At 69.7% G+C, this 57,671-nt stretch carries 46 protein-coding genes, 2 pseudogenes and 1 riboswitch (2 of these 49 running past the window's edge); of the genes and pseudogenes, 29 read left to right on the top strand and 19 right to left on the bottom strand.

Annotation, left to right across the window (positions count from 1 at the left end; genetic code table 11):
- Window positions 1-251: the start of a PfkB family carbohydrate kinase gene (locus ACWCRD_RS32785; protein ID WP_450969368.1), read on the bottom strand. Its footprint begins 688 nt before the window's first position; 251 of the gene's 939 nt are visible here — the first part of the coding sequence; it begins with the start codon at window positions 249-251; its stop codon lies off the left edge, out of view.
- 73 nt (window positions 252-324) lie between these two features.
- Here ACWCRD_RS32785 and ACWCRD_RS32780 point away from each other — a divergent pair, with 73 nt between their 5' ends.
- Window positions 325-1,200, top strand: a complete 876-nt coding sequence (locus tag ACWCRD_RS32780) for a lysozyme (protein WP_450969367.1) — start codon at window positions 325-327, stop codon at window positions 1,198-1,200.
- Between the two features lie 114 nt (window positions 1,201-1,314).
- On the opposite strand, the gene pepN is transcribed toward ACWCRD_RS32780, so the two are convergent.
- Both pepN and ACWCRD_RS32770 read right to left on the bottom strand, forming a co-directional pair.
- Entirely contained in the window at window positions 1,315-3,750 is a 2,436-nt protein-coding gene (gene pepN, locus ACWCRD_RS32775) for an aminopeptidase N (RefSeq protein WP_450969366.1), read from the bottom strand.
- A gap of 163 nt (window positions 3,751-3,913) precedes the next feature.
- On the bottom strand, window positions 3,914-5,785 hold the full coding sequence (locus ACWCRD_RS32770) for a phosphatidylglycerol lysyltransferase domain-containing protein (protein ID WP_450969365.1): 1,872 nt from the start codon (window positions 5,783-5,785) through the stop codon (window positions 3,914-3,916).
- A 684-nt stretch (window positions 5,786-6,469) separates the two neighbouring features.
- Here ACWCRD_RS32770 and ACWCRD_RS32765 point away from each other — a divergent pair.
- From ACWCRD_RS32765 to ACWCRD_RS32755, 3 genes are all read left to right on the top strand, one after another.
- On the top strand, window positions 6,470-7,843 hold the full coding sequence (locus ACWCRD_RS32765; RefSeq protein ID WP_450969364.1) for an outer membrane protein assembly factor BamB family protein: 1,374 nt from the start codon (window positions 6,470-6,472) through the stop codon (window positions 7,841-7,843).
- A 262-nt stretch (window positions 7,844-8,105) separates the two neighbouring features.
- On the top strand, window positions 8,106-8,312 hold the full coding sequence (locus ACWCRD_RS32760; RefSeq protein WP_450969363.1) for a hypothetical protein: 207 nt from the start codon (window positions 8,106-8,108) through the stop codon (window positions 8,310-8,312).
- A gap of 34 nt (window positions 8,313-8,346) precedes the next feature.
- On the top strand, window positions 8,347-8,670 hold the full coding sequence (locus tag ACWCRD_RS32755; protein WP_450969362.1) for a hypothetical protein: 324 nt from the start codon (window positions 8,347-8,349) through the stop codon (window positions 8,668-8,670).
- Window positions 8,671-8,748: 78 nt separating this feature from the next.
- On the opposite strand, the gene ACWCRD_RS32750 is transcribed toward ACWCRD_RS32755, so the two are convergent.
- A complete protein-coding gene (locus ACWCRD_RS32750; RefSeq protein ID WP_450969361.1) occupies window positions 8,749-9,384 on the bottom strand; it encodes a hypothetical protein in 636 nt (211 codons plus the stop codon).
- 235 nt (window positions 9,385-9,619) lie between these two features.
- Window positions 9,620-9,800, top strand: a riboswitch (M-box (ykoK) riboswitch).
- 320 nt (window positions 9,801-10,120) lie between these two features.
- On the opposite strand from ACWCRD_RS32750, the gene ACWCRD_RS32745 reads away from it, so the two are divergent.
- Both ACWCRD_RS32745 and ACWCRD_RS32740 read left to right on the top strand, forming a co-directional pair.
- Window positions 10,121-11,467 (top strand): magnesium transporter MgtE N-terminal domain-containing protein, encoded by a 1,347-nt coding sequence (locus tag ACWCRD_RS32745; RefSeq protein WP_450969360.1) that lies wholly within the window; start codon window positions 10,121-10,123, stop codon window positions 11,465-11,467.
- On the top strand, window positions 11,464-12,750 hold the full coding sequence (locus ACWCRD_RS32740; protein WP_450969359.1) for an NRAMP family divalent metal transporter: 1,287 nt from the start codon (window positions 11,464-11,466) through the stop codon (window positions 12,748-12,750). The genes ACWCRD_RS32745 and ACWCRD_RS32740 overlap by 4 nt, the downstream gene beginning before the upstream one ends.
- A gap of 36 nt (window positions 12,751-12,786) precedes the next feature.
- Here the strand turns inward: ACWCRD_RS32740 and ACWCRD_RS32735 are convergent, their stop codons facing one another.
- Window positions 12,787-14,253 (bottom strand): amidase, encoded by a 1,467-nt coding sequence (locus ACWCRD_RS32735; RefSeq protein WP_450969358.1) that lies wholly within the window; start codon window positions 14,251-14,253, stop codon window positions 12,787-12,789.
- A gap of 404 nt (window positions 14,254-14,657) precedes the next feature.
- Between ACWCRD_RS32735 and ACWCRD_RS32730 the strand changes: the two genes are divergently transcribed.
- Entirely contained in the window at window positions 14,658-17,984 is a 3,327-nt protein-coding gene (locus tag ACWCRD_RS32730; RefSeq protein ID WP_450969357.1) for a lectin, read from the top strand.
- A 65-nt stretch (window positions 17,985-18,049) separates the two neighbouring features.
- On the opposite strand, the gene ACWCRD_RS32725 is transcribed toward ACWCRD_RS32730, so the two are convergent.
- Together ACWCRD_RS32725 and ACWCRD_RS32720 are read right to left on the bottom strand one after the other, a co-directional pair.
- Entirely contained in the window at window positions 18,050-22,123 is a 4,074-nt protein-coding gene (locus ACWCRD_RS32725; protein ID WP_450969356.1) for a beta-galactosidase, read from the bottom strand.
- A 393-nt stretch (window positions 22,124-22,516) separates the two neighbouring features.
- A complete protein-coding gene (locus ACWCRD_RS32720) occupies window positions 22,517-22,648 on the bottom strand; it encodes a hypothetical protein (protein WP_450969355.1) in 132 nt (43 codons plus the stop codon).
- 195 nt (window positions 22,649-22,843) lie between these two features.
- Between ACWCRD_RS32720 and ACWCRD_RS32715 the strand changes: the two genes are divergently transcribed.
- Window positions 22,844-23,902, top strand: a complete 1,059-nt coding sequence (locus ACWCRD_RS32715; protein WP_450969354.1) for a VWA domain-containing protein — start codon at window positions 22,844-22,846, stop codon at window positions 23,900-23,902.
- Window positions 23,903-23,970: 68 nt separating this feature from the next.
- Here the strand turns inward: ACWCRD_RS32715 and ACWCRD_RS32710 are convergent, their stop codons facing one another.
- Both ACWCRD_RS32710 and ACWCRD_RS32705 read right to left on the bottom strand, forming a co-directional pair.
- Window positions 23,971-24,756 (bottom strand): class I SAM-dependent methyltransferase, encoded by a 786-nt coding sequence (locus ACWCRD_RS32710; RefSeq protein ID WP_450969353.1) that lies wholly within the window; start codon window positions 24,754-24,756, stop codon window positions 23,971-23,973.
- A gap of 336 nt (window positions 24,757-25,092) precedes the next feature.
- Window positions 25,093-26,067, bottom strand: a complete 975-nt coding sequence (locus ACWCRD_RS32705) for an LLM class flavin-dependent oxidoreductase (protein WP_450969352.1) — start codon at window positions 26,065-26,067, stop codon at window positions 25,093-25,095.
- A gap of 87 nt (window positions 26,068-26,154) precedes the next feature.
- On the opposite strand from ACWCRD_RS32705, the gene ACWCRD_RS32700 reads away from it, so the two are divergent.
- The 5 genes from ACWCRD_RS32700 (at window position 26,155) to ACWCRD_RS32680 (ending at window position 30,112) form a co-directional block, all read left to right on the top strand.
- Window positions 26,155-27,000 (top strand): helix-turn-helix domain-containing protein, encoded by an 846-nt coding sequence (locus ACWCRD_RS32700; protein ID WP_450969351.1) that lies wholly within the window; start codon window positions 26,155-26,157, stop codon window positions 26,998-27,000.
- A gap of 67 nt (window positions 27,001-27,067) precedes the next feature.
- On the top strand, window positions 27,068-27,391 hold the full coding sequence (locus ACWCRD_RS32695; RefSeq protein WP_450969350.1) for a hypothetical protein: 324 nt from the start codon (window positions 27,068-27,070) through the stop codon (window positions 27,389-27,391).
- Between the two features lie 374 nt (window positions 27,392-27,765).
- On the top strand, window positions 27,766-27,984 hold the full coding sequence (locus tag ACWCRD_RS32690; protein WP_450969349.1) for a hypothetical protein: 219 nt from the start codon (window positions 27,766-27,768) through the stop codon (window positions 27,982-27,984).
- A gap of 315 nt (window positions 27,985-28,299) precedes the next feature.
- On the top strand, window positions 28,300-28,968 hold the full coding sequence (locus ACWCRD_RS32685; protein ID WP_450969348.1) for a recombinase family protein: 669 nt from the start codon (window positions 28,300-28,302) through the stop codon (window positions 28,966-28,968).
- Between the two features lie 73 nt (window positions 28,969-29,041).
- Window positions 29,042-30,112 (top strand): alpha/beta fold hydrolase, encoded by a 1,071-nt coding sequence (locus ACWCRD_RS32680; protein WP_450969347.1) that lies wholly within the window; start codon window positions 29,042-29,044, stop codon window positions 30,110-30,112.
- Between the two features lie 8 nt (window positions 30,113-30,120).
- On the opposite strand, the gene ACWCRD_RS32675 is transcribed toward ACWCRD_RS32680, so the two are convergent.
- Together ACWCRD_RS32675 and ACWCRD_RS32670 are read right to left on the bottom strand one after the other, a co-directional pair.
- On the bottom strand, window positions 30,121-31,098 hold the full coding sequence (locus ACWCRD_RS32675; protein ID WP_450969346.1) for a hypothetical protein: 978 nt from the start codon (window positions 31,096-31,098) through the stop codon (window positions 30,121-30,123).
- Between the two features lie 137 nt (window positions 31,099-31,235).
- Window positions 31,236-32,753, bottom strand: a complete 1,518-nt coding sequence (locus ACWCRD_RS32670; protein WP_450969345.1) for a lysyl oxidase family protein — start codon at window positions 32,751-32,753, stop codon at window positions 31,236-31,238.
- Between the two features lie 305 nt (window positions 32,754-33,058).
- Here ACWCRD_RS32670 and ACWCRD_RS32665 point away from each other — a divergent pair, with 305 nt between their 5' ends.
- The gene (locus ACWCRD_RS32665; RefSeq protein WP_450969344.1) at window positions 33,059-33,703 is read left to right on the top strand and encodes a carbonic anhydrase; all 645 of its coding nucleotides are present in this window, start codon (window positions 33,059-33,061) and stop codon (window positions 33,701-33,703) included.
- Between the two features lie 98 nt (window positions 33,704-33,801).
- Here the strand turns inward: ACWCRD_RS32665 and ACWCRD_RS32660 are convergent, their stop codons facing one another.
- On the bottom strand, window positions 33,802-34,779 hold the full coding sequence (locus ACWCRD_RS32660) for an L-threonylcarbamoyladenylate synthase (protein ID WP_450969343.1): 978 nt from the start codon (window positions 34,777-34,779) through the stop codon (window positions 33,802-33,804).
- Between the two features lie 398 nt (window positions 34,780-35,177).
- Here ACWCRD_RS32660 and ACWCRD_RS32655 point away from each other — a divergent pair, with 398 nt between their 5' ends.
- From ACWCRD_RS32655 to ACWCRD_RS32635, 5 genes are all read left to right on the top strand, one after another.
- Window positions 35,178-36,005: a methyltransferase domain-containing protein gene (locus tag ACWCRD_RS32655; RefSeq protein ID WP_450969342.1), complete on the top strand. Its 828-nt coding sequence runs from the start codon at window positions 35,178-35,180 to the stop codon at window positions 36,003-36,005.
- Between the two features lie 199 nt (window positions 36,006-36,204).
- Window positions 36,205-37,437, top strand: coding sequence for an AI-2E family transporter (locus ACWCRD_RS32650; protein WP_450969341.1), 1,233 nt, complete (start codon window positions 36,205-36,207; stop codon window positions 37,435-37,437).
- 90 nt (window positions 37,438-37,527) lie between these two features.
- Window positions 37,528-37,968, top strand: coding sequence for a VOC family protein (locus ACWCRD_RS32645; RefSeq protein WP_450969340.1), 441 nt, complete (start codon window positions 37,528-37,530; stop codon window positions 37,966-37,968).
- A 442-nt stretch (window positions 37,969-38,410) separates the two neighbouring features.
- Window positions 38,411-39,469: an alpha/beta hydrolase gene (locus tag ACWCRD_RS32640; protein WP_450969339.1), complete on the top strand. Its 1,059-nt coding sequence runs from the start codon at window positions 38,411-38,413 to the stop codon at window positions 39,467-39,469.
- 190 nt (window positions 39,470-39,659) lie between these two features.
- Window positions 39,660-40,409 (top strand): hypothetical protein, encoded by a 750-nt coding sequence (locus tag ACWCRD_RS32635; protein WP_450969338.1) that lies wholly within the window; start codon window positions 39,660-39,662, stop codon window positions 40,407-40,409.
- A 64-nt stretch (window positions 40,410-40,473) separates the two neighbouring features.
- Here ACWCRD_RS32635 and ACWCRD_RS32630 read toward each other — a convergent pair whose 3' ends face one another.
- The 3 genes and pseudogenes from ACWCRD_RS32630 to ACWCRD_RS32620 form a co-directional block, all read right to left on the bottom strand.
- On the bottom strand, window positions 40,474-41,151 hold the full coding sequence (locus ACWCRD_RS32630) for a response regulator (protein WP_450969337.1): 678 nt from the start codon (window positions 41,149-41,151) through the stop codon (window positions 40,474-40,476).
- A gap of 24 nt (window positions 41,152-41,175) precedes the next feature.
- Window positions 41,176-42,357, bottom strand: a complete 1,182-nt coding sequence (locus ACWCRD_RS32625; protein ID WP_450969336.1) for a sensor histidine kinase — start codon at window positions 42,355-42,357, stop codon at window positions 41,176-41,178.
- Window positions 42,358-42,449: 92 nt separating this feature from the next.
- A pseudogene (locus ACWCRD_RS32620) lies at window positions 42,450-42,845 on the bottom strand (MMPL family transporter); the annotation flags it as partial.
- A 137-nt stretch (window positions 42,846-42,982) separates the two neighbouring features.
- On the opposite strand from ACWCRD_RS32620, the gene ACWCRD_RS32615 reads away from it, so the two are divergent.
- Together ACWCRD_RS32615 and ACWCRD_RS32610 are read left to right on the top strand one after the other, a co-directional pair.
- Window positions 42,983-43,471, top strand: coding sequence for a hypothetical protein (locus ACWCRD_RS32615; protein WP_450969335.1), 489 nt, complete (start codon window positions 42,983-42,985; stop codon window positions 43,469-43,471).
- A 790-nt stretch (window positions 43,472-44,261) separates the two neighbouring features.
- Window positions 44,262-44,513 (top strand): annotated as a pseudogene (locus tag ACWCRD_RS32610) (50S ribosomal protein L11 methyltransferase); the annotation flags it as partial.
- Window positions 44,514-44,607: 94 nt separating this feature from the next.
- Here the strand turns inward: ACWCRD_RS32610 and ACWCRD_RS32605 are convergent.
- Together ACWCRD_RS32605 and ACWCRD_RS32600 are read right to left on the bottom strand one after the other, a co-directional pair.
- On the bottom strand, window positions 44,608-45,714 hold the full coding sequence (locus tag ACWCRD_RS32605) for a ricin-type beta-trefoil lectin domain protein (protein ID WP_450969334.1): 1,107 nt from the start codon (window positions 45,712-45,714) through the stop codon (window positions 44,608-44,610).
- A gap of 144 nt (window positions 45,715-45,858) precedes the next feature.
- The gene (locus tag ACWCRD_RS32600; protein WP_450969333.1) at window positions 45,859-46,851 is read right to left on the bottom strand and encodes a LacI family DNA-binding transcriptional regulator; all 993 of its coding nucleotides are present in this window, start codon (window positions 46,849-46,851) and stop codon (window positions 45,859-45,861) included.
- A 289-nt stretch (window positions 46,852-47,140) separates the two neighbouring features.
- Between ACWCRD_RS32600 and ACWCRD_RS32595 the strand changes: the two genes are divergently transcribed.
- Both ACWCRD_RS32595 and trpC read left to right on the top strand, forming a co-directional pair.
- A complete protein-coding gene (locus ACWCRD_RS32595; protein WP_450969499.1) occupies window positions 47,141-48,385 on the top strand; it encodes a ferredoxin reductase family protein in 1,245 nt (414 codons plus the stop codon).
- A 170-nt stretch (window positions 48,386-48,555) separates the two neighbouring features.
- Window positions 48,556-49,341, top strand: coding sequence for an indole-3-glycerol phosphate synthase TrpC (trpC, locus tag ACWCRD_RS32590; RefSeq protein ID WP_450969332.1), 786 nt, complete (start codon window positions 48,556-48,558; stop codon window positions 49,339-49,341).
- Window positions 49,342-49,647: 306 nt separating this feature from the next.
- Here trpC and ACWCRD_RS32585 read toward each other — a convergent pair whose 3' ends face one another.
- Entirely contained in the window at window positions 49,648-50,805 is a 1,158-nt protein-coding gene (locus tag ACWCRD_RS32585; RefSeq protein WP_450969331.1) for an FAD-dependent monooxygenase, read from the bottom strand.
- A 72-nt stretch (window positions 50,806-50,877) separates the two neighbouring features.
- Between ACWCRD_RS32585 and ACWCRD_RS32580 the strand changes: the two genes are divergently transcribed.
- The 6 genes from ACWCRD_RS32580 to ACWCRD_RS32555 all read left to right on the top strand — a co-directional run bounded on the left by ACWCRD_RS32580 (window position 50,878) and on the right by ACWCRD_RS32555 (window position 56,927).
- Entirely contained in the window at window positions 50,878-51,462 is a 585-nt protein-coding gene (locus ACWCRD_RS32580) for a TetR/AcrR family transcriptional regulator (protein ID WP_450969330.1), read from the top strand.
- 138 nt (window positions 51,463-51,600) lie between these two features.
- Window positions 51,601-52,194 carry a histidine phosphatase family protein gene (locus ACWCRD_RS32575; protein WP_450969329.1) on the top strand — a complete coding sequence of 198 codons (594 nt, stop codon included), beginning with the start codon at window positions 51,601-51,603 and terminating at the stop codon, window positions 52,192-52,194.
- An 84-nt stretch (window positions 52,195-52,278) separates the two neighbouring features.
- Window positions 52,279-52,932, top strand: a complete 654-nt coding sequence (locus ACWCRD_RS32570; RefSeq protein WP_450969328.1) for a response regulator transcription factor — start codon at window positions 52,279-52,281, stop codon at window positions 52,930-52,932.
- Window positions 52,923-54,191, top strand: a complete 1,269-nt coding sequence (locus ACWCRD_RS32565) for a sensor histidine kinase (protein WP_450969327.1) — start codon at window positions 52,923-52,925, stop codon at window positions 54,189-54,191. The genes ACWCRD_RS32570 and ACWCRD_RS32565 overlap by 10 nt, the downstream gene beginning before the upstream one ends.
- 38 nt (window positions 54,192-54,229) lie before the next feature.
- Window positions 54,230-55,504: a COG4705 family protein gene (locus tag ACWCRD_RS32560; protein ID WP_450969326.1), complete on the top strand. Its 1,275-nt coding sequence runs from the start codon at window positions 54,230-54,232 to the stop codon at window positions 55,502-55,504.
- Between the two features lie 520 nt (window positions 55,505-56,024).
- On the top strand, window positions 56,025-56,927 hold the full coding sequence (locus tag ACWCRD_RS32555; RefSeq protein ID WP_450969325.1) for a COG4705 family protein: 903 nt from the start codon (window positions 56,025-56,027) through the stop codon (window positions 56,925-56,927).
- 182 nt (window positions 56,928-57,109) lie between these two features.
- Here the strand turns inward: ACWCRD_RS32555 and ACWCRD_RS32550 are convergent, their stop codons facing one another.
- Window positions 57,110-57,671 carry the 3' portion of an Rv1733c family protein gene (locus tag ACWCRD_RS32550; protein ID WP_450969324.1) on the bottom strand. It continues 59 nt past the right edge of the window, so 562 of the gene's 621 nt are visible here — the last part of the coding sequence; its start codon lies beyond the right edge, outside the window — the gene reads right to left on this strand; the stop codon is at window positions 57,110-57,112.

Genomic DNA, 57,671 nt, shown 5'->3' with positions numbered 1-57,671 from the left:
GAGCCGATCGCGGTGAGCAGCCTGGCCGTGCCACCCAGGTGGCTGAAGGCCGCGGCCGCGTTCGCAGCAGGACCGCCTGCCGCGACGACCTGCTCACGAGCCGTCAGTTTCTCGTTCGAAGCCGGCGCATGTTCCACGAGCTGGATGACATCCAGCGTGCACAAACCGACGAACAGCCCTTCAGGGCGTCCTTTCGTCGCCTGCACCACCCGCCAGCACCTCCTCCTGCACGGGCATGCGGTCACGCCCATTCGAGTACTCCGACCCCGGGAATGCCTTCATTGGGCGGTACATGGCGTGCGGTGCGGCGCGCCCCGGGGTCAGATGGGTTGCGTGCCAAGCTGCTTCCGTCCTCAGCACGGCCGCTCGCGCTGGCGTCTTATCGCTGCCCTGACCGGCCTCCTCCTCACCCTGCCCGCAATGCCGCCCGCGTACTCGGCGGCCGGACCCTGGCCCGATCCGCCCGTGCGCGGCGGCGCCTACATGGGAATGGGCGTCGGAAAGTACGAAGGAATGGGCGCCCACGACCCCGATCCCGACCCCCCGCCCCTACAGGTCGGCCAGACCGAGGGCGTCGACGTCTCCAGCTACCAGGGCGAAGTCGGCTGGTCCGCCTTGTGGAGCAGCGGCACCCGCTGGTCCTACACGAAGGCCACCGAGGGGACGTCCTACCAGAACCCCTACTTCGCCCAGCAGTACGACGGCGCCTATCGCGTCGGCATGGTCCGCGGGGCGTACCACTTCGCCACGCCGGACTCCAGCAGTGGCGCCGCGCAGGCCGACTACTTCGTCGACCACGGCGGGCGCTGGTCCGCCGACGGCCGAACGCTGCCCGGTGCCCTCGACATCGAGTGGAACCCCTACGGTGACGCCTGTTACGGCAAGACCAAGAGCGGCATGGTGGCCTGGATCCATGCCTTCCTGAACCGCTACAAGGCCCGCACCGGTCGCACCGCCGTGATCTACACGGCCACGAACTGGTGGAACAACTGCACGGGCGGCTACAAGGGCTTCGGCTCCACCAACCCCCTGTGGGTCGCCCGGTACGCCTCTACGGTGGGCGAGCTTCCGGCGGGCTGGTCGACGTACATGATGTGGCAGTACACGTCGTCCGGTGCGACCGTCGGCGACCACGACAAGTTCAACGCCCCCGCGGACAAGCTGCGGGAGTTCGCGGCCGCTCACCGGGCCGACGACTGACCGTTCCCCGTGCCGGCAGGGGCCGACCGCCCGCGCAGGCGCGGCCGCAGGGAGATGCGGCCGGGCCTGCACGGTGGGGGCGTCCCGCAGGAACGGTCAGGGCCTGCGGAACGGTCAGGGCCTGCGGGAACGCGAACGCAGCATGCGGCGGACCGTGTCCGAGCGTTCGAGGAGTGTGTTGCGGACCACCGGGGCCGCCTCGGCCGCGATCTGCTGGGCGGTTTCGATGTAGCCGGAGTCGATGGCGTGGGCCGGGAACAGGTGACTCGTGAACCCCATCGCCGGGATCATTCCGCCCTGGTGCAGATGGGGGATCACCTCCAGATAGCGCTGCGTATAGGGGCTGAGCAGGTCGTCCTGGGCGGGACGCCAGAAGGCCGCCGCCACCTGGCCGACCGCGGAGACGGGGACGGTGCGGTCGACGACGAGCTTCTGCCAGACCTCTGCCTTGGCGGCGGCATCGGGCACCGCTGCCCGCACGGTCAGGGCACGGATCCAGGCGTCGGGGTCCGGGTCGCGTTCCAGCAGGAGGGCGGCCTCGGAGGAGACGTCCCCGCCCAGTTCGGCCGCGCGGACGAGCGCGCGCCAGTGCAGGTCGACGTCGTCGCCCGCCTGCTCGCGCAGCCAGGCAAGGTCTTCGTCGGTCGTGGCGGTACGGGCCAGGCCGCGCAGGGCGACCTGGCGGCGGCCGGGGGCCGCGGCGAGGTCCCGACAGGTCCTGGCCACCGCCGCCGTCAGCTCAGCGCGTTCGCCGGGCGGCGCCCACAGTTCGGCGATGTTCGCGGCGAGCGTCAGATACGGCTCGATCACGGCGTCCGACGTCTCGGCCGCAAGGACCGCGGTGATGCACTGCCCGGCTTCCACGGCCGAGGTCTCGCCCGTGGTCAGCATGTCCCACACGGTGGCGGCGGCCACGCCCCGGGAGATGGCCGTGGGCAGGTCCGGGGCCGAGCGGAAGAGGGCGTGGCGGGTCGTGGAGTCCGGGCGGGCCGTGGCGAAGGTCAGGTCGTCGTCGTTGATCAGCAGGACGTCCGGCGCGGGAGGCAGGCCGGCGACCGGGGTACGGGGCTGTGTCACCTCGATGCGTACCAGCGCCGTGCGCTCCAGCGCCTGTCCGTTCCGGGTGTACGCGCCCACCGCCAGAACCTGGGGGCGCGGGGTGCCGGCGGACACCAGGGTGACGCTCTCGCCCTCGCGCTCCAGCCGGAAGCGGTCGGTGCCGGCCGTCGCCAGCCAAGCGGTGCGCCAGCCGTCCAGGTCTCGCCCACTCGCCTTGCTCAGGGAGTCGATCAGGTCCTGGAGCGTGGTGTTGCCCCACGCATGGCGGGCGAAGTAGGCGGCCATACCGGCCCGGAAGCTCTCTTCGCCGACATACGTCATGAGCTGCTGCAGGACCGAGGCACCCTTGGGATAGGTGATGTTGTCGAAGATCGACGCGGCCTGTGCGACATCGTGGATGGGCTGGTGGATCGGGTGGGAGACCGGGCCCTGGTCGGCCAGATACGCCTTCAGTTTGTCGCTCACCAGGTGACCCGCCCAGGCGTCCGTGTACCGGGTGGCGCCCTCGGCGGCCCAGTGGCAGGCGAACTCCGCGAATGCCTCATTCAGCCAGAGGTCGTCCCACCAGCGCATGGTGACGATGTTGCCGAACCACATGTGCGCCATCTCGTGCAGCAGCACCTTGGCGAGCAGCTCCCGCTCGGCCGGCGTCGGCGCGGCCCTCCGCAGGAACACGTCCGACCAGGTCACGCAGCCGTAGTTCTCCATCGCCCCGCCGAACTCGGGCACGAACACCTGGTCGTACCTGCGCTGCGGGAACGGCATCGCGAAAGCCTCGCCGTAGAAGGCGAGACCCTGTCGGGTGAGGGTGAAGATCTCGTCGGCATCACGGTCGAGGACCTCGGCGAGCGAGCGGCGCGCGTACAGACCGAGGTCGTGCCCGTCGGCCTCGCGGCGGATCTCATGGAAGGGGCCCGCGTTGACGACGGTGTTGTACGTGGACAGCGGCGGCGTGTCCGGGAAGATCCAGCGGCGGGCCGAACCCAGCTCCTCGATGCGCGCCTCGCCGGAGTTGCTGGTGACGGTCCAGGCGGCGGGTGCCGTGACCGTGAAGGCGTGCGGGGCCTTGAGATCGGGCTGGTCGAAGCAGGCCCAGACGAACCGGGCCTCGTCCGGTTCGAAGCTCATCCACACATAGACCTCGCCGTCGGCGGGGTCGGTCGCCTTGTGCACCCCCTCGCCCGCGGCCGTGTCGGCCTGGATGCTCTCCACGCGCAGCACGTTGTGCCCGGCCAGCGCGGGCAGGGGGATCCGGCCGTCACCGCCGGGAGTGAGAGCGGTGCCGTTCAAGGTGGCGCCGACGACATGTGCCGCGCAGTCCACGAAACTCTCGGCGCCCGGCTGGTGGCAGGTGAAGGTCACGGTGGACACGCACCGCACCTCGGGTCCGTCGGGCAGCGCCGTGAGGTCGACGTCCACGTCGTACCTCTCGACGGTCAACAGCGCGGCCCGGTGCTCGGCTTCGCCACGGGTCAGGCTTCGGATCCCCATGCATCCTCCTCGGCAGACAGCGGGCGTCAGCGTATGCCGGACGGCGGCGGAGCGCGCAGGGTTTTCCGGCGCGCCGAACGGGCGCCGCGTGCCCGGTAATTGACGGAGGGCGTGGGCGGCCGGTGCCGGCCGCCCACGCCCTCACTGCTGCTTGCCGAAGAGGTCAGGCAGCGCCTGCACCTCGTGCGGACTCAGCCTGCTGACGAACTCCTGCAGCGGGCTGGCTCCTCCGGAACTGGGGCAGGCGAGGCGGAGTGAGGAAGCCCTCCGCGCACGCGCTGGCGATGCCGATGCGCGGCAGGTCTGCCGTCTTCTCGAACAGCAGGAAGCGCGGCTCCCAGACCGGCCGGTACTTGGCGTTGGCGCGGTAGAGGGACTCGATCTGCCACCAGCGGGAGAAGAAGGTGAGGATGGAACGCCACAGCCGCAGCACCGGCCCGGCGCCGAGGCGCGCGCCGCGCTCGAAGACGGCGCGGAACATGGCGAAGTTCAGCGACACCCGCCGTACATCCAACTCCTTTGCGCGCAGCAGCAGTTCGACGACCATGAACTCCATCAGGCCGTTCTCGCCCTCCCGGTCGCGGCGCATGAGGTCGAGAGACAGCCCCTGCTCGCCCCAGGGCACGAAGCTCAGCAGCGCTCGCAACTCGCCCTCGCCGTCGTGGCACTCCAGCATCACGCAGCTTCCGTCGCCGGGGTCGCCGAGCCGGCCGAGCGCCATGGAGAAGCCGCGCTCGGTGGCGCCGTCGCGCCACTGGTCGGCGCGTTCGACCAGCATGGCCATCTCGGCGTCCGGGATGTCGGCGTGGCGGCGCATGCGCACGGTGTACCCGGCCCGCCGCACCCGGTTGTGCGCCTGACGTACGACGCGCATCGCGCGGCCCTCGAGGGTGAAGTCGGCGACGTCCACGATGGCCTCGTCGCCGAGTTCCAGGGCGTCCAGGCCGTGCCGGGCGTAGATCGTGCCGGCCTCCTCGCTCGCACCCATCACGGCGGGCGTCCAGGCGTGCCGGCGGGCCTCGGCGAGCCAGGCGTCGATGGCGCCGGGCCACGCCTCCGGGTCGCCGATCGGGTCGCCGGAGGCCAGAGTGACGCCCCCGACCACGCGGTAGGCGACAGCCGCCTTGCCGGTCGGCGACCAGATGACCGACTTGTCCCGGCGGAGCACGAAGTAGCCGAGGGAGTCGCGATCGCCGTGCCGGTCGAGCAGCGCGCGCAGCCGCTCCTCGTCCTCCGCACCGAGCAGGTCCCGGCCGCGGGGCGAGCGGAAGCAGACGTACAGGACGAGGCAGAAGGTCGCCGCCACCATGATGTTGACGATGACGTCCACCCAGCGGGGCGCCTGCACGGCATGCACGCGGTCGGCGAGCGGGCCGACGCTGATGCCGCGCAGCAGCGTGTAAGCGACCTTGTCGAACAGCGTGGCACCGTGGAGCTTGTTGGTCGCGCCGACCAGCAGCGTGCCGATCGTGCCGCTGACCAGGATGCCGCCCGCTCCGAAGGCGAGCGCCAGCTTCGGGTTGGACCGGTCACCGACCGCCTCGAACTCCCGGCGCCCGATCAGCAGCGCGGCCACGAACAGGCCGGTGAGCAGGGCCGACCCCCAGTTGAACACATGCCCCCGGAACGGGCTCTGGGTGAGTGCGACGACGTACAGCACGAAGAGCGGCCCGGCAAGGACCATGTTGACCGTCCACGCGGCCCGCTTCCTGCGCCGCATCACCAGCGACAGGAAGATCGCGAGCGCGGCCGAGACCAGGCCGGCGGTGGCCAGGTACGGCGTGAAGTACTCACCCGCGTGGTGCGCGTGGAACCGATGAGCCGTGTGGGAGGCGTAGATCCGGCCGGTGTTGTGCTCGTCCACCTCGCGCCGGAACGGCACGGACACGACCGCCGCGATGTTGAGCAGGGCGATCAGCCGCAGGTACCAGACGGTGAATGCGGCTGCCCGCGCCCGCAGCCGGGAGGGGGCGGGCGGTTCTTCGGGGGTGGAGCGCCGGCGGGGGATCAGGGCCGACTGCTGCTGGGCGGTCATGACTGGGGTCACCTTGGGGAGTGGGCGGTGGGATCGGTACGGGTGGGGACGGGGCACGGGGGCGGGCCGTCGCGTGCCCGACCCCTTCTACCGCGTAGTCCGAACGAACGCCAGCCGGAGGCGGCCTCGGCGAGGTCCCTCACCGGTGTACCGGTCTCGGCGGATGGAGAGACGGACCGGACGAGACCCCGCGCCCGGAGACGGTCGAGCGCGCCGTGCACGGTCTCGCCGGGCGGGTCGCCGATCTCGGCCCGGATCTCGGCCGTCTCGCGGTCGGAGCGCAGCTCCTGAGCGTGCCGTACGGATCTCCCTGGCCGACAACCATGACCGGTGCGCGGTACTTTGTTCATCTCTCTTCCCGCGTGCTTGCCGTCCACTTCACCCCTACGCCTTGTAGGGCGAGAGCACCCTACATCTTGTAGGACTGCCGAGGTGTGGTCGGGACGGCGAAAGACGGCCGCCCCCGGTGGCCGACCTGTTCGCCTTCGCGCAGTGGAGGACGGCAGGCGGCGGGTGGGGGTTGTCTGTGCGGACAGATGTGCCCGTCACCTTGACCGTCCCTTGGTGGTCTCTTGGCGAAAGGCGCTGCTGCGCGGGAATTTGGTGACCACCTCGCGTGTGTGCCGGGCACAGTGGAGGAGAGGGGACACGTCTCGGTCTCCTCGGCGGCGGAAGGGGCGGACGGTGACGGTGCGGCGGCTCGCGGCGGTGGTGCTGTGCGGCGGTCTGCTGGCCGCCGGGTGTTCGACGGGGGACGACGGCCCCGGACCGGTCCCGCGTTCGCTGCCCCCGCAGAGCCGGTCCGCGGCACCCGCCGGGCAGTCGGACTGGACGACGTACCACCGCGACGGACTGCGCAGCGGGTACGCCCCGGGCACACCGGCGCTCGGCATGCTCCGGACGGCCTGGACGACCCGGCTCGACGGCGCGGTGTACGGCCAGCCGCTCGTGGTGCGCGGCAAGGTGGTCGCCGCCACCGAGAACAACACCGTCTACGCCCTCGCCCCGGACACCGGCCGCGTCCTGTGGCATCGCCACCTGGGCACACCGCAGCCGCGATCGGGCCTGGGGTGCGGGAACATCGACCCGCTGGGCATCACCGGCACGCCCGTGTACGACGCCTCCACCGGGCTCGTCTTCGCCGTCGCCGAGACCGCAGGAGGACGCCACCGCCTGGTCGGGCTGGATCTGGCGACGGGCCAGGCGAAGGTGGACCGCGAGGTGGAGCCCCCGGCAGGCGACCGGTCGGCGCATCAGCAGCGTGCCGCGCTCGCCCTGCTGGCGGACCGGGTGTACGTCGCGTACGGCGGGCTGTACGGCGACTGCGGGTCCTACCGAGGCTCGGTGGTCTCGGTCTCGGTCACCGGCGCGGGTCCCGTCGCCTCGTACACCGTGCCCACCCACCGCATGGGCGGCATCTGGGCGCCAGGCGGACCGGTCGTCGACGGCGGACGGCTCCTGGTGCCCGTCGGCAACGGCGAGGCCACCGGCGGGAGCTATGACGGAACGGACTCCGTCCTGGCGCTTTCCGCCGGTCTGCACCGCACCGACTACTTCGCCCCCTCCGACTGGGGGCGGGACAACGCGGCCGACGCCGACCTGGGAGCCCTCACCCCGGTGCGGATCGGCCGCTTCGTCCTGGTGGTCGGCAAGAGCGGCACTGCCTACCTGCTGGCCGCCGACCACCTCGGCGGCATCGGCGGGCAGCTCGCGCAGACCCACGCCTGCCCGGCGTACGGAGCGGCGGCTTTCACCGGCAGCACCGTCTACGTCCCGTGCTCCGACGGGCTGCTGCAGCTGACGGTCCGAGCGGACGGCACGATGACCACCGGGTGGCGGACGGCCCTGCGGCGGGCGGGCTCGCCCGTGATCGGCGGCGGCGCGGTCTGGGTCACCGACTTCGAGACGGGCACGCTGTACGCCCTCGACCCGGACACCGGCCGGGTCCGGCAGCACCTGGCGGTGGGCGACCTGCCGAACTTCGCCTCGCCCGTGCTCTCCGGCGACCATGTCTACCTCGGCACCCGGACCGGCGTCAGCGCGCTCTCCGGAGCGTAGATCGACACAGGCGCACCGGGACGCGGGGGCGGCGACTCAGTCGTCGTCGGTGTGGGGGGCCGTGATCGTCGTCCAACTCGGCAGACGTCAGCTCGACAACGCCCAGCGCCACGCCGCCTCGACGGTCGGGTCGGGCCATTGCCCGTGACGTCGTAGAACGCCATGGCTGAATGCTGACGGTGCATCAGACGCCGAGTGGTGGCGCGGTGTTCGAGGCAAGGCTGCCCCGCGCGACCTGACCGCCGGGAGGCACACCTGATGCGTGTCCTGCCCCGTCGTGTCCTGCTCGCCGCTTGCGCCGGCGGCCGACACCCGGCAGACGGCTCAGGCCGACGGCACCGGGACCGCGGGCGACACCGTCGAGATCAATGAACGGGACGGTACACCGGTGGAGGTGTACCTCGACAAGTCGTACAACGTCACGGCCACCAGGCAGGAGGGCACGGAGGAGGCGGAGAACGCAGGCTGACGGCCGAGCCCGGCCCGCAGTGAGGGACAAGGACATGCCGATCGAGCTCACCACGTTCCCGCCGGGCACCGCACTCCATGTCGTCGCCCAGGGGCCCGGGATGAGCGAGTCCGACTGCGCGCGTGCCTTCGACCGCTCCCGGCGCTCCTTTGATCCCACCACGACGGCACCGGCCTCGGTCTGCCCATCGTCCGCCACCTCGTCCACGCTTCCGGCGGTGAGATCACCCTCGGCGCCGCTCCCGGCGGCGGCCTGGACGCCCGCGTACGGCTGCGGCCCGTGGCCGGCGGACCGGCGGACGGCCCGGCCGGGGCGCGGACCGAAGCGCGCGATGCGGGCACCGGCGAGGGCCCGCTGATCGGTGGAGATCTGCTCCAGGGACCCACGCCACCGCCGCGCACATCGTGTCGCGCGGCCGGGCCGCCGCCGGCATGAATCACCCCTGCTGGTCAGGACTCCCGGCTTCGGGTGCGTCCGCCGCGTCCAGTCGGCCGAGCAGGAAGGGGAGCAACCCCCGTTCCAGGAGGGCCGATTGCCAGGCCTCACGTGCCTGAGACACTGCGGGATCCCGATCCGGCGGCTCCACGCCGTCGGCGGGAGCGCGGTTGCGGGCCGGCGCTGTCAGCAGCCACGCCAGATCGCCCAGCGTCGCCCCTGCCGCCACGGCGGCGGCGACCACGCCCACCGCGATGAGCCCGTCGCCCAAGTGCGGGCGGGCGTCCAGGGCATGCAGGCTGAACCCGGTCAGCAGGAACACGCCCGCGACAACGGCTCCGAGGCTCGGCACCAGAACTGCCAGCGTCGCGAGCAGCCCGCCATCTTCCTCGCCTGCAGCACGGGGCGAGTCATCGTCGCGCCGTCGGCCGTGGTCGGCCTCGACGGCAAAGGCCCACAGCCGCAGATAGCGGTCGTACTCGACGGCGGCGGCACCGGATATGGGCGCACGCGCCTGCAGGGCCTCGGCGCGAAGTCGCCCGCGGGTCGGCCCCGTGACGGCACAGCCGATCGCCTCCGAGAGCTCGGGCGAGTCCAGGGCCTGGTCCAGGATCTCCTCGAAGGCAGCGTCACCCACAGGCGACAGAGTGTCGGGTTCTTTCATGGATCCCCCCGTCCTCGACTCACTGCCGCCGGGCCGAATCGACGGGCAGCCTGCACCCTACAGTGTGTAGGGTTTCGCCAGGCGGGTGGGTGTGACGTACGTGATCCGTCTCATTCGATCTGGTCGCGACAGGCCACAGGCATGGTCAAGGGCCGGTCATAGGCGGGCAAGTCGCGTCGCGACAGGCGTATCCTGTGAGCGGTTTGACCAGACACCTCGTTCGGTGAGGCGTCTTCACGGACACAGGCCACTGATCCCACCCGTCGAGAGACGCTCCGGATCAGGACAGGTCTCCCCGGCCCAAGGGGTGACCCCAAGTGGCTTCCCCCGCCCGGTTCGCGGGGGATCACGCCGTGGAGTGCCAAAGCTCTGACGAGTTGGGGTGCGGCGGAGCCGAGTGCTCCCGGTTGCCCCTTGCCGTATGGCTGCGACGCCCGTTGCGCGGCCAGGACCGGGAGGAGGCGAGATGGACAGTAGTCCGGGCCATAGTCGGCCCTTCTCCGTGTTGTCCGCGCTGTCCTTCCGTGGCCTCGGACAGCCCGTCCTTCCCTGACTGCTGCCGCACATCGGCCCTGCCGGGCCGAGCGTCGGCGTGCCGTCGTCGTGCTGTGCGCCGACGGTTCGGGAGGGAGCGTGCTGCCCAGGGCTGCCCGGTGCCCCGCCATGGTGGGGCGAGGGGGTGTTCGTCTTGGCTGCCCACACTCTGCTCATGTCCACCTCGGCCCGCCTGCGCGACCGACGGGTCACTCTGGAACGCCGTGCCACGGCGTCCAAGGCGGTCCGTACGTCACTGGTGTCGCTCGCCGGGCTCGTCGGAGGCCCGGTCACCAACCAGTCCGGCGAGGAGGTCGGCCGCGTCGTCGACGTCGTCGCCCGGCTGTACGGGCCCGAGCCCTACCCGCCCGTCACCGGGCTGATCCTGCGCATCGGCCGACGGCGGACCTTCCTGCCCGCCGACGCCGTCGGCAAGTTCCAGGCGGGACACGTACGGTTGCGCACCGCGCGGGTCGATCTGCGTGACTTCGCCCGCCGCCCGGGCGAGGTGCTGCTCGCCAAGGACGTCCTCGACCACCAGCTGGTCGACGTGGACGGGGTCCAGGTCACCCGCGCCGCCGACCTGTATCTCGCACCCCTGGTCGACCAGGTCGTACTGGTCGGGGTGGACGTGTCCCTGCCCACCCTGCTGCGCCGGCTCGGCCCTCGCCGCTGGCAGGCGAGGCCGACCCCGGAGCGGGTGCTGGACTGGCAGTCGGTGGCCCCCTTCGCCGAACAGGCCACCGAAGGGCCGCCCGAGGTGCGGCTGCGCGCCTCCAGGACCGCGCTGCACCGGCTGCGCCCGGCCGATCTGGCCGACATCCTCGAAGACCTCGGCCGCGCCGAACGCCAGCAGCTGCTCGGCTGGCTGGACCCGGAGCAGGCCGCCGACGCACTGGAGGAGATGGAGCCGGCCGAACTGGAGAACCTGCTGCGCGAGGCCAAGCCGGAGCACGCCGCCCGGCTGGTGGACGAGATGGAGCCGGACGAGGCCACCGACGCCCTGCGCGACCTCACCGGCGAGGAGCGCGAGGCGCTGCTGACCCGTATGCCGAAGGGGGAGGCGGCCGAGCTGCGGAGGCTGCTGACCCACCGCGAGGGCACGGCGGGCGGCGCCATGACCACCCTGCTGGTCACCGCCCACCGCGACGCGACCGTCGCCGACATGCGGGCCCTGCTGGCCGAACAGGTCGAGCACCGCACCGAGGTCGACGCCGTCGCCGTCGTCGACGACGAGGGCCGGGTCCTGTGCGACATCCCCCTCTTCGACCTGGCGGTCGCCGAGGACTCGGCCCCGGTCGCCGACCTGGTGGCCTGGCGGGCCCAGTTCGGCCCGCCCGTCACCGTGCAGGCGGACACCCCGCTGTCCGACGCCGCCGACCACCTGGTCGCGGCACGCGCCTCCTCCCTCCTGGTGGTCGACGACGGTGACCGCCCGCTCGGCCGGATCCTGGCCGACGACCTGCTCGACGCCCTGCTGCCCGAACGCGGGCGCCTGCACTTCCGGAGGTTCCTCCAGTGACCCGCGACCTCGACACCACCCTCGCCGCCTCGGACGCCCCCGCGCGGCGCACCGGCTGGCGGCGCATCACCCTGGTCGCGGCGATCGCCGGCCCCGGCCTGGTCGCCGCGAACGCCGGCAACGACGCCGCCGGCATCGCCACCTACGCGTCGGCCGGCGCCCAATTCACCTACGGCACCCTGTTCTTCATGGTGCTGGTCACCATCGCCCTGGTCATGGTGCAGGAGATGGCCGTACGCCTCGGCGCCCACACCGGCAAGGGCCTCGGGGCCCTGATCCGCGAGCAGTTCAGCCTCCGCCTGAGCGCACTGGCCGTGTTCTGCCTGCTGCTGGCCAACACCGGCCTGGTGGTCAGTGAGTTCGCGGGGATCGGCGCAGCCTTCGAACTCCTCGGCGTCCCCAAATGGGCGGTCATCCCACCCGCCGCGATCCTCCTCTGGGCCCTGGTGCTGTTCGGCTCCTACCACTGGGCCGAACGCATCTTCCTGATCATGTCGCTGGCCTTCTTCGCCTACCCGATCGCGATGATCCTCGGCCACCCCGACTGGGGCGCCGTGGGCCACCACCTGGTGGTCCCGCACGTCGAGCCGAGCAAGGACTTCATCCTGCTGGCGGTCGCGTTGATCGGGACGACGGTCAGCCCGTACATGCAGTTCTACGCCGCCGCGGGCGTCGTCGACCGGGGTGCCAAACCCGCCGACTACCCCCTCATCCGCGCCGACGCCATCCTCGGCGCGGTCTTCGCCTGCATCATCAGCCTGACCATCATCATCGCCACCGCCTCGGCCATCGGCGGAACCGGTCCGCTGAACTCCGCCGCCCAGGCCGCCGAGGCCCTCAAACCGGTCGCCGGCCAGAACGCGGAACTCCTCTTCGCCCTCGGCCTGATCGGCGCCTCCGCCCTGGCCGGAGCCGTGGTCCCCCTCTCCGCCAGCTACGCCATCGGCGAGGCCGCCGGTGTGGAACGCTCCGTCTCCCGCAGCTTCCGCGACGCCCCGCTGTTCCTGGGCCTGTTCACCGCCCAGATCGTGCTCGGCGCCACGGTCGCCATGACACCCGTCGACGTCATCCAACTGCTCATCGGCACCCAGGTCCTCCAGGGCCTGATCAGCCCCATCGTCCTGGTGTACCTCCTGGTACTGACCAACCGCCGCTCCGTCCTAGGCCCTGCCGCCAACGGCCCCCGCTACCGCATCGCGGCCACCGCCGTGGTCGTCGGCGTAGGCGCCATGTCCACCATCCTTCTGATTCAGACGGTGCTCAGCTGGTTCGGCCTCGCCTGACGCCCCACCGAGGGCGTCAGGCGTCGCGCTCCATGACTACGAGCTTTCTGAGTACCCCGGCGCCTGGAAGCCGCCGAGCCTCGGCTCGAGCAGTTCGGCCAGCCGCAGCGGGGTGCGGTCCTCGAACATCGGACCGATCAGCTGCACGCCCACCGGCAGACCCTCGGGGGACCGGCCCGCGGGCACGGCGGTGGCGGGCAGTCCGGGCATGGTGGCCAGACCGGCCCAGACGAGCTGGTCCAGGTACGGGTACTCGACGCCGTCGATGTCGAGCCGACGACCCATCAGATCGGGGTTGTGGTCGTGCGGGAACGCGGGAGTGGGCGTGACGGGACACACCACGGCGTCGAACTCGGCGAAGACCTGCCGCCAGCCGTGGCGGTGCAGTTCACGGCGGTGGCTCGCCTCCATCCAGTCGCGGTGGCTGAGCACCATCCCGCGCAGCCGCGTCGCATCGAGACTCCGGTCGTCCGCGCTCAGCCCGGCGGCATGGGTGCGCAGCTGCTCGTACATCTCGACGGGAAAACGCGCGGCGGAGTTCGAGAACAGCAACTGCATGTAGATTTCGGCGGCTTCGGTGAGACTCGGCAGCAGCGGACTGTGGCGTTCGACGCGGGCGCCGCCGCCGGCAAGCGCGTCGGCCACCCGGCCCACGGCCGCCCGCACAGCTGACCCGGTCGGAATGAGCGGATGCTCGTCGAGAACCAGGACCCGGAAGTCGCCCAGCCGCTCGTGGCGCGCGGGCGGCAGCCGCAACGTGTGCGCCATGCCGAGCGTGAGCGGGTCGGGACCGGCCATGACGTCGAGCAGAAGTGTGAGGTCGCGGGCGCTGCGCGCCATCGGACCGGCGACAGCGAGGTCGTGCTCCGCCGGCAATGCCGGTGCGGGCGGCGGGACCATACCGCGGGTCGCCGCCAGCCCGACGGTCGGCTTGTGGGCGTACACACCGCAGAAATGCGCGGGGGTGCGCAGTGAACCGCCGATGTCGGAGCCGATGGACAGCGCGCCGAAGCCGCACGCGAGGGCCGCCGCTGATCCGCCGGAGGACCCGCCGGGCGTACGGCCGTGATCCCACGGGTTGTTCGTCGTCCCGTAGATCTCGTTGAAGCTCTGCACGTCCTGCAGCAGCAACGGCACATTGGTCTTGCCGAGCACCACCGCGCCCGCGGCTCTGAGCCGCGACACCTGCACCGCGTCCTCGGCCGGTATGTAGTCCCGGTGGTGCGGCATGCCCCAGGTCGTGGGCAGCCCGGCGACGTTGTAGGACTCCTTGACCGTCACCGGAAGGCCGAGCAGCGGTCGGTCCTCGCCTCGGGCGCGGGCCTGGTCGGCGTCGCGCGCGGCGGCCCGCGCACGGTCGAAGTCCGGCACACAGATCGCGTTGACCGCCTTGTCGTCCCGCTCAATACGGGCGATCGCCTCGTCGGTGAGTTCCACCGAGGTCACTTCACCGGCACGCAGGGCAGCCGTGAGTTCTTCGGCCGTCAGAAAATTCCACTCCATGAACGGGACCGTATCGGTGTCCGGGAGAGGCCATGAAACGCCTTTCTGCGCAAGGCAGTTAGCGGAAAACCATGGGCAGGCCGCGACGCGATCCCGACCCCGGCGGGTGCTGGTGTGACCATCCGTGAACTCCTCCCTCAGAAAGTCCGGTTGGCCTCGTTGACATCCCATCAGCTCAGGCGTTTCACTCGACACTCATGGATGGCAACGTTGTCAGGTCGCACGGAGTAGTCACTCGACAACGTTGTCTGTCGTCGGTGCTGCGTGTTTCTCGGAGCGCCGGCACCTGAAGTGCGAAGCACGAACTGCTGCGGAGGCAACCGATGGTGAGACCCCGACGTTCAGCTGCGCCACGTGATCGAAAGAGACGCCGTCAGCGACTGGCGGCGGTCTGCGTGCTGGGCATGGTCGCCCTGCCGCTCTCGGCAGTGGGCAGCGCAGATGCCGCGAGCACCGCGACGCCGGCCTTCGTGAAGGATCCGGCGTCCCTCGTCAACCCCCTCATCGGCACCTCCGGTGCCGTGGACACCTTCCCCGGTCCCGACATGCCGGCGGGCATGGTGCAGTGGGGCCCCGACACGACGCCCCACCGCCCCGACGGCGGTGGCTACGAGTACAACGACAGCAAGATCTCAGGCTTCAGCCTCACCCACGTTTCGGGCCCCGGCTGCCCCGTGGCGGGCGACCTGCCCATCCTGCCGGTGACCGGCGCGCTGTCGGGCAGCCTCGGCGATACGTCCGTCGGCTTCAGCCACAGCGACGAGCAGGCGGGCATCGGCTCCTACAGGGTCACGGACGCGAACGGCGTCAAGACGGAGCTGACCGACACCACCCGCGCAGGCCTCGGCCGCTTCACCTTCCCGGCGGGCAAGCAGGCGAACCTGCTGTTCAAGCTCAGCGGCGGTGCCACGCAGGTGGACGGCACCCGGGTCCAGGTGGTGAACGACCGGGAGATCAGCGGCGCGATCGACAGTGGTCACTTCTGCGGCGCGAAGAACAGGTACACGCTGCACTTCGACATCAAGTTCGACCAGCCGTTCACCGAGAGCGGCACCTGGGTCGGCAGCACCATCAACCCCGACGCGAGGTCGCTGAAGGCGGGCAAGGTCAGCCAGACGCCGCAGGCCTCCCAGCCGGACCCGCTGAAGGAGAAGCACTTCACTGTCCCGGCGAAGCCGGCCCCCACGATCCACGGGAGCAGCGGCAAGGCCTCCGGCACACCGTCCCCGGCACCGAGCGCCGGTACCGCACCCCGGTCGTCGGCCACGACCCGGGCGGCCCAGCCGCCCACCACCGGCGCGAACGGCATGTACCTGACCTTCGACACCTCCGCCGACCCCACGGTGAGCGCGAAGGTCGGCATCTCGTACACGAACGACACCAACGCGGCGGACAACCTCGCGACCGAGATCGACACATGGAACCTCGACGCCGTCCAGCAGGCCAACCACCAGGCCTGGAACGCGGTGCTCAACAAGCTCCAGATCGGCGGCGGCACCTCCGACCAGCAGACGCAGTTCTACACCGCGCTCTACCACGCGCTGCTGCACCCGAACGTCTTCTCCGACGCCAATGGCCAGTACATGGGCATGGACAACCAGGTCCACAGACTGGCCAAGGGCCAGCGGGCCCAGTACGCCAACTACTCGGGCTGGGACACCTACCGCTCCCAGACCCAGCTCATGGCGATGGTGGAGCCCAAGGTCGCGAGTGACGTCGTCACCTCCATGCTCAACGGCTACGACCAGACCGGCCTGCTGCCCAAATGGGCCTCCAACAACGGCGAGAGCTACGTGATGGTCGGCGACCCGGCCGCCGGCATCATCACCGGCGCGTACGCCTTCGGCGCGACGAACTTCGACACGGACAAGGCGCTGGCCGCTCTCCAGCACGAGGCCTCCGCCCCCAACAACGACCGGCCGGGCGAGGCCGTACGGGACGCGAAGGGCTATCTCCCGCTGGACGAGAACGACTACGGCTGCTGCAACTTCTACGGCCCGGTCTCCACTCAACTGGAGTACGACTCCGCCGACTACGCGGTGGCCGCGTTCGCGAAGTCCCTGGGCAAGACGGACGTCTACGAGAAGTTCGCCACCCGGGCCCAGGACTGGATGAACGTCTTCAACCCGCAGACCGGCTATCTGCAGGCCAAGAACAAGGACGGCCAGTTCGCGGGCGGATTCACCCCCGGCACCTCCAACGGCTTCGTGGAGGGCACCTCCGCCCAGTACACCCCCATGGTCCCGTTCAACCTGGAGCAGCTCATCCAGGCACGCGGCGGAGCCAAGGCGTACTCGTCCTTCCTGGACAGCCTCCTCGACAACATCACCGACCCCGGCAACACCAACGCCGACCTGAGCAACGAGCCCAGCGTGGAGATCCCCTGGGAGTACGACTACACGGGCCAGCCGTGGAAGACCCAGGCGGCCGTACGCGAAGCCCAGCAGAAGCTGTACTTCAACGCTCCGGTCGGCTCCTTCGGCAACGACGACCTCGGCGCGATGAGCTCCTGGTACGTCTGGTCCGAACTCGGCATGTACCCCGAGACGCCGGGCACGGACACCCTCGCGCTCGGCAGCCCGGCGTTCCCGGTGGCCCAGGCCACCCTCGCCGGCGGCAGGACGGTGCGGATCAACGCTCCGCAGGCCGCACCCGACGCGCCGTACGTGCAGTCCCTCAACGTGAAGGGCAAGGAGTGGAAGACCTCCTGGCTGACGTACGGGCAGTTCAAGGGCGCCGGAAGCATCGACTACACGCTCGGCACCCGGCCCAACACCTCCTGGGCGTCCGACCCGTCGGCGGCACCGCCGTCGGACACCACGGGCGGCAGCCGGGTGCTGGCCGCGACCGGCCCCTCCAGTGACGGCCTGGTGCTCCAGCCGGGCGCTTCCGGTGACGGCACCCTCGACCTGACCAACCTCGGCAGCAAGGCCGTCACGGTCGACTGGAAGGCCACGGCGCCCTCCGCCATCACCTTGGACACGTCCTCCGGCTCGCTGACCGTCCCCGCCTCGGGCAGCGCCGAGGCGAAGATCCATGTGACGGCCGGCACGAGCGAGGGAACCTTCCCGGTCACCTTTGCGCTGACCGACCACAGCAGCGGCGCGACGCTGAGCGGGGCAAGCCTCCGCGTGGCCGTGGCCAAGGCCGGTGCGCTGTGGCCGTACAACACCAACGAGGGCATCTATCCCGACGGCGCCACCTTCTCGGGCGGCTTCGACAACGATGGCTGGGCCTACTCGCAGAACGCGCTGTCAGCGGCGGGTGTCACGAGCGGCTCGACCGTCACCGTCGACGGCATCTCCTACACCTGGCCGACCGTGACATCCGGTCAGCTGGACAACCTGGAGATGGCCGGCCAGACGATTCCGATGCCGGCCGGTACTTCGGGTGCGTCGCTGGGCCTGCTCGGCGCGGCGACCAACGCGCCGAGCGACGGCATCTCGGGCACGGTGACCGTCACCTACACCGACGGCACCACCTCGAAGGCGACGGTCGGCTTCTCTGACTGGACACTGAACGGCGGGGCCGGCAAGCCGATCGAGGGCGATACGACCGCCGTCGCGACGTCCTACCGCAACACCGGCAGCGGAGGCCGGGACAGCGTCAGGACCTACGCCTTCGCCACGAAGGTCCCGCTCGATGCCTCCAAGCAGGTGGCGTCGATCACGCTGCCGGTGACGGGTTCGACGGGCACCGACCACCTGTTCGCCTACGGCTTCGGTCAGTAAAGGCTCTGGCGGCAGTGATGATGAGGGCCGCTTCCCGGGCATCCGCCCGGGAAGCGGCCCCTACGCTAACCGCACGTCAGTGTCGGCGTCGCCCAGTCGCCGTGGTCGCTGCCGTTTCCGTCGCCGGCGTCACCGACCTTGAGGTCGACCACCTGGGCGCCGCTGACGTCGACGTCGATCGGCACCGCGGCCTGCTTGCCGTGGATCGTCGGCGTGGTCACCAGGGTCTTGCCGTCGGCGATCACGGAGAACGTGACCGTTCCCGCACCCCCTGTCTCGTCGTCGACGCCGACGTCCGCCGTCAACCGGGAGCAGTTTCCGGCTAGATAAAGCTGGACGTCGCTGACCGCGTTGGTGCCCAGGCCCTTGGTGGAGCGGACCCCGTCGATGGTGATCGGACGGCCGTCCCCGGCCGCCTGTTCACCGACGCTGCTGTCGCGCTCCACCGGGCCCCAGCCGTTGGTGGACGACAGGAACGGCAGATCGCTCACCGCGCTCTTGCCGGCCGGCGGGGCGGGCGGGATTCCGCCGACGATGCGCTCGTCCTCGCCCGCGGCCTGCCGTCCGCTCTGCCGGTAGCGCACCGTCGCCGTGAGCGCCGAGGCGGACGGCAGCGTCCCGGTGGGCGGCTGGACCTTCCAGGTGAAGGCGGCCGACCCGCCGGGCGGTACGCGCTTGACCGAAGCGGGGCTCGGGGCGCTGACGCTCCAGCCGTCCGGCGCGGAGAGCGAGGCCGTCAGCTCGGAGGCGGACGGCCGGTCCTTCGGCACCCGCACCGTGGCCTCGGCCGTGAAGGCCTGGCCCGGCTGCGCAGTGTCCGGCACGTCCAGGGCGACATCAGCCCCCGGACGCTCGGGCATGGCGTACTTCTTGTGGTCGTAGCGGGGACTGTCGTTCTGCGCGACGCGCAGGGACGAGGCGTAGCTGCCGTAATCGGTGAGTGAGACCTTGCCCAGCCCGCCGGTGCTGCCGTCCAGGTTCCACACGGCGATGGCGATGCTGTTGCGGCCGTTCGGGTTGAGGATCCCGCCTGGGACCGGGAAGGTGTGCTGGGGGCCGAGGTAGTTGACGTAGTTGCCGACCTGCCAGCCGTTCACGAAGATCGTCGCGCGGTACTTGCGGGACGGGTCGTCGGTGAACGTCAGCCCGAGGGAGGTGTCCTGGCCGCGCGGCAGATCCAGTGCCGCGTCGGTCCGGTACCAGGAGACTCCGGGACGGGTATCGGTCGTCGGCAGGGACACCCGGCTCCACTTGTCGTCCGGGTAGCCGGGCAGGGACCAGCCGGCGCGCTCGCCGTACAGGCCGCCCGTCGAGAGCGGACCGCGCACGGTGTCCTGCAACTCCTCGCCGCCTCGTACGCCCTGCAGCCGCCAGGTGACGGAGGTCAGCGGCGCCCCTACGAGGGAGGCGCTGGTCAGGCCGCGTGCGGTCTTGTTGCCGTTGGTCGAGTTGTAGTCCTCCTCGTGTCCCATGTTCACGGTGAGCACGGAGAGTACGTTGTCGCCCTTGGCCTTCACCGAACCGGCGGGGAAGGTGAAGTCGGCGCTGCCTGTGGTGGAGCTGCCCAGGAAGGTGCCGTTGAGCCAGGCGGAGAAGGCCTGCGCGTCTCCGCCGGAGTCCGACACCAGGTGGATGCCGGTCTCCTTGCCGGTGGCGTGGAAGCGGCCGCGGTACCAGGTGTTCCCGGTGTGGAAGCCGTAGTCGTCCGCATAGAGCACCGGCAGCGAGTTGACGCCGGAGACGCTGTTGGTGGCGGTCTTGTCGGCGACCTGCCAGCTGGTGTCGTCGAAGGCGGGGGCCGCTTCGGGGGACTCCTCGGCGTGCTTCCAGGTCGTCAGGGACGGCAGATGTACCGGGGCGGCCACGGGGATCGTCCCCGTGAGGCTGCCCGTCTCGGTGGCCCGGGTCTTCAGGGTCCTGCCGTTCCAGGTGACGTGGTCGGCGGAGGTGAACACCTCGATGTTCTTGTCGTCGGCGTTGTCGCCGGTGAGCGCCAGGGTGCGCCCGCCGTCCAGGCTGGTCGCCGTCCGCAGCAGGTGGGTGCCGCGGACGAGGACCGGGCCGCTCGCCGTGTCCTGACGCCAGAAGGTGTCGGCGGTGGCCTTGTCGCCGACGAGCAGCAGCAGCGGGGGCTTTCCGCCGCCGCTGATGCTGATGCGGAGCAGGCCCTTGTGCGTGTAGTTCAGCCGCAGGTCACCGGTGTCCTTGTCCCAGGTGGTGGTGGCGGTGCCGCCGCTGGTGGTCACGGTGGGCTCGGAGGAGTAGCGCAGCACGGTCTCTCCGTCGCTGCCCGGGTCGCCGTAGAGCACGGCCACATCGCGGTTCGCGATGGCGGCGCTGGTCATGATCTCCGAGGTCGAGTACTGCAACTGGGCTTCGCCGAGGCGGTAGTTGGCCGTGATCACATGGGAGTCGCGTCCGTCGAGGGTGATCGCGGTGCCCGGCTGCTGGGGCACGACCGGGTACGTCGGCTGCGCTGCGGCGGAACCCGTGGGCACGTCGATGGCGTCGACGGCCACGTAGTTGTCCGTGGATCCCGAGCTGTGGTTCCCGGCGACGACGATCTTCAGCGTGTGCGATCCGGGGGTCAGACCGGTCTTCTGGAAGACGACCGCCTGGCTCTCGCTGCCAAAGTCGTCGACCGTGGCCACCTTGGTGCCGTCGAGGTAGACGTCGGCGTTGCCGTGGTTGTCGGTCTTCGAGCCGATCCAGCGGATCGCGGTGCCGTCGAAGGGGACGGTGAGCGAGTCACCGGCCTTGTTGGAGAACGACTCGGTGTGCTTGTAGTCGCCCCCGGTGTAGCTCTGGTCGGCCACGTGCGACCACGAACCGCTGTACTGCAGCGCGGAGTCGGGGTCGTCCCAGGTGTAGGTGGCGTCCGCGGACGGCTGGGCGTTGAAGTCCAGCGAGATGTGGGTCTTGTCGACCGCCGTGGACGTGGAGTTGCCGTGCCGCAGGACATGGAACTGCGTCTTGGTGTCGGGGTTCATCCGGGCCGTGTCGACGACCGCGGAGTCGTCCGGCGGTGTGGCCCTGATCGCCTCGGTCTTGGTCAGCGGGGCGACCGACTGCGTGAAGTACCCGATGAGCTTGTCCTCGTAGTACTTCGGATCGAGCTGACGGTTCTCGCGGATCGCGGCGCCGTAGTCGTAGGACGTGTAGTTCTCCGGCATGCCCAGCCAGCCCCAGTTGGTGCCGCCGTAGGTCATGTAGAAGCTCTGGGCGGTCGCGCCGACGGCTATGTTCTGCTTGTAGAACACGTTGGCGAACTGGTCGTTGATCAGCTGGGCGCACTTGTCGTAGCCCGGCCCGCCCCAGGGGTCGAAGGCGCCACCCTGGAACTCGGGTGAGTACAGCGGCTTGCCGTCCGGGTGGTCGTAGCTGATGTCGGGGACGCCGTTCCATTTCGAGGGATTCGAGCAGTTGAAGCCCTGCGGGTACGAGTCCGGGCCGTCGACGTCCAGGGCTCCCGCACCGGAGTTGAAGGTGCCGTTGTTGTTGCCGGTCAGCGGCACGGTGATGCCGTCGGCACGGGCCTTGTCCTCCAGGTGCTGCATATAGGAGCGGCCGGCGGCCGAGCCGTTGTAGTACTCGTTCTCGACCTGGTAGGCGATCACCGACCCGGTGCCGTTGGTCAGCTGGTGCCGGGCGATGACCCGGTCGATCTGCGTCAGCCACTCGTCCGCGTACTTCAGGAACTGCGGGTCGTCACTGCGGTTGTGACCGGCCTTGGTGGTCATCCAGCCGGGCAGGCCCCCGCTGTCCACCTCCGCGTTGATGTACGGCGCCGGGCGAGCGATCACGTAGAGCCCGGCCTCCTGCGCCATGTCGAGCAGTTTGTCGACGTCGCGTACGCCACTGAAGTCGTACACGCCCGGCTTCGGCGAGTGGTATCCCCAGTCGAAGTACAGCGAGGTGGAGTTGAATCCGGCGGCCTTCATCTTCTGGAAGATGTCGCGCCACAGGTCAGGACTCGGGAGCCGGAAGTAGTGGAACTCGCCGGACCACAGATAGGTGCGCTTGCCGTCGACGAGGAACGAATAGCCGTCGAGCTTCACCGTGTGCGTCGGTGGACTTGCTGCAGTCGCGGCGGCTGGGGCCTGACCGCCCCTGTCCTGCGCCGCCGCGGGCGCGGTCATGCCCGCGGCCAGGGCGATGGTCGCGGCTGTCGCAAGGACCGCCCTCCACCATCGACCGCCACTGGGTCTCGCAGCCTCTGAACCGAACCGATCACTTCGCACTGCGGCCTCCATACCGCCTGAGCAATCAGCATCAAACAGACTCAGGCAAAGTCGAACAGTAGAGCCACGCAAGACGCAACACAATGGGGCGGGAGCACACGGTTGCGATGGCAGTGGCGGCAGGAAAATGCGTACGCCTGGCCGGTGTTGAGGGCTGGTCCCAGAACGCGGCCACGGAACGGCTGGGACGTGTGCGAAGGGCGCGTCACCGGTGGTGACGGCGAGGCCGGCGTGGGTGCAGGGACCGGCCTTCACGCCTCCTGGTCGAGGTTGACGATGTTGCCGTCCGGGTCACGCAGCCACACCGGGCGGTGTCCCCACGGCTGGGTCGTCGGTGGCTGAAGCGGCGGTCATCGAGCCGGGCGCCGTCGACTCCATGCCCTGTGTGGAGAAGAGCGCGGTGCCGATGAAGTGTGGCTGCATCCGGCATCGTCGGCCGAGGTCGCCGGAGCCCTGCGCCCCCCGCCGTCGTACTGATGCTCCGTCAGTTCAAGTAACTCGCCGGGGGGTTGCGGCACAACAGTGCCGGGGCCCCCGGGTCTGCGGGAAACGCCGTTGTCAGTGCCTCCCCATAGAGTGAAAGCATCATTCGGGGCAGCTCGGAGGGGGAGCAGAAGCATGTCCGCAAACAAGATCCAGCACAAGGTGAACCATGTCGCGCTGGTGGTGGACTGTTCGGGTTCCATGCGTCCGCACGAAGGTCAACTCATCCGCGTCGTGGACGAGTTCGTGGCTGGACTGAAAGCCGAATCGGACAGCCTCGGCCACGAAACCCGGATCAGCCTCTATTCCTTCGACCACAAGGTGGAGAACCTGGTCTGGGACATGGACGTGAAGCATCTGCCGTCCATGCGGGGTCTGTACCGCGTCAACAATGGCGCCACCGCCCTCATTGAGGCATCGCTCAAGTCCCTGGACGACCTTGGTCATATCTGGGAGGAATACGGCGAACACAGCTTCCTCCAGATCGTGGTGACGGACGGCGAGGAGAACGCGTCCGGGGGCGACAGGCGGCACGACGGTGACATGACCATCCTCGGTCCCTGGCTCGACAAAATCACGGCGAAGATGGGCGGGCTCCCGGGCCACTGGACGTCCGCGATCCTCGTTCCGAACTCTCTGGCCAAGCGGACCGCCCAGAACTACGGTTTCCCGGCAGGGAACATCGCCATCTGGGACGCGGATTCCCAGAAGGGCGTCGAGGAGGCGATCGGCACCGTGCGCGCTGCTGCCACCAGCTTTCTCCGGGGCCGAGAGCAAGGCGTGCGCGGTACGAAGAACCTGTTCGCCGTGGGTCAGGACATATCACTGGACGAGGTCCGGGCGAACCTCGAACCGATTCCGGCGAACAAGTACCGGCTCCTGAAGGTCGACCAGGAGGTCGAGATCCGCCCCTTCGTCAATTCCCACCCAGGCGTGACGTATGAACGGGGTTCGTGTTACTACCAGTTGGGTGCCCGGGCTCAAGTTCAGCTGAACAAGGAAGTCATCGTGGTCGAGAAGGACACCGACCGCGCCTATACGGGCGACGCGGCGCGCACCCTGCTGTTCGGCACGGGTATTCAGGGGACCGTCTCCGTGAAGGCGGGGAACAACCCCAAGCTGGAGGTGTACGTGCAGAGCCGTTCGGTGAACAGGAAGCTCAAGCCGAAGACACGTCTGCTCATCATGCTCTGAAACCACACGGGTAAGAACCCGGGGTCCGAGGACGAGTTCGCCTTCGGACCCCAGCGTGGAGTGCGCGCCTACTCGCGGTCGTCAACAGTGCGAACCTCGCCCGAGGCAGCCGCACTCCGACGGAACAACGCGGTCCACAGGAATGTGACGCCGAACAGTGCGGACTCGGGCGGTTCCTCCCGCATGCGGCGCAGTTCCACCTCCACCAGGTCAGAAAAGATCCAGCGCAGCGACTCGGGTGTGTAGGCGAGGCCGCCGTGCAGCTCGCGTTCACGGTAGAGGTCCGCGTCGGTGAGTTCCGAGCCCATTCCCGCCTCGCCGGCGGCGAAGCTGGTGAGTGCGAGGTGGCCGCCCGGTGCGAGGACGCGGTCGAGGAGGGTCAGATAGCTGACGCGGCGGTGCGGCGGTAGGTGGTGGAAGCACCCCGAGTCGACGACCAGGTCGTATGGACCGCTCAACTCGGCGGTGGGAAGCGCGAAGGCGTCGCCGCACAGAAAGCGGACATCGACTCCGGCCTCGTGGGCCCGGTCCTCACCCCAGGCCACGGCAACCGGGGAGAGATCGACGGCGTCCACCTCGAAACCGCGCGAGGCGAGGTACACGGCATTGCGGCCCGGCCCGCATCCCAGGTCCAGGGCCCGGCCCGGAGCGATCATGCCCTGGTCGAGGTAGGCGGCCAGGTTCTCGTCCGGTTTGGACACGAAGAACGGGACCGGCCTTGACCGGTCGGCATAGAAGCGGTCCCAAAAGCCCTTACCGTCACCCGTCGCCAGGCGGCCGGCCTCGGAATCAGATGCGAAGAACCCGTCCAAGAGCTCGAGAACGTCCTCGACGGTGCGTACGGTCCGGTCCATCCGGCCCCCTTTCGACCGACGTCGATCGTAGGAGCGAGGATCAGAAGAGACCAGGTCAGACGATATGTGTCGACGACGGGAATGGGCTGCTGGGGGTCCGGGGGACACCGGCAAGCACCCACCACTCCAGGCCCCGACTCTCAGTCCGCCCACCCCCCCGTCAAGGGCCGGAAAGGGGCCATCCCTGGCTGCGCCGGGAAGACTATTTCGACGAATTTTCCAGCGGCGCCACAGAGCCAAGGTTGTCTGATGTGGCACCGGGGTGAGGCTCAGGTCAGGAGCCGGAACGCGGGAGCTGCTGTGCTGGTGGCGAGCGCGTGGCAGGTCCGGCCAGGCTCAGGAGGCCTCCGGGGCAGCGGCGTGATCCGATGTCTTCTGGACGGCGGGGATCAGGTCTGCGAGCTGTTCGAGTTGGTCACGCTGGGAGTGCAGGTCCAGGGCGCCGAGTCGTACGACGATGTGCTGGGCGCCGGCGGCGACGTACAGCCCAAGGCTCTCGACCACGTGGTGGGCGGAGCCGGTGAGGACGGCCTGGATCCTCTCCAACTCAATCAAGGGCATGCCGTAGGTGGCTCGTGCGTAGGCGTCCAGTGCACGACGGCCCTTCTCGGTGTCGTCGTCCAACCGTACGGAGACGAACAGTGCGGGGGTGATGTCCTCGGCTGCGCGCCCGGCGTCGGCCGCCGCTTGGTGGACATGGCGAATACCGGATGCGTAGTCGGCGGGATCGGGCGGGTAGGGCAGCCATCCGTCGTACATCCGTCCGGTGCGGGACAGTGCTGCGGGTGTCGCGCCGCCGAGCCAGATCGGCGGCCCGCCGGCCTGGGACGGCCGGGTCGTGGGCGGGATGTCATCGAACCGGAGGATCTCGCCGTGGAAGGAGTCGGCGCCGTCCCACAGGGCCCGCCACAGCGCGACGGTCTCGTCCAGGCGGGCGAAGCGCCTTTCCCACGGCAGCTCGGACAGCGTGTAGAGGGGCCGTCCGAAGCGGCCGGGGAAGCCGGCACCGACGGTCACGGTGAGCCGGCCACCGGACAACACGTCGATCGAGCCAAGCGACTGCGCGGCCTGGATCGGCCGCCGCAGGAACGGCATCAGTGCAGCCGTACCCAGCGTCACGGTCTCGGTCGTCGGGGCGAGCGCGGCCAGCATCGTGAGCGCCTCGATGCGCGGGCTGATCAGGGAGTCGTTGACGAAGAGCGAGGAGAAGCCCAGGCGTTCGGCCCTGCGGCCGAAGGAGATGAGTTCGCGAGGGTCGTCGGCCGGGCCCCATTGGGCGGTTCCGGTCGGAAGCAGTACGCCGATGTCCATGCCGGCGATCGTCGGCGACCGGTGCGAGACGCCACAATTCCCTGCGGGGAATGGCCAGGGAACCGCCGCCACCGTTAGAACAGGCCCGTGGACTTCCCCCGTGCGCTTCGCGAACGTCGTACCCGCCGGCATCTCAGCCAACTCGACCTGGCGCTACGGGCGGGCACCACGCAGCGCCATCTCAGCTTCATCGAATCCGGCAGGTCCGTCCCCGGCCGGAAAATGGTCGTACGCCTCGCGGAGTCGCTGGAACTGCCCTTGCGGGAGCGCAACGAGCTGTTGCTGGCCGCTGGGTATGCGCCCGTCTACCCCGAGAGCGCACTCGACGACCCGGCGCTGGCTCCTGTGCGCACGGCGATCGATCACATCCTGCGCGGGCATCTGCCGTATCCGGCGCTGGTGGTGGACCGCAGTGGTGACCTGATCGCAGCGAACTCCGCATTCGATCGGATCACCGAGGGGGTGAGTCCCGCTCTGGTCGGCCCGGGCACGAACATCTACCGCCTCGCACTGCATCCCGACGGCCTCGCTCCCCGCATCCGTAATCTCGCTGAATGGGCGCGCCACATCCTGGCCCGCCTCGGCCACCTGGCGGAACTGCGCGCCGAACTCACCGAATATGCTCCTCAGTTGGATCCGTCCGCCGGGCTACTCGGTTTCGCAGTCCCGCTCCATCTGCAGTCCTCGTACGGTGAGCTGCACCTGATCACGACCGTGACCACCTTTGCCACCGCCGTCGACGTAACACTTGCCGAGCTGAAGCTCGAGGCGTTCCTGCCCGCCGACGCAGCGACAGCCGAGGCACTTTCGGCGGCCGCCGGGGGTGCCGCTGCTGCTGCGGATCAGGCCCCCGGGTCGTGGGCGCGTCGTCTGTTCAAGGCGGGCGGTGTGGCGGCATCAGTGCCCGATGTCCCGGGGGTGCGGTGTGTTTGACGTAATTGGCGATTATTTGCTGTAAAAATCCCGGTGCCGAGTGTGCGAGTGAAGAGCAGGAGGAGTTATGTCTGTGATCATGACTTTGGCGGTCGCCGGTGATCCGAAGGGGATGGAGCAGTACGCCTCAGCCAACACGGAGAAGGTGGAGGCCGTCCTCGAAGCGGCGAAGCGGCATGGCCTCATCGCGCACCGCTTCTACGGCTCCGAGGACGGCGGAAGCTTGATGGTGCTCGACGAGTGGCCCGACCGGCAGAGCTTCGAGTCGTTTTTCCAGGAGCAGGGACCCGAGATCAGGCCGATGTTCGAAGCCGCAGGGGTATCAGCGCAAATCGAGCCGACGTTCTGGCGGGAGCTCTCGACAAACGACGCCTACGGTTGGGGCGTCTGAGAGGTACTTTCGGCATCGCCGATTTTGGTGCGGAGGGCGCGGCGAAAAGCACAAGGACCCTGGCTGAGAGCTCCGGCCCCGACGCCCGCCCTCGGCGATCCTTCCCAGCCAAAGAATTAACCGGCTGCGGCGGTGGTTCCCCGGATGACGAGTCGGGGCGCGACGATGTCTTCTCCGGCTGGGCTGCCATTTGGTCCCAGGCGTTCGGTGATGGGGGTGACGGCGAGTTCGGCCATGCGGGAAATGTCCTGGGCGATCATAAGGGGGCGAGAGATTAGCGCGGGAATGCGCCGCCGGGCCAGGCGCCGCTCGGTACCGCGCCGGGAGCACCGGCGTACGCGTCCTTACGCCGCCCAGTGCGACTCGGGAGAGTCATGTCCGAAGCCCGGGCCCTGACCAGCCTGGTCGGCAACGGCGTCGCCACCCTGGCCGTCGCCCGCTGGGAGGGCGAGCTCGACGAGGACCGCGCCAAGGCCGTCCTGCGCGGCGAGCTCCCGTACGCCTCCGCCCCCGCTCCTTCTGCGGTGACCGCCGAGCCCGGCGCGAAGGAGACGCCCGCAGCGACTCGCGACCCCGTCCCCACCGCAAGCTGACGCCGCGTGGGAGGGGGGCCCGGAACTCCGGGCCCCCCTCCCACGTCTCAACCTGCGGAACCGCCACCACCGACGATCGATCCGTGATCGGGGTGAAGACGAGGGGGCCTGCGCGAGTTCCGTGGTCCGGTCTCGGCGGAGGAGTTGGAGCAGTTAGAGACCGACGTGCAAATCCACCGTATGACCGGGCGGGTCGTCGAGTGCCCGGCTGAAGAAGGCGCTGCGGGTGCCGACCCCGGCCCACCGGGGCCCGGGCCGGCCGGGCCACCGCCGCCGGCGCCGATCGACCCGTACCTGACGAGCGCGGACCTCCGCATGGGCTACGCGAGGCGCACGCCCCGCCATGCCGGGTTCACCGTGGGCGAGATGAAGCGGCTCGGCCGCGACGCCGCCGAACTCACCGCCCCGGCGGACCACCTCACCGCGCACGGCCTGGTGCTGGAGAAGCTCGCCGGGCCCCTGCCCGGCATCTACGAACCCACCGGCCACGGGAAGCTGCTGTTCGCGTTCTTCGCCGCGCTGGCGGAGACCGAGCGGGAGAACATCCGCCAGTCCACGTTCGAAGGGCTCGACACCGCGGCCCGGAAGGGCAAACACGGCGGTCGGCCCCCGGAGATCACCGACGACATGCTCCCCACCGTGCTCCGGCGCCGCGCGGGCAGCGAGTCCGTCGAGCAGATCCAGCCCGACCTGATCATCCCCACCGGCAAGGGACGGAACCCCTCCGTCGTCGGCATCTACCGGGCGCTCGCCGAACACGCCAAGCGCGAGGCGTACCTCGAAGCCGTCGAACAGGGTCACGCCGACTTCGCCGTAGCTTCGGGAGAACAGGGCCGACTTCGGAGATCGCCCCCAGGTTGGAGACTCGGCTTCGCCCGGACGGGTTCCTACCCCCGCGGGAGTACGCGTGATGACGACCCTCGGTGGATGATCCCGTTCATGGACAGGGCGATGCTGTGGGCAGGGCGACGGGCGTTTGCCTGATCGGCGTGTCCGCGCCGTCCGTGACCGTGCCGGCCGTCGGGGTTGCCGGCCTGAAGACAGAATGGGAACTCGCGTGGATGCCGACTCTCTGCCCGGGCGGACCGAGCCCGCGCCGCCGGATTCCGACGCCGTGCAGCGCACGCCCGCGGCGCGCCGGCCGCGGCTCAGGCGGTGGCTGAGACGCCTGGCGCTCGGCTGCGCCGTACTGCTCGCAGTCGTCACCACGGCCTCGTTGGCCTACAACGCCTTCACTGCACGACGTGCCGCTCCTCCAGGAGGGCTGCGATACGTTCAGGCGGCCGATGTCCGTACGCGTTACCAGACCTGGGGTGCGTCAGGTTCGCCGGTTGTCCTCGTCCATGGCGCCTTCGAGCAGGTGGACACCTGGTCGCGGCTGGCACCGCTCCTCGCGCGCGATCACCGGGTCTACGCGCTGGACCTGACCGGCGACGGCTACAGCGAACGTCGCGGCCCGTACACCGTCGCCCACTTCACAGAGCAACTGCTGGGCTTCCTCAGCGCCATGCACCTCGGTGGGCCGGGGGAGCGCCCTCTTCTGGTGGGCCATTCCAGCGGAGCCGCAGTCGTCGCGGAGGCGGCACTGCGCGCTCCTGGGCGGATCGGGAGCGTGATGCTGCTCGACGGGGATGCCCTGAACACCGGCGCCGGCCCACCGTCGGCCCTCAAATACCTGCTGATCGATCCCTATCGCACCAGCCTGTTGCGCCTTGGGCTCGGCGCCGACTGGCTGATCCGCTCTTTTTACGACGCCCAGTGCGGACCGGCGTGCCCACCGCTCAACGCCGCCGGGCTGGATCAGTGGCGTCGGCCGCTGCGGGTGCGGGGCGCGGAGGCCGCTCTGTGGAGCATGCTCGGCGAGGGCGTGCCCGGTCTCCCGGCGAGCCAGGTGGCGCGACTCGCGGCCGTCGGTATCCCCAAGTCGGTCGTGTTCGGTGCCGAGGACGACGTATTCAGCAGGCAGACCCCGCAGCAGACCGCCCTGCGCATCGGTGCCCCGCCGCCGACCCTCATCCCTGGAGCCCGCCACCTGACCATGATCTCCAGTCCCGATGAGGTCGCGGCAGCCGTGGAAGCCCTGGCAGGCGCGCACCCCGCTCCAGGGCGAGGTGGAAGTCCCCGGTGAAACGGTGGTCAGCCGGCCTCCGCTCCCGCGAGCAGAGCGTCAAGCGCCGTGCGCACTGCGGCGAGTTCGGCCGAGGTGGGATCGGCCGGTTCGTGCGGTACCAGCGCGGCCGGGTTCACCACGGGTATGGTGCCCTCCGGACCAGGCGCACCCGCGGCGCGGGCAAGGAGTGCGCTGTTGTCGGGCGGTGGGGTGCTGAGACCGTCGCCGAGTCTGCGCAGTGCGTCCGCGAGTGGGGGCTGAGGGAAGGGGAAGTCCGCGGGGAGCAGCGCGGCTTGCCGGGTATGGTCGTCGCCTTGGAAGTCCAGGGCCCAGTTCTCCCAGCCGGGCATGGGCCAGTTGTGGATGCCGGCCACGTTCTGCACGGCCCAGAGCGAGAGGGTGTGGGCCTGCGGGTCGAAGTGGACGCCGCCGTAGGGCATGTCGGTGAGTGCGGGGGTGGGCGGGCACGCGACGGCCAGGTCGATGAGGCCGGGTCCGCCGGCGAGGTGCTCGACGGGCTCCCAGTCGCTGCCCCAGGCGCGAACGCTTCCGTCGGGCAGGCTCAGAGAGACGACGGACCTGGGCTCGGTGTGTTCGGTGGCCGCGAACCCGGTCGGTTCGAAGGTCTCGAACCAGCCCGGTTCACGGGTCAGGTCCCTGCCGAGGCCCAGGTGGTGGGTCAGATCGCCCATACCGTCGTGCGCGAAGCGGACGTCCCAGCCGGGCCATGTCCGGGCCAGTACGGCGCGGGCGGCGATGTGGTCGGCCCAGCTGTCGGCGAAGGCGAACCACCACAGGGTCCGGCGGTCGTGGTCGACGAGTGCGGCGCCCTCGCACCACACGTCGTCGAGCCACTCGTCGATCTCCCGGTTGGCGCGGAAGCATCGTGTCGCCGCGGCCGGACCGGGCAACAGGTCGTCGACCACCCGGTCGGCGGCCCAGTGCGAGTAGTACCGCTGCCAGGCGCCGTTCTCGACCACCACGTACTGCGCTCGTGCTCCCATGATCAGCGAGGCTAGCGCCGCCGGCCGACGGACGGCGAACGCTTTTCAGGTGACCTGTTCACGTGGCACCCCCCTGGGAATCACCCGTTCGGGTCACTGCCGGGCGGGCGGATGTGCGTGCCTCCGCCCGCCGGTGGTCAGGGAGCGTCGATGAGGCCGTACTTCGGCACGGTCACCGTGCGGGCACCCGGCGTGCCGCCGAGGACGACCTTGCGGTACGTGACGTTGTTGGCCGTGCTCTGCTCCTTGAGCCGGTTGTCGGGGTTGGCGATGACCTGGATGTAGTACGTGCCGTTCGGCAGGTCCGAGACGTCGAAGGACTGACCGGGCCGGTACTGGCTGTAGGTGTCGCCGTTGCCGACGTCCAGCACCTCGCGCACCGAGACAGAGGTCTCCTCACCGCAGGCGGTGGCGAGGTCGGTGTTGTACGGGTGCCAGTTGGCGTTCTTGACCGTGTAGTCGATGGCGTCGGTGTTGGCCAGGCAGAACGCCTCCTTGCCGCTGCGGACGATCTCCCTCTTGTCCGCGCCGAGCAGCCGGTAGCTGGCGAAGTCGCTGAAGTGCCAGTGCTGGTGGCCCTCCCGCGGGTCCCACTCCATGGTGCCGGTGGGCGTGTACCCGACCTGCTTGCCCTTGGCGTCGTAGAAGTACTGGTACGCGTCCATCTTCTCCGCGCCGGGCTTGCGGAAGCCGTCCACGACCAGCGGGGAGGGGCCACCGTTCCATACGGTGGCGCTGAAGGCGAGGTAGTCCTTGCCCGGGGCGAGGCCCGCTCCGCCCTCGTCCCCGTTGGTGATGGCGATGCCGTACGCGGGGAGGGCACGCAGGTCGGGTCTGGGCACGTCGGCGGGCACGGCCGCCGTGCCGACCGGGCGTTTCGCGGCCGGCTTCAGGCTCTTCGACGCGTTCTTCTGCCCGTGCTTGACGCCGGCCAGACCCTGGCCCCCACCGGAGTTCTGGCGGACCGTCACCTTGACGGTCTGGGTCTTGTCCGCCATTCCGAACAGGTCGCGGTACTTCTTCGCCACCGACACCTTCGCGGTGTAGACGCCGGCCGGCAGGTCGACGGGGTTGTTCCCGCGGAAGCCGGGGGACGTGGCCGCCGCCCAGCCCTTCTCGACACCCCACACCCCACCGAGCGCGAACGGGTTGTCGGAGCAGCCGTCGGGGTACTTCGAGGTGGCCGGGGCGTCCGGCCGGATCCGGCCCGCCCGGGTGTTCGGGCAGAACGACTCCGTGGTGTCGGCCACCTTCGCGCCCGAGGCGTCGCTGATGCTGACATTCAGAAAGTCCCGCAGGCCCGAGAAGTCCTTCACCAGGCCTGCCGGCAGGGTCTTGGTCACCGTGCGGCCGCCGGAGCGGATCACCTGTGTTGCGATTACGGGGTCGTTGTAGGACTTGCGTGTCACCCGCATCTCGAGCGGGCCGCCGTCGACCGTGATGTAGGTGCCGAGGTCCAGGTAGACCCCCGGCTCACCCTCGTAGCGATTGACGGTCACCGAGGGGGAGGCGGCGATCAGCTGGAGCTCCGGCGTACCCGCCGGTGTCGCCGCTCCCGCTCCGGGTGCGGCGAGGGTTCCGGCGGCGCCAACGGTGAGGGCGGCGGTGGCGATGATCGCCGAACGCCGTAAGACGGTGGGGTGGTGTCTGGTCATGAGTGCTCTCCCTGCGTCTGGTCGGGACGAGTCGTGCACGTTTTTGAAGACACGGACGGAGACGTCTGTGTGCCATCTGTGAAAAGTGTGAAAAGTCGATTCGGGTTGCCTGGCCACCGAAAGTCGCTCTGAATCGGGGCGCCTTGGCGCTGTCGGGTCGGTCATCAACGGCCTGCTTCCGAGTGATCGTGCACCGCAGGCATGCCCGCGCTTCCAGGCGCTCCGCGAACCATGCGTGGCCCGGTCTGTGAAGTCGGGCGGGGCCGCGTGACGCGTTCCGTGGTGTCGGCTCGTAGGCTGCGGTCATGACCGAGATCGAGACTCCGACCCCCCGCGACGCCTTCGAGCTGCTGCTGGCCGGTAACCAGCGCTTCGTCGCCGGTGCCCCCGAGCACCCGAACCAGGACGCCACCCGCCGAGCCGAGATCGCCCCGTCGCAGCAGCCCTTCGCCGTGCTGTTCGGGTGTTCCGACTCCCGGCTGGCCGCCGAGATCATCTTCGACCGTGGTCTGGGCGACCTGTTCGTGGTGCGCACCGCGGGCCACGTCGCCGGTGCGGAGGTGCTGGGCAGCATCGAATACGGGGTGGACGTACTGGGCTGCCCGCTGGTGGTGGTGCTCGGTCACGACTCGTGCGGCGCGGTGGGCGCCGCGTGCGCCGCGCTGGAGGACGGCATGACACCGGCTGGGTACGTCCGTGATGTCGTGGAGCGGGTGACCCCCAGTGTCCTGGCGGCGCGGGCCGCCGGACGGGTGGAGCCGGAGGAGATCCTCGCGGAGCACATAAGGCACACCGTGGACCTGCTGCTGGACCGTTCCCGGGTGCTGGCCGAGAAGGTCGCCGCCGGCCAGGCGGCCGTGGTGGGCCTGTGCTACCGCCTGGCTGACGGCAGCGCGCAGCTCGTCGCCGCCCGCGGATTGGATACTGCGGCCGTCCCCACCGCATCCTGAACCCCAGCGGGCGCCAATGATCCTTGGCGAGCCCGGTCAGGACCGTTCGGGTAGGGGCGGGCACAACCGTGCCCACGGGGCGTCGGCGTCTGTCCTGGTCACTCGGTGGTCCGGGGCCCCGCGGCGCGGCGGAGACGGTTGGCGATCGCCAGTCCCATCCCCTCCTCCACCGGCAAGGACGCGACGATGAGGTCGCATCCCCGCTGGTCGAGGTCGCGCAGGAACCCGTACAAGCCGCGTGCGTAGACGGCCGTCGAGGCGGGGAGGGCTACTACGGCGTGCGCCTTCACCGCAGTGTCGGCGAGGGAGGGAGGAAGGAAGACCCCGACCTGGTGCCCCAGCTCCTGCGCCAGCTCCGCCTCGGTGACGACCTTCTCGGGTTCGACGAGGACGACCCGGGCACGCGGCGCGTAGTGGGACGGGTGCTGGCCCGGCACCCGGACGCTGCTCGTCGCGTGGACCGAAAGCGGGTGCCCCAGTACCGCTTCGAGGTCCTCGCGGGTCACCCCGCCCGGCCGCAGGATGCTCGGGATCTCGCCGGTGGCGTCCACGATGGTCGACTCGACGCCGACCTCGCAGGGGCCGCCGTCCAGGACGAAGTCGACGGCATCCCCGAGCTCCGCCCGAACGTGGGGCGCCGCGGTGGGGCTGACCTGGCCGAAACGGTTGGCGGACGGGGCCGTGACACCGCCGCCGAAGGCTGACAGCAGCGCGAGTGCGACGGGGTGGTCGGGCACGCGCACGGCCACCGTCTCCAGGCCGCCGGTCGCTTCGAGGGGGACCCTTGGACCACGGCGCAGGACCAGCGTGAGAGGCCCCGGCCAGAAGTGTTCGGCGAGCAGGCGGGCGGTCGCGGGCACGTCCTGGACCCAGTCGCCCAGGTGCTGAGCGTCGGCGAGGTGGACGATCAGCGGGTGAGAGGGCGGCCGCCCCTTGACCTGGAAGATGCGCGAGACGGCGGCGGAGTCCTCGGCGTTGGCGCCCAGACCGTAGACGGTCTCGGTCGGGAAGGCCACGAGGCCTCCGGCGCGCAGCACAGCGGCTGCCTTCTCGATGTCACGGGTTGTCGCCGTCACCACGGCAGTCCTTTCACTGTTCGGTCTCGTTCAGTGTTCGGTCTCACACATTCCACGGTCGCGTCGGCGCACGACGATGTCCTCGGCTGACGGCATCGCGTGGGCTGGGGCGTACCAAGGCCGTCACGGTGGCGCCGGGGGCACCGCCACGACGGACCGGCTTCAGCGTAGAACCGACGGGGCCTTACCCGGTCCGCCGGGTCAGGCCAGGCGTACGCGAGAACAGGAGCAGGCCGGGAACCAAGCTCAGTGCTCAACGACTCGGCAGGGTCAACGTTCCGAGCAGCCGCACCCCCGACAGGCTGTGCACCGATCCTTTCTGGGCGACCGGCGGCTGCGTCTCCGCGGCTGGGTAAACGGGTGGCGTCTTGAAGGCGGGCCTCGTAGGTTGTGCGCTCGTGACTGATGACCCGAGGACGCGTCCGGATCCCTACGGCCTCGGCCGGGTGTTCAACGAGGTGGCGGAGCTCTACGACCGGGTCAGGCCGGGATACCCGGACGAGTTGTTCGCGGACCTGGTCACCATCACCGGCATGGACGAGAGATCGTCGGTGCTGGAGGTGGGCTGCGGCAGCGGTCAGGCCACGCGATCGCTGGCAGCGCTGGGATGCTCGGTCACCGCCGTCGAGCCGGGCGCGGAACTGGCCGCACTTGCTCGCCGCCGGGTTGCCTCGTTTCCCGATGTCGAGGTCGAGACATCGCGGTTCGAGGAGTGGGACGACCGGGGCCGTCGCTTCGATGCCCTGGTCGCCGCGTCGTCGTGGCACTGGGTCGATCCATCGGTTGGCTGGCGGCGGGCGTACGAGGTTGTCTCACCCGGAGGCTGGATGGCGCTGCTGGGCCACGTCGTGGTCCGCCGGCCGGGAGAGCCGGAGGTGTATGCCGAGACCGCCGATCTGCACGAGCGGTTCTCTCCGGGGAACCCCGACTGGGGTCATCCGCCAGTGGAGGACGACGTGCGCGCCACCGACGAGGGGTGGGGCCTGGTCGAGGACCCCGGAGGGCTGTTCGGCCCGACCATGGTGCGCTGGTATCCGACGGTTCAGTGGTTGACCGGGGACGGCTTTGCCGACCTCCTTCGCTCGCAGTCGCTGTATCGCAGGCTCGACCGGGAGGTCCGTGAGCCCCTGCTGGATGCCGTCGCCGAGCGCATCCGCACGCGGATGGGGGACCGGGCACCACGCCGCTATCTGAGCGTCCTGCGTGTCGGACGGCGCGCCGGGTGAGGTCAGCGACCGATCTCTGAACTGCCGGGCCATGCTGCTGGGGCGCCGCGCACGGCACCGCCTCCCGCTGTGCCGCACCCTCTCGCAATGGTGGTGGTTTCCATCCCGTCCGGGCGGGTCCGTGAGAGCACCGGCGATTGAGAAGGTGGCCGCCGGGGGGACACATGGCTGCGTGATTGTGGCGAGGTGAGGTGGTGATGTGCGGGTGGGTGGTGCCGTGCGCCGGTTGCGTCGGTATCCGGGCGGCGGTGGTGGCGCCCGTCGCGGCCGGGGGCGGTTGCGGTTTGTGGTGCTGGGCAGCCGACCTGCGCGGGGCGTGGGGTCGGTGACGCGTGCCCGCGGGGCGCGGACGGCAGGCCAGGGGGCGGGCGAGGCTGTGGTGGTGGCCCGGGGGCTGAGGGTGGGGGCCGCGTACGGGTGGCGGCTGTTGGTGGTGGGGGTGCTCGCGTATGCGGTTTTTGTGATGTTGGGGCGTTTGCAGCTGGTTGCTGTGGCGCTGTTTCTTGCTCTGGTGGTGACGTCGGTCCTGCGTCCGCTCGTGGATCTGCTGGCGCGGTGGCTGCCGCGGGTGCCGGCGGTGCTGGTGGGTGTCGTGGGCAGCCTGATGGCGGTCCTTGGGCTGCTGGCGCTGGTGGGTGAGCTGGTGGCGAGCGAGTGGGGTCGGCTGGGTCGGGAGTTCGGCGGGGGAGTGGGGCGCATCGAGCGGTGGCTGCAGGGCGCTCCTTTCCATGTGAGTCCCACGGTGATGTCGGATCTTCAGGGCAAGGTGGGTGCTTTCGTGTCCGCGCATCGCTCGGCTTTGGTCAGCGGGGCGGTGAGCGGAGCCGGGCGGCTGGTCGAGGTGCTGACGGTTGGTGCGCTTGCGCTGTTCTGTTCGGTGTTCTTCATTCATTCCGGTGACCGGCTGTGGTTCTGGTTTCAGGGGGGACTGCCGTGGCGGGCGCGGGATGCGTTCGGCCGTGCGGGTGGTGCGGCGTGGCGGACCTTTGCCGGGTACACGCGGGGCATCGTGATTGTGGCGGCCACCAATGCGGTACTGGTCGGTACCGCCCTGTTCGTGCTGCGGGTGCCGTTGGCGCTGCCGCTGACGTTGCTGGAGTTCTTTGCCGCGTTCGTCCCGCTGGTGGGGTCACCGATTGCGTTGGGGGTGGCGACAGTGGTGGCCCTGGCGTCGCGCGGCCCGGTCATTGCGATCGTGGTGCTGGCGCTGATCGTCGTCGTGGGCCAGATCGAGGGCCATGTGCTGCATCCGCTGGTGATGAGCTGGGCGGTGCGGCTACATCCGGTCGTGGTGGCCGTCTCGGTGATTGCCGGCGGCGTCCTGGCCGGGGTGGTCGGCGCGGTCGTGGCGGTGCCGATGGTGTCGGTCGCGTGGGCGGTGGGCAGCGAGCTGCGCGGCCCCTGGGCGGAGCGGAGTGGGGCGGGTACCTAGCGGTCTGCGGATGTCGAGAACGTGTCCTCGGCTTCGTCCCAGGGGTATCGCGGCCACCACCGGCCGCCCCAGGAAGAAGGAGAAACCAGCATGGCGATTCAGCGGATGGACAACGTCGGCATCGTCGTCGAGGACATGGATGGCGCCATCGCGTTCTTCGTGGAACTCGGGATGGAGCTGGAGGGCAGGGCGGAGATCAAGGGTCCCGTCGCCGACCAGTGCACCGGACTCGACGGCGTCCGGTGCGACATCGCGATGCTCCGGACCCCGGACGGTCACAGCCGGCTCGAGCTGGCGAAGTACCACAGCCCCGAAGTGATCATGGCCGGGCCACGCAACCGACCGCACAACATTCTGGGCACGCACCGCGTCATGTTCGCCGTCGACGACATCGAGGACACCGTTTCGCGCCTGCGCCCTCATGGCGCCGAACTCGTCGGCGAGATCGCCCGGTTCGAGGACAGCTATCTGCTCTGCTACCTCCGCGGCCCGGAGGGCATCATCGTCGGACTGGCCGAGCAACTGCGCTGAGAAGGCCGCCCGATCAGGACGGAACCCCGCGCGCGTCAGGAACGCGAGACACCGGCACTCCGTCCCGGTCGTGGACCGGCTTCGTCTCGATCAGACCGGTGCCGGTCAGGACTGCGGAGCAGGTCTCATCGGGCGGTCTCCCGAGGGATGCGGTGTTCGGCGTGTACTTGCCGTCCGCCATCGGGCCGCGGCGACCAGTTGTCTCGGCCCCCCGGCCGGTTGTGGCTGGACTCCGGCCCCTCGGCCGAATCCGCCGGGAATCGCCGCTACTCCGAGGCTCCGCCCCGCCAGGTACGCCGCACTCGTCGCCAGCGGATCGCCGACCTTCACCCCCCGTTTCCAAGCCGCCGTTCGATCGCCGCGCGATGGGAAGGAACCGTTGATCGTGAAGATCCCTCTTGCTCAGTAGGTTGTGGGCAAGGTGGTAACGGGAGGTGGTTGTGTGTCCCTGACCAGCACGTCATTCTTCGCTGTCCTCATCGTCGCGACGGTCGTGATGATGATCGGCGCGATCGCGCTGTGGCCGAAGGTGCGCGGGCCCAGAGCGCTGCGCTGGCTTGTGCACGCCGTCATGATCGGCCTGTGTCAGCTCACGGCCATCGGCGTCGTGGCCACCTGGATCAACAACAGCTACGGCCTGTACGCGTCCTGGGACGACCTGCTCGGCAACGCGAACACCAACGCGGTCGCGATGCCCGGGCCTCCGGTCCACCGGGCGAAGTTCAACAAGAGCACCAAGGGCGGCGTACTGGACACGTATTTCCGCGGCCGGCGATCCGCGCTGTCCGGTGACGTGCTCGTGTGGACGCCGCCGCAGTACGACGAGGCCGCCTACGCGAAGAAGCGGTTCCCGGTCATCATGCTGCTGCACGGTGTCCCGGGATCGCCCCAGTCCTGGCTGGAGCACGGCGGTATGCCGGGCGCCTTCGGGGATCTGCTCAAGCAGAACAAGGTGCATCCCTTCATCCTCGTGATGCCGGTGGTCAACCCGGGCAGCGTGGACACCGACTGCAGCGACCTGCGCAACCGCAAGGTGGCGACCTGGATGGCGGCCGACGTCCCGGACCTCGTCAGCCACAAATTCCGCACCCTGCCGGGCCCGCGGGGCTGGGGCCTGATGGGCTTCTCGACCGGTGGGTTCTGCGCCGCGAAACTGCCCCTGCAGTTCCCGAAGGTCTTCGGGGCGGGAGCCGCCCTCGACCCCGATCCGCTGACCGGCGACGAGTCCGTCCTGCCGGACCCGGCCGTGCGCAGGCTCAACAGCCCGATGTACCTGGTGCGGCACACCAAGGCCCACGTGAGGCTCTTCCTGGCGACCTCGCGGCAGGACCGAGACAGTCCGCTGTCGTACATCGAGACGTTCCAGGCGACCGCCAGGACCACCCCGGTGGAGGTCCGCACTCTGGTGCTGCCCAGCGGCGGGCACAACTACAACACCTGGTCGGCGGAGTACCCCGCGGCATTCGGGTGGCTCAACCAATGGCTGTCCGCACCGCACTGAACGCCCCACGACTGCCGGCCAGGGCCGCCCCGCCGGCTTCGACCAGGAGCAGTACAAGCGCCTGCCGCAAACGGGCCTACGTCTTCCACGGCACCGTCAAAGTGGCCGGTGGCGGGTTTGAAGGCCCGAGCGGGATCCCTGGCTGAAAGGCCTGCCCATGCCGCCAAAGGAACGCGTCTACCCTGACCGGATGACTGACGAGGGGGACTTCCGGGTCGGTGACGTGCTGTCGGTTGCTTGCCGTTTCACGGTGACCAGGGTCGCGCAGGGGCTCACTTGGGATCACGTGTCGGTGCGTTGGCCGTGGTGGGAAATCGACACCGAGAACGAGTTCGGGCACTGGAACGGGGTCGTCGCCCTCGGCGTGAACAGCAGCGGAAGCATCTCGCCCGAGGTCGAGGCCGAGCTCTTTCGAACGGACCCCCCGCCCGAACAGTTGAAGGCGGGAGACGTCTGCCGGGTCGGCGTGCCACCCACCGTCGTGCACGTGACGGGCGTCGAGCACCACGACCCTCCGCTGGAGACGGTCTGGCTGCCACATCCCACCCTGACCATGACGGTGCTGCCCCGGGGTCTGTCCTATCGCGCGTACCCGGACGAGACCCATCTTGATGGCTCGGGGTACACCATCCACCCTGGCGACGGCATCCCCTTCACCTTCGAACTGTTGATGCGCCCGTACGCATCCCTCCAGGTGGGCGACGAGGTCGCCGATGCCGTCGGCCGGGCATGGCGGTTCGACGGACCCTGGGACTGGACCGCGTTCGACGGGGAGCCGGCCGGCGCGGGCCCTGGGTGGCCGCTGGTCCTGCTCACCCGAGCAGGAATGCCGTGCTCCGTTGAGGACGCCGAGGCGGTGGCGGCGAGTACGGCGAAAGGATCGCACCAGGAGACGATCCGAGAGTGGATGGCACTCACCGAGGCCTCACCCACACCTTGACCCGTGCGGACGCCTGCGGCATCTCTGCCGTGGGTGAACGAGGACCGGACCTACGGCCGACTGCTCAGATCTGCCGCTCCCCGGCGCGGACCAGGCCGGTTTCGTAGGCGATGACGACGAGTTGGGCGCGGTCGCGGGCGCCGAGCTTGGCCATGGCTCGGTTGACGTGGGTTTTGACGGTGACCGGCGTGACGAAGAGGCGCTCGGCGATGTCGGTGTTGGACAGGCCTGTGGCCACCAGGCCCAGCACCTCGCGTTCTCGGGGAGTCAGCGTGGACAGCCGATGGGGGTCGACGAGGTCACCCGGGCCGGGCTGGGTGAGGACGCGGGCGATGAGGCCCTTGGTGGCTGCGGGGGACAGCAACGCCTCGCCTGCGGCGACGAGACGAACGGCATCGAGAAGCTGCGCCGGTTCGACTCCCTTGCCCAGGAAGCCGCTTGCGCCGGCCCGGAGCGCCTCGATGACCAGCTCGTCCTCCTCGAAGGTCGTCAGGACGAGGACCTTGACCCCGGCCAGGTCCTCGTCCTGACCGATCAGCCGGGTGGCCTCGATGCCGTCGACCTGGGGCATCCTGATGTCCATCACCACCACGTCGGCACGTTCGGAACGGGCCAGTTCTGCTGCCTGCCGCCCGTTGGAGGCCTCCGCGACGACCTCCATGTCCGGCTGTGCGTCGATGAGCAGCCGAAAGGTCCCGCGCAACAGGGCCTGGTCATCGGCGAGCAGGATGCGAATCGTCATGGGCGGCATTTCCTCACGAAGGTGTCAGGTGGCTGTGGGGGCGAGGGAGAGCGGCAGTTCGGCGACGACCTCGAAGCCGCCTCCGGGCCGGGGGCCGGCGGTGACGGTGCCGCCTATGGCGATGGCCCGCTCGCGCATGCCAACCAGTCCATGGCCGGTGCCCGCGCCCTTGGGCGCACCGGGGCGTCCGTCGTCCGTCACCGTGACCCGGAGCGAGTGCGGACCGTAATGCAGCGCCACCGTCGTCCGGGTCGCGGAGGCGTGCTTGTGGGTGTTGGTGAGGGCCTCCTGGATGATGCGGTAGGCGGTCAGCTCGGTGGCGGACGCGAGAGGTGTGGACGGGCCGACGCGGTCCACCCGCACGGACAGCCCGCTCGCACGGAACTCCCCGATGAGGGTGTCGAGGTCGTCCAGCCGGGGGATGGGGGCCCGGGACCCGGGCGCGTCGTCGGGCTGGCGCAACAGGCCGACGGTGGCGCGCAGTTCGTCGAGTGCGGCGCGACTGTTGTCCTTGATGTGGGCCAGTGCCTGGTACGCCTGGTCGGGGTTCGCCCGCATGAGGTGATGGGCCACCCCTGCCTGGGCGTTGACCAGGGTGATGTGGTGGGCGACGACGTCGTGCAGATCGCGCGCGATGAGCATGCGTTCCTCGGTGACCCGGCGGCGGGCCTCCACCTCCTGCATACGCTCGGCGCGTTCCGCGCGAACCCTGGCCTCCGCGAGGTGGTCGCGGCGGTTACGGACGGCGCGGCCCACGGCGGTGGCCGCGATCGCGAAATCCAGCCGTAGCAGACTGGAGCCGCCCACCACGGACTGCGCGTGTGTGGCGGCGTGGACACCGGTGATCGCCACGGCAGCGACGATGCCGACGATCCACGCGGTGCGCCGACTGCCGAGCACGGCGAGCGTGTACAGGGCGACGAGGCTCGCCGCAGGTGTCAGGGAGTTGTGCGAGGCGACCGCCATCAGCGTGAGTTCGCCGGCCGGCGTGATGAGTGCGACCGTCAGCGGCCAGCGGCTGCGGACGACCAGCGGCACGCAGGACAGTCCCGTCCACGCCGCCTCGCGCCAATGAGGCTCGTGCCAGGCGGACGTGCCGGCGGCGGTCGCCGCCATGGAGACCAGGATCAGCGGTAGCGCCGGGAGTGCATCTCTGACCCGGTCATGACGGGACAGCCACTGCCGCCACACCATTCTCACGTCCATTCCCTCACTGTAAGGAGCGCGGCTGGGCGAAGCCGGGCCCGTCCGGTCCTGGTCGGCCCGCGTGCGGTGGCCGGTCCCCAGGTGCCTTCCGGCTAGTCCGCCCGTCCGGCGGGCTGCGGTTCCCGCACCGGTTGCGAGGAAGGTGCCGGCCGGTCCGCGGGGCCTTCCACGGACACGCGGGGCAGCGCTTGGTCCAGTCGGCGGGGCAGCCACCAGTTGGCCCGTCCGCACACATGCATGAGGGCTGGGACGACGACCATCCGGATCAGCAGCGCATCGAGGGCGACGGCGACGGCGAGGCTCAGCCCGAACTCGGAGATGACCCGCATGCCGCCGAAGACGAAGGAGCCGAAGACGCAGAACATGATGGTGGCGGCGACCGCGATGACCTTGCCGGTCTCGGCCTGGCCGACCCGCACGGCCCGGTGGCTGTCGCCGGTGTGCGCCCACTCCTCGCGCATCCGGCTGACCAGGAAGACCTGGTAGTCCGGGACGTCCGTGCCCTGGTGATTGGTGATCGGTCAGGGGCTGTGTCGGGGTCGGCTGTTCCAGCCGGGCCGTGCCCCTACGCCTTCGTCGAGGAAACAGAGCTGCGTTCAATCCGAGTGCCGGGCAGCATGGCCGTGTGGCTGATCTGCTGTGGGATGACGTGAAGTGCTTCTTCGATCCGGACTTGGTGGGGTCGCTGCCGGACGTGCGTGTCCCTGGTGCCTCGGCGGAGGACTGGCAGGCTGTCCTCGATCTTGTCGCGGAAAGGGGCTGGCAGTGCGAGTACTCCCAAGGCGAGACGGTGCTTTCGGTTCCTCGGGCGGAGGTCGTGCTGTCGCGTCCGGCTGACGCTGAGTGCCCAGGTTTGCGGGTCTGGCCTGCTGCCGATGTTCTGGCGATCTTCCGTTTCCATGCCGCCGATGAGGTCGATTTCGATGTCGACGTGCGGGAGTTGCAGGGGCCGGAGCGACTTGATGTGTTCTGCGGTTTCCTTCGGGAGATCGGACAGCGGTTGGGTAAGCCGGTGCTGATGGATCCGGAGGGTCAATATGGCCGTCCGGTACTGGGCTTCGATATCGAGGCTGATCGAGTCGTCCTCCTCGCAGAGCAGCCTCTGGTCACGTGACTGCGGCTGATGGTTGGGGTTCGTGGAAGGTGCCGTCGCGGAGCATGGCGAAGAGGGCGTCGGCCCGGCGACGGGCGAGGCACAGCAGGGCTTGGGTGTGGTGGTTCCTCTCTCAATCGCGCCCAGGCACGGGTGTCCAGGCTGTCATGCGGGCCCGAGTCGGGAGAGTTCGGCGCCGGCGCGTCCCACGGCCACGATGACGGGACGGGTTGCGCGTGTGGTGTAGGGGGATGTCCAAACCGCGATCAGCCTGCACTGCTCGGGGTTCTCGAGCCGGCGGCCACCGATCAGGACGTGCCCCGGGAGCGGGGAGGGTCGATGCTGCGGGTGAGGCTCAAGACGCCCCCGCCGTGCTGAACGGCGAGCACTTCGACGTCGACAGGATCGTCCGCGGGGCCGCTGCCGCCTCCCGCGTGGCGCCACTGCTTGTCGTGCCATTCCAGGAGCGCTGTGTGTTCACGTGCTCGCGGTGACTTCGGACGCGCCACCATCCAGATCGCCGCGGCCCCCGAGGTGGACTCGACATCGGTGGATACCACCGTCAGTACACGACGTGGCAGCCACCACGGCTGGGGCTCGTCTCCCGCAAGCACCCGCCCCACCGCGCCACGCAGAAACGACTCCCACCGAGGGCCCGTCCGCAGAGCCTGCCCCCACGCCTTCATGTGGCTGCGATACCCGGTGCGCGAGGGCGCCAAGCGACAAGCCGCGCCGGCCGGGCTTGCTCACCCTGCAGCGCTGATCCGCCACCGCGGATCCCCAACCGTACGTATGTACCGCTCGGTGCAGCACGGGAACCGGCGTCCTCGCTGCGGTGCTGGCACACCGCGGTATCAAGCGCGTCGCGGCCACCGACATCGGCCCACGCGCCCTTGCCTGCGCCAGGGAGAACGCCCACCGGCCGGCGCTGACCGGACCGTATCGAGGTGTCGGGCCCCGGCCTGTTCCCGGAAGACCGCGCCGACCTCATCGTGTGCAACCCGCCCCGGCTCCCCGCCCGTCCGGCCCCGCCATCGAACAAGGCGTCCACGACCCGGACACCACCGATGCGCCCGCACAGCACGAAGCGCCGAACCACGTCCCTCCGGTCTCCCGGGATCCGAGCCCGGACAGGGTCCAGATCCCGGGAGCGGAGGTCATCCGGCGGTCAGAGTGCTCCACTTCTGGTTGGAGCCGCCGTTGCAGTCCCAGAGCACGAGCTGTGTGCCGTCGGTGGTGGAGGAGCCCGGATCGTCGAGGCAGCGGCCGGAGGCGGGGTTGCGGTAGCCGCCGTTGTAGGGCTGCCAGACCTGGTTGGCGCCGCCGTGGCAGGCCCAGAGCTGCACCTTGGTGCCGTTGGCGGTGGCACCGCCGGCGGCGTCGAGGCACTTGCCCAAGGAGCGCAGGGTGCCGTCGGTGTAGGCGGACCAGAGCTGGTTGGCGCTGTCGCCACAGCTCCAGATCTGGACGGCGGTCCCGTCAGCGGTGTTGGCGCCGTTGACGTCCATGCACTTGCCCGCGATGCCGGACTGCACGCGCGCCGGTGCGGGTGCGGGGTTCCTCAGCCACCCGGCGCCGTCCGCGGACTGGACACCGCGGTGGAAGGCGTCGGCCATCTTCTGGTAGCCCGAGTCGTTGGGGTGCAGAGGGTCGGCCAGGTCGGCCGTGGTGAGGCTGCTCATGTCGACGAATGCGACGTGTTTGCCCGCGGCCTGGGCGTCGCTGACGATTTGCCGGGTGGCCTGGTTGTACGTGCCCCGGAACTGTTCCTCCGAGCTGCTGGTCGACACGACCAGGGAGGCGACGAGGACGGTTGCGTCCGGGACGTCGGCGGTGATCTGGCTGACCAGCGACCTCAGCCGTGAGATGGCGGTGTTGACCTCGGAGGCCCCTTGGAGGTCGTTGGTGCCGATGTGCAGCGTCACGACGTTGGGCCGATAGCGGGTCAGCGAGGCATCGGCGAGTGCGGCGATCTGGTCGATGCGGTATCCGGAGTGGCCTTCGTTGTCGGGGTCGGACATCGAACCGTTCCGCCCCGTGCCCACGAAGTCGAGTGGATGGCCGTCAGCCGCGAGCTCGTTCCACAACGGCCCGCGGTAGCCGTTGCCCGTACTGCTGCCCACGCCCCAGGTGATCGAGTCGCCCAACGGCATGAGCCGCAAGGGGGTGTTGGAGGCGGCGGAGGCAGGGGCCACGCCGACCGCCGTCAAACCGAGTGCGGCAGCGACAAGCGTGATCAGCGGGAGTAACCATGATCTTTTCATGCAGCGTCCCTTCTGCGAGTGCAAAGCGCACCCGTATGGCTACCACGATCGCGGCCGGGACATCCCATGAATACTCAGAAATCTGGGATATGTGGCGTGGGGGAGCTGCGTGTTGGCTCATTCTCTCTGTTGACATCCCATGTATTACCGCACGGGCCGCCGTGTGGAGCGGCGCGGGGTCAGTATCGGTTGGACGAGCCTGCGCCGGTCCGCGCCGCTGCGGGCGTTCATGACAGCGATCAGCAAATCGACCGCTTCGGCGCCCACTTGGTCCGGGCAGAGGCTGACGGTGGTGAGGGGCGGGCTGGTCGTCGCGTAGTCGGGATCCTCGCTGACGCACGCGACCAGCAGGTCTCGCGGCACCCGCAGACCGTGCCGCCGAGCGGCGGCGAGGATGTTGTGGCCGGAGTCGGAGTAGACGCCGATGACGGCGTCGGGCCGTGGGTCGTGACGGAGCAGCCGGCTGACCGCGTTCTGTTCGGTCGTGAAGTAGTCGGGCAGCGAGGCGAATTCCTCGACGAGGACGGGCGCTGCGTGTTCGTCGCACCAGGACCGGTAGGCGTCCGCGATCAGATGCGGGTACGCATCGTCGTGAACGGGCAGGGAGAGCGCGATCCGCCTGGCGCCGGACTGCACAAGGTGGTCGAGCAGCAGGCGAAGCCCCGCTCCGTGGTCGGCCTCCACCCAGGCGTCGCGCCAACTGGCCTCGGGCGGGCGGCCCTCACTGATCATCGGTATGCCACGTTCGCGCAGGATGGCACGCACCGGGTCCTCGGCACGCGGTCCGACGTGGATGACGCCGTCCATCGGCGTGTTGAGCCACATCCACGGGGACATCGAACTCGGCATCACCGTGAGCAGGTAGCCCCGTTCGTGGGCCGCCGCCATGGCGCCCAGCGCCAGCTGCGCGTAGTACGGGATCTCGGTGTACGGGACGGGCAGGTCGCCGTACGTCGTCATGGTCAGGCCGAGGACGCCGGTGCTGCCGCGGGCCAGGGCACGGGCCGTACTGGCCGGGGCGTATCCGAGTTCGCGGGCCGCGGCGAGCACGCGTTGTCTGGTCTGCTCGGAGAGCCGGCCGGTGCCGTTGAGCGCGTTCGACACCGTGGCGGTGGAAACCCCGGCTCGTGAGGCCACGGCGCCGAGTGTGGGACGCCGCCAGGCACCCGAGCTCGTCATGTGTTCCTCAACTGCCCTGTGATGGCTTGTGGTTAAGCCCTTAATCACTCAGCGTACCCAGCGACGACGGCCGGGACGGCCGCCGGGTGAGGACCTGGGGTCCTCCATACCTGTGCGCCGGGCGCGAGTGCGTCACATGGACTGAGGGGAAGCGGTGGAGGCGACGATTTCGCGGGTGCGGCGAAGCACCATACCTCCGGTGGTTGCGGCGCGGCGGGCGCTGTGGACGTTTGTCATCGTCAACTTGGTGATCGTCGAGGTCTTGTTCCTCACCGCTGGGACCGGCCAGAACGGGATGCTCACCGTCGCCAAGTTCTTCGGCCTCCACGCCGCCGTGCTGATGTTGTTCCAGCTGCTGCTGGTGGCCCGGTTGCCGTGGCTCGACCGCCGTATCGGCATGGACCGGTTGACCGTGTGGCACCGGTGGGTCGGCTTCGCTTTGCTCTGGACCATCCTCACCCACGCCGTGCTGATTGTGCTGGGCTTCGCGAGGCTGGGTGACACGTCGATGGCCAGGACGTTCTTCTCGCTGGCCGGGGTGCCGGCGTCCCTGCTCGGAATGTGCGCCGCGGCGATCGTCGTGGTGGTCGCCGCGGTCTCCGCCCGGTATGTGAGGCAGCGGCTGAGATACGAGATCTGGCACGGTCTGCACCTGCTGCTGTACGTGTCCTTGGGCCTGGCCTTCGTCCATCAACTGCAGGAGACCACGGCCTTCACCTCTTCCGCGTTCGCGAAGATCTACTGGTGGGCCCTGTGGCTGTTCGCGTTCGGTGCCCTGGTCACGGGGCGGATCATCATGCCTCTGTGGCGCAACGCCTATCACCGGTTCGAGGTCGCGGCGGTGGTGCCGGAGTCGGACGACGTGGTGTCGGTGCATGTCACCGGCCGTCACCTCGACAGGCTGCCGGCGCGGTCCGGTCAGTTCTGCATCTGGCGGTTCCCCGGGCACAACCACTGGTGGCTCGCGAACCCGTTCTCACTGTCGGCGGCACCCGACGGCCGAACGTTGCGCCTGACGGCCAAGGCGGTCGGCAGCGCCAGCGCCGGTCTGCGGGACCTCCAGGTCGGGAGCCGGGCGTTCGTCGAGGGTCCGTACGGGGCATTCACCTCGTTGCACCGAACGCGGCCCGGCGTGCTGCTGATCGCCGGGGGAGTGGGGATCACCCCGGTTCGAGCCCTGCTGGAGGAGGAGCCGTCCGGTGACGTCGTCGTGCTCTACCGGGTGCGCAGCGAGAACGAAGCTGTGCTGGCCGATGAGGTACGAGTCCTGGTCACCGCCCGCGGTGGGCAGCTGCACCTGCTCACCGGGCGTACGGGGGAGGGGCCTTCGCCGTTCGAGCCGGACGGTCTCCATGCCCTGGTGCCCGACATGGCCGAACGTGACGTGTACGTCTGCGGCCCGCCCGCGATGACCGCGGCCGTGCTCAGCTCCCTGCGCACGCTGCAGGTTCCCCAGCGGCAAGTCCACGCCGAGCGGTTCGGTCTGGCCTGAGCCGCCCGCACGGCGATATCGGCTGAATACGGTGGCCGCTTCATGGATCATCCGCGAGAAGTTCAACTTCCGCGCCCCGCGGCCGGCCCGTACGAATACCATGATCGATCCGAATGAGACGGTTCTCTGAGCACGACTTGGAGAAGATGAATCCACACAGGGAGAAAACGATGAGCGTTCTCGACGGCATCCTCGCGGGAGTTCGCGAAGATCTGGAGGAGCGCAAGCGTGCGACGCCGCTGGCGGAGCTGCGCTCCCGGGTGGCGGACGCGGAACCCGCGCGCGACCCGCTGCCCGCTTTCCGGGCGCCCGGGGTGTCCCTCATCGCCGAGGTGAAGCGGAAGAGCCCCAGCAAGGGTGCGCTGGCAGACATCCCCGACCCTGCCTCCCTCGCGGCCCAGTACGCAGCCGGCGGTGCCGCCGCGATCAGCGTGCTGACCGAGCGCAGGCGTTTCGGCGGCTCCCTCGCCGATCTGGACGCCGTACGCGCCCGGGTCGACGTTCCCGTCCTGCGCAAGGACTTCATCGTCGACCCCTACCAGCTGTGGGAAGCCCGCGCACACGGCGCCGACCTCGCACTCCTCATGGTCGTGTCACTCGACGACGGCCAACTCGCCGACCTGATGGGGTTGTGCAAGGAGTTGGGTCTCACGCCGCTCGTGGAGGCGCACACCGCCGACGAGGTTCGGCGTGCCGCTGCCGCAGGAGCCGAGCTCCTCGGGATCAACGCGCGGGACCTGACGACGCTCGAGGTGGATCGCAAGGTGTTCGCCGACCTGGTGACGGCCATTCCGGAAGGCACGGTCAGGGTCGCGGAATCGGGAGTGACCGGCCCGGAGGACGTCGCGGAGTACCGCGCTTGGGGAGCCGACGTGGTCCTGGTCGGCGAGGCACTGGTCCGCTCGGGCGACGCGCGCACCGCCGTGCGCGAGTTCATCAAGGGGGCCGGGGTGTAACGGCATCTCGGCCAGCGGCATGCACGCAACTGCCGAACCCGGCCACCGGACCGATTCCGACTCGGGCTCCTGCTCGTGCTGCGGCTCTGCCTCCGCAGGGGGGTGTGGCTGTCTTGAGCCGGTTCGGCGTGAAGAGTTCGGTCGCGGTGGACGCCCGGGACGCTCGCCCGAGCCGGCTGACAGTCGGCTGTCTCCCTCTCCCCGGTGCCTTGTCCGTGGCCCCGTGCGTGAGTGGCTGCCTCAGGACGCCGTGCCCACCGGCTCCGCCAACGGCGCAAGAGCCATGTCTCGGCTTAGCGGGGGAGATCAGTTCAGCGACGGCGGAACCCAGGCGTGATGACGCAGGATCATACGGGTGGCGACCCGGGATGGCGTCAGTCGCATCGCTGTATTCCGCAGAGTGACGGCCAGTGGGTGGGACAGCTGTTGGCCCATTCGCCCGGCCTGCCGGGCAGCCCGCGCGACGGCCTGGCTCCGGGGCCGGCGCTCGGCGTCGTAGCGGGCGAGCGCGGTCTCGACGGTGGACTCGGTGCCGAGGGCGGCAGCAAGGGTGACCGCGTCCTCCAGTGCCTGGCAGGCGCCCTGCCCGAGATTGGGCGTCATCGCGTGGGCCGCGTCGCCGAGCAGCGCGATCCGACCGACCGCGTATGAGGGGAGCGGCGTGCGGAGTTCGTTCACGTCGTGATGCAACACGGCCCCGGGCCTGGTCGCGTCGAGCAGAGCGGGTATCGGTTCGTGCCAGGTTTGGAACCGTCGGCGCAGTTCTGCCAGCGGGTCGGCGAACCGCGTTCCGGCAGGGTGGCTGAGGACGGCGTGCCACTCGGCCCGCCCGTCAAGGAAGGCGATGTGCCCGAACTCCGCGCCTCGGCCCCAGGTCAGTTCGAAGTCGGTGTGCAGATCGACCGCGCGCTCGGTGATGGCGCGCAGCACCGTCGAGCCGCCGTGGACCGGCCCGGGGTGGTCTGGGAAGAGACGGTTGCGGATTTTGCTGCCGATGCCGTCGGCCGCCACCACCAGATCGGCGTTCAGGACCTCGGTGCCACAGTCGACGTGGACCGTGCCAGGGCCCGTCTGCTCCACCCCGGCCACCTCCGAGCCGATCACCAGTGATCCGGCGGGCAGGGAGTCGCGGAGCAGGCGGTTCAAGGTGGAGCGAGGGATGCCCATGATCGGCGTGCCCACTGCCTTCTCCAGCGCCGAGCCGTCCATCCGAGCCAGCCAACGGCCCCGGGGCGTCCTGGTGCCGCCGCTGTACTGGCCTTGCGACGCGTCCCGAACCGCCGCGCCGACGCCGAGTTCGTCGAGTGCCCGCATGCCGTTGGCGGCCAAGGAAATGCCTGCCCCCGCGTCCGCAAGCGTGGCCGCACGCTCGAGGACCGTCACGTCCCATCCGACGCGGTGCAGACCGATCGCGGCGGCCAGCCCGCCGATACCCCCTCCGACCACCACTGCCGTGTTCCCCATGCCGGAGCCCCCTTCTTCTACACCTGTAGAAGACCATCTTATCGCGAGTCTCTACGGGTGTAGAAAGGGGTCATGGCTTCGGATCGGCGCACCCTTCTGGCAGACGCGGCTCTCGACGTGCTCGTCGAAGAAGGCATACGCGGCCTGACTCACCGCGCGGTCGACCGGAAATCCGCCATGCCGCCCGGCACCACCTCGGCCTACTTCCGCACCCGTGCCGCGCTGCTGACCGGACTCGTAACCCGCCTGGTCGAACTCGACCAGGCGGAACTTCAAACGACGGCCGAAGCGCTTGCACCCCTGCGCACCGTGGAGGAGCTGGTGGACGGCATGGTGTTGCTCACCCGACAGCGGCTCACCGGCGAGGGCCGCCGCCGCTCGCTCGCCCGACATGCCTGCGCCGTCGAGAGCGTGCGCGACCCGGAGCTGCGGGAGATCCTCGTGCCCCGCGAGAACGCCGGCCGCGAGGCCGTCCGGTTGTTCCTCACCACGCACGGCGTCACCGACGTCGAGAATCGCACTCACACTCTGCTGACCTGCCTCGACGGACTGGTCTTCGATCGACTGGTGAACGGCGGCGAAGTACCGCGCGAGGCTCTCGACGGCCTGGTCGCCGCCGCGCTGCGTCAGGCCCCGCACGTCCGGACCTCAGTCTGAAACGATCAGTATAGGAGCCGCGCTGCTCGCGGTGCCTGCGAGGCGGCGGCCGCGGTACCAGGTGATCGGCTCGGCTGTGAGGGAGTCCGGCTGCGTCTGCACCCGGCCGCACCCCAAGAGCGGATATCGTGCACGGCCATGGGGGAGCTGATAGTGATCAGGCATGGTCAGACCGAATGGAGCCTGTCGGGTCGGCACGCGGGTCGGACCGATGTTCCGCTGACCGACGCGGGGGAGGCCGCGGCCAGGGCTCTGGCCCCGAGACTGGCCCGCCACCGGCTGGTCGCGGTGTTCAGCAGTCCGTTGAGGCGCGCCATGCGGACTGCCGAACTGGCCGGCCTGACCGGTGCCAAGCCCGATCCCGACCTGTTGGAGTGGGACTATGGCGGCTACGAGGGCCTGACCGCAGAGCAGATCCGCAAGTCAAGGCCAGGCTGGGATCTGTGGCGCGACGGCGTCATTCCGGGCGACACCGACCATCCCGGCGAGCGGCTGGCGCAGGTGGCCGCGCGCACGGACGCGGTGCTTGACCGTATCCGTCCGCTGCTGAGTGACGGCGATGGCGACGTCGCCGTCGTCGCGCACGGCCACTTGGCTCGTGTACTCACCGTGCGCTGGCTCGGCCTCGACGCGTCCGCGAGCCGAATGCTCGGCCACCCGCATCCGGGCACTCTCAGCTTCTTGGCCGCCGAGGACGGCCAGCCCTTCATCTCCGCCTGGAACGTCCCGTAGCCGGAGCCCGCCGCATCATCCCCGACGGCAAGCGGCTGATCAGGGCAGATGGAGAACCGGAAGGCGAGTATCTAGGGTCAGCACGTGGCTTTCATTCTGGTGTGCGAAGACGACGCAGCGGTCCGCGGCGTCCTCAGGCGCGCCCTCGAGCACGACGGCCACACGGTCTCCGTCGCCGCCACGGCCGACAGTCTGCTGCGGCAGCTCTCATCGGTGCCCCAGCTGGTCGTCCTGGATCTCGGGCTGCCGGACGCCGACGGCCGCGACGTCTGCCTGGCGCTGAGGGCTCGCGGTGTCGACGTGCCGGTGCTGATGCTCACGGCCTTGGACGGCCTGCATCACAAGGTGGGTGGGTTCGAGGCCGGCGCCGACGACTACATGACCAAACCCTTCGACATACCGGAACTGCTGGTCCGCGTCCGAGCGCTGCTGCGCCGGGCCACCGTGGCGCCCGCACCGCACGAGGTCGTACTCGATCCGGCGAAGCACGTGGTGACCTACGATTCGGTGAGCATGAGTCTGACCCCGACCGAGTTCCGGCTACTGGGCCGCCTGATCGCCTCACAGGGTGACGCGGTACGCCGCCATGCCCTGGTCGCCGCAGGCTGGCCGCACGGAGCGCAGGTCAGCGACAACACCCTCGACTCCTATGTGCGTCGGCTGCGGGCCAAACTCGGTCCGCTGGGTGTGGCGGAGCGTCTGGCGACCGTCCGCGGCGTGGGCTACCGATGGCAGTGACGGGATTCCGCAGAAGCGTCGTCGCGCTCACCGTGCTGATCGCCACCGCCGTGGTCGCGATCCTGGTCGTGGTCTCGCACGTACTGCTCAGCCGGGTGACGGACGCCGACGCGCACGATCTGGCACATACACGCGCCGAGGCGGTCGCGGCGAACGTCACCGCCAAAGGCGGCCGTGTCGTGCTCACGGAGAACAGCAGCGAGGCGTTGGACGAGGTCGCCTGGGTGTATGCCGACGGCCGCCTGATCGACGGGAACGTACCGCCGAGCGTGGTCGATCGCGTCGAGGAGCTGGCGGACTCGGCGCGCTCGCAGACCGCGACCGTCGGCAGTTACCTCCTGTACGCGCGACGGGTCCCGATCGACGGCCACCACGTCATGGTGATCGTCCGGGTCGACCTCACGCCCTACGAGACCTCCGAGCAGCGCAGCCTGACCTTGTCGCTGATCCTGGGCGGCCTCACGATCCTCCTCGCCGGCGGTGTCGCGCACCTCGTGGTGCACCGCGCGCTGCGAGTCGTGCACGAGATGGCCGCCCTCGCCGACGACTGGGGCCATCACGAACCAGGGCGCCGCTTCAACCTCGGAGTCCCCCGTGACGAGTTCGGCGAACTGGGCCAGACCCTGGACCACCTTTTGGAGCGCGTCGACAACGCGCTGGCGGACGAGCGCCGGCTCACCGACGAGATCGCCCACGAGCTGCGGACACCGCTCACGGTCCTGCGGGGCGAGGCGCAACTGGCGCAGCTCTCCGGCGAGCCGGTGGCGCCGGAGGCGGTACTGAGCGAGGTCGACCGCCTCGATACCGCGATCACGACGATCCTGCGTGCAGCGCGCGCACGGACGGACGACGGGACCCGGTGCGATCTGCGCTCCGCCGCGCGCCAGGCGATCGGCAGCCGCGCGGTCGAGGTCGCCTTCCCGGCGCAGGTCGAGGTGGCCGTGGCGCCCGACGTCGCCGTGTCGCTGCTGTCACCCCTGCTGGAGAACGGCCTGCGGCATGCGAAGTCCCGTGTGTGGATCACCGCGCGCAACCAGGGTGAGGTCATCGTGGTCGACGTCCTGGACGACGGACCCGGGTTCGATCCCGCGGACGTCGACCGGGTCTTCGAAGTCGGTGTGACCGGCGGCGACGGCTACGGGCTCGGACTGCCCGTGGTCCGGCGCATCGCCGCTTCGGCAGGTGTGGAGGTCCGCGCGATCGCGGACGGCCGCGGCCACGTCGAGGTGACACTCCCGGCCGCGCGTGCGACCACGTAGTCAGGTTGCTTGCAGGTTCCCCGCGTAAACCTCCCTGCATGACAACGACAACGGAAGCACGCACACGCAGCGGGCGCCTCATGCTCAACAAGGTCCCCGAGGTCACCATCTGGTTCTGGGTGATCAAGGTCCTGTGCACCACCGTGGGTGAGAGCTTCGCCGACTGGATCAACATGAAACTGGGCGTCGGCCTGGTGAACACGGCCTGGATCTTCACCGCGGTGTTCGTGGTGGTCCTCGCCGTCCAGCTGCGGCTGAAGCGGTACGTCCCCTTCCCCTACTGGCTGACCGTGGTCGTTGTCAGCGTCACGGGCACCCTGTACACCGACATCCTCACCGACCAGCTGAACGTGCCGCTGTGGATCAGTTCCGCGGTCTTCTCCGTGCTGCTCGCGGTCGTCTTCGGCACCTGGTGGCTGCGCGAGCGCACGCTGTCGATCCACTCGGTCACCACGTTCTCGCGGGAGTCGTTCTACTGGCTGACCGTCCTGGTCACCTTCGCGCTCGGCACCGCGACCGGCGACTGGACGCTGGAGCTGACCGGCTGGAGCCCGGGCCTGTCCGTGTTGCTGCCGCTCGGCCTCATCGCGGCGATCACAGCGCTGTGGCGGTACGGCGCCAACCCGGTGCTGTCCTTCTGGCTCGCCTACATCCTGACCCGCCCGCTCGGCGCGAACATCGGTGACTGGCTCGCTTCCCCGAAGGTCGCCCAGAGCCCGGGGGACCCGACCGGTCTCGACCTGGGCACGTTCACCACCAGCCTGATCTTCCTCGGCCTGATCCTGACGACGGTGGTCTACCTGACGGTGACGCGCTCCGACGTGACCGAGACCTACGAGGCGGCCCACGCCGCACACACCACCACCGACCCGCGCAGGGAGCGCGTCGCGCTGGCCGGCTTCGGACTGCTCGCCGTCGCCACCGCGGGTCTCCTCGTCTGGGCCCACGCCCAGCCGCACGTCGGCCCGGCGCCGGAGGCCGACAACACCTCCGCCGTCCAGATGGCTCCCGGCGCGGCGGTGAAGAAGTTCCCGCCCGCCAAGGTCGCCGCCCTGAAGAACCTCGCCTCCACCGCGCTCAAGGACGCCCGCTCGGGGAACGTGAAGGGCGCGCACGCGGCCGCCCAGTCGCTGCGTGACCTGTGGGACGCCGACCAGGCCTCGCTGCAGCCGCTGGACCAGACCGGCTGGACCTCCATCGACGCCCAGATGGACAAGGTGCTCAAGACCTTCGGCATCGACCACTCGAACCCGCCGGAGTCGCCCGCGCAGCAGGAGAAGGAACTGAACGCCCTCCTGACGGACATGGGCTGACCGACCGCACAACGCCCGGCGACGGGTCGAGTGTGCCGCAAACGCCTGTGGGGCGGTCGAAGCCGGCGTCAATGGCTTCGACCGCCCCGCTGCCACTCCGGCCCCATCGACGGCGGCGGTGGACCAGTACCGCTGGAGTCGGTGCTCGGCGTGCGCGGCATCCCGGCGGAATCGGCGGCCACTGCGCGAGCAGCGATCGACCGGCCAACAGGACGTCAAGCGCCACCGGCGGCGGAGACTGCGGCGTGGGTCTGGGTGCGGTCTTGACCAGCGTGCTGTTCCTGACGGTCGTCCTCGGCCCGGTCGGGTACCTGGCCGTGACCCGCAGGGACGTCACTGAGCAGGAGCGGCGTGCCCGGCGCGCGGCCTGACCGGTTCTGACGGGCATTCAGGAAACGTTCAGGTTGCGGCTGCCAGGGTCGGGCACCACGGTTGCCGGTGGCGGCCGATTCATCGCACAGGGCGCTCGTCCCGTTGCGGGGCGGGCGCCCTGCCGTTCAACCGGACAGGAGACCTTGACTTGGAGAAACCAGAGGTCCTCACCGACCACCTCGATGTGGCGAGCACGTCGAGTACGACCAAGTCGGTGATGAAGAAACTGCCCGAAGTCACGCTGGCGTTCTGGATCATGAAGATCGCGGCGACGACTCTGGGCGAGACGGCGGGCGACCTCTTCGCGCAGACCCTGAAGCTCGGCTATTTCCTCACCACGATCGCGCTGTTCCTGGTGTTCGTGGTGACGTTGGTGGTCCAGCTCAGGTCCAGCCACTACAACCCGTTCTTCTACTGGACCGTGATCCTGTCGACCAGCATGGCCGGCACGACATTGTCCGACTTCATGAACCGGGACGCCAGCGCCAAGTACCTCTCGAACGGGGCTACTTCGCTGGGCTGGGGTCCGCAGGGGCTCGGTCTGGGCTATCCGACCGGAGCGGCGATCCTGATCTCGATCCTCGTGGTCATCTTCACCCTCTGGAAGACGAGTGGCATGACCTTCCAGATCCGCGACATCGTCACCTTCCGGGGCGAGGCCCTGTTCTGGTCGGCGATCCTCGTCTCGAACACGCTCGGCACGTCGACGGGCGACTTCCTGTCCGACAGTTCCGGGCTCGGCTACGCCGGCGGCGCGCTGCTGGTCACTGCGGCACTGGCCGTCCTGGTCGCGTTGATGAAGGTGCCCGAGGTGCCGAACGTGCTGCTGTTCTGGATCGCCTTCGTCCTCACCCGCCCGCTGGGAGCGACAGCGGGCGACTTCCTCACCAAGCCGGTCGCCAAGGGCGGCATGGACCTGGGCACGGCGGGTTCGTCGGCTGTTCTGCTGGCCATCCTGTTCGGGCTGATGGCCTACGCACAGGTGCAGGAGCGCCGCCAGACGGACGCGCAGGACGCGGAACCCGCGCCGGTCACCCGAACGGCGGGCTGACCGCGCCCCGGGTGCGTGTGCGGAGTCGTAGGACACATCCCCACCGACAGCGCGGACCAGGCGCCGCGCGAGCTGCAGCCCGAGGCCCGCGCCGTCGTCTCTCCGGGACACCGGGGGCGTCGTCCGCGATGTCAATGGGCCGGGCGCCGGATGCGCGACGCGGCCGATTGGTGGGTCGGGGACTACGGCGATGTCGTCCAGCGCGGGGCTGTTTCGGCCCAGGCGGTGTCCCACGCGGCGAGGTTGCGGCGGTGGAGGATGCGGCTGACGGTGCCGTAGGCGGCGGCTGCGGTGGCGTGGACGGTGAGGGCGGCGATGAAGGCCGATCCCATGGCGCGGTCGCGTATCTGACGGGGGCTCAGGGGCGGGTCCGTGAGCTTTCCGTCGGTGCCGGCCCAGACGCGGATGGTGCTGCCCTTGGGTAGTGCGGGCCGGACGTCGGTGGTGGCGGTGTGAGTGTGCCCGTTGGGGTCGGTGAAGCGGACCTTGGTCGGGTAGCGGGTCTTCTTGGCTTCGGCGGAGCCGGGTTCGGGGTGGCGCCGGGCGTCCTCGAGGAGGGTGGCGATGGTCTGGTGGCGGGTTTCGGCCTGGTGCTGCGCGGTGCGGGTGTAGTGGCCGTAGGCGATGTCGCCGACCAGGAACATGGCGAGGGGAGTGGCTGCCAGCGCGGCCACGACCAGGCCGATTCCGATCCACGCCTGGAGCAGGTCGCCGCGGCGGCGCAGAGGATTGCGCCGCAGCCGC

It is taken from the genome of Streptomyces sp. NPDC002092, assembly GCF_053593775.1.
The sequence above is the reverse complement of the archived record's forward strand: the minus strand, read 5'-3'. Positions and strand labels throughout refer to the sequence as shown.

Excerpts from the sequence above, each read along its gene's own strand:
- ACWCRD_RS32780 (WP_450969367.1), top strand. The coding sequence starts at position 325 with ATGGGTTGCGTGCCAAGCTGCTTCCGTCCTCAGCACGGCCGCTCGCGC.
- pepN (WP_450969366.1), bottom strand. The coding sequence starts at position 3,750 with ATGGGGATCCGAAGCCTGACCCGTGGCGAAGCCGAGCACCGGGCCGCG.
- ACWCRD_RS32770 (WP_450969365.1), bottom strand. The coding sequence starts at position 5,785 with ATGACCGCCCAGCAGCAGTCGGCCCTGATCCCCCGCCGGCGCTCCACC.
- ACWCRD_RS32755 (WP_450969362.1), top strand. The coding sequence starts at position 8,347 with ATGCCGATCGAGCTCACCACGTTCCCGCCGGGCACCGCACTCCATGTC.
- ACWCRD_RS32745 (WP_450969360.1), top strand. The coding sequence starts at position 10,121 with ATGTCCACCTCGGCCCGCCTGCGCGACCGACGGGTCACTCTGGAACGC.
- ACWCRD_RS32735 (WP_450969358.1), bottom strand. The coding sequence starts at position 14,253 with ATGGAGTGGAATTTTCTGACGGCCGAAGAACTCACGGCTGCCCTGCGT.
- ACWCRD_RS32730 (WP_450969357.1), top strand. The coding sequence starts at position 14,658 with ATGGTCGCCCTGCCGCTCTCGGCAGTGGGCAGCGCAGATGCCGCGAGC.
- ACWCRD_RS32725 (WP_450969356.1), bottom strand. The coding sequence starts at position 22,123 with ATGACCGCGCCCGCGGCGGCGCAGGACAGGGGCGGTCAGGCCCCAGCC.
- ACWCRD_RS32720 (WP_450969355.1), bottom strand. The coding sequence starts at position 22,648 with ATGCAGCCACACTTCATCGGCACCGCGCTCTTCTCCACACAGGGCATG.
- ACWCRD_RS32715 (WP_450969354.1), top strand. The coding sequence starts at position 22,844 with ATGTCCGCAAACAAGATCCAGCACAAGGTGAACCATGTCGCGCTGGTG.
- ACWCRD_RS32710 (WP_450969353.1), bottom strand. The coding sequence starts at position 24,756 with ATGGACCGGACCGTACGCACCGTCGAGGACGTTCTCGAGCTCTTGGAC.
- ACWCRD_RS32705 (WP_450969352.1), bottom strand. The coding sequence starts at position 26,067 with ATGGACATCGGCGTACTGCTTCCGACCGGAACCGCCCAATGGGGCCCG.
- ACWCRD_RS32695 (WP_450969350.1), top strand. The coding sequence starts at position 27,068 with ATGTCTGTGATCATGACTTTGGCGGTCGCCGGTGATCCGAAGGGGATG.
- ACWCRD_RS32690 (WP_450969349.1), top strand. The coding sequence starts at position 27,766 with ATGTCCGAAGCCCGGGCCCTGACCAGCCTGGTCGGCAACGGCGTCGCC.
- ACWCRD_RS32685 (WP_450969348.1), top strand. The coding sequence starts at position 28,300 with ATGGGCTACGCGAGGCGCACGCCCCGCCATGCCGGGTTCACCGTGGGC.
- ACWCRD_RS32675 (WP_450969346.1), bottom strand. The coding sequence starts at position 31,098 with ATGGGAGCACGAGCGCAGTACGTGGTGGTCGAGAACGGCGCCTGGCAG.
- ACWCRD_RS32670 (WP_450969345.1), bottom strand. The coding sequence starts at position 32,753 with ATGACCAGACACCACCCCACCGTCTTACGGCGTTCGGCGATCATCGCC.
- ACWCRD_RS32665 (WP_450969344.1), top strand. The coding sequence starts at position 33,059 with ATGACCGAGATCGAGACTCCGACCCCCCGCGACGCCTTCGAGCTGCTG.
- ACWCRD_RS32645 (WP_450969340.1), top strand. The coding sequence starts at position 37,528 with ATGGCGATTCAGCGGATGGACAACGTCGGCATCGTCGTCGAGGACATG.
- ACWCRD_RS32635 (WP_450969338.1), top strand. The coding sequence starts at position 39,660 with ATGACTGACGAGGGGGACTTCCGGGTCGGTGACGTGCTGTCGGTTGCT.
- ACWCRD_RS32630 (WP_450969337.1), bottom strand. The coding sequence starts at position 41,151 with ATGACGATTCGCATCCTGCTCGCCGATGACCAGGCCCTGTTGCGCGGG.
- ACWCRD_RS32625 (WP_450969336.1), bottom strand. The coding sequence starts at position 42,357 with ATGGACGTGAGAATGGTGTGGCGGCAGTGGCTGTCCCGTCATGACCGG.
- ACWCRD_RS32605 (WP_450969334.1), bottom strand. The coding sequence starts at position 45,714 with ATGAAAAGATCATGGTTACTCCCGCTGATCACGCTTGTCGCTGCCGCA.
- trpC (WP_450969332.1), top strand. The coding sequence starts at position 48,556 with ATGAGCGTTCTCGACGGCATCCTCGCGGGAGTTCGCGAAGATCTGGAG.
- ACWCRD_RS32585 (WP_450969331.1), bottom strand. The coding sequence starts at position 50,805 with ATGGGGAACACGGCAGTGGTGGTCGGAGGGGGTATCGGCGGGCTGGCC.
- ACWCRD_RS32580 (WP_450969330.1), top strand. The coding sequence starts at position 50,878 with ATGGCTTCGGATCGGCGCACCCTTCTGGCAGACGCGGCTCTCGACGTG.
- ACWCRD_RS32575 (WP_450969329.1), top strand. The coding sequence starts at position 51,601 with ATGGGGGAGCTGATAGTGATCAGGCATGGTCAGACCGAATGGAGCCTG.
- ACWCRD_RS32565 (WP_450969327.1), top strand. The coding sequence starts at position 52,923 with ATGGCAGTGACGGGATTCCGCAGAAGCGTCGTCGCGCTCACCGTGCTG.
- ACWCRD_RS32560 (WP_450969326.1), top strand. The coding sequence starts at position 54,230 with ATGACAACGACAACGGAAGCACGCACACGCAGCGGGCGCCTCATGCTC.